This is a genomic window from Kamptonema formosum PCC 10802 (genome assembly GCF_000332335.1).
GTDB lineage: Bacteria > Cyanobacteriota > Cyanobacteriia > Cyanobacteriales > Oscillatoriaceae > Oscillatoria.
Genome location: NZ_KB235952.1, coordinates 132,644 through 187,912, shown reverse-complemented (window position 1 = coordinate 187,912; position 55,269 = coordinate 132,644). Strand labels below are relative to the sequence as shown.

Annotated in this window: 56 protein-coding genes and 2 pseudogenes (1 of these 58 running past the window's edge); 26 read left to right on the top strand and 32 right to left on the bottom strand. The window is 54.8% G+C overall.

Annotation, left to right across the window (positions count from 1 at the left end):
• The 3 genes from OSC10802_RS0136955 to OSC10802_RS0136945 form a co-directional block, all read left to right on the top strand.
• On the top strand, positions 1–605 hold the 3' portion of the coding sequence (locus OSC10802_RS0136955; protein WP_017721797.1) for a metal-dependent hydrolase family protein. 649 nt of this gene lie to the left of the window's left edge; 605 of the gene's 1,254 nt are visible here — the last part of the coding sequence; the start codon falls outside the window, past its left edge; its stop codon occupies positions 603–605.
• 5 nt (positions 606–610) lie between these two features.
• Positions 611–1,597, top strand: a complete 987-nt coding sequence (locus OSC10802_RS0136950) for a CobW family GTP-binding protein (protein WP_017721796.1) — start codon at positions 611–613, stop codon at positions 1,595–1,597.
• Between the two features lie 581 nt (positions 1,598–2,178).
• On the top strand, positions 2,179–3,144 hold the full coding sequence (locus tag OSC10802_RS0136945; RefSeq protein WP_017721794.1) for a DUF1517 domain-containing protein: 966 nt from the start codon (positions 2,179–2,181) through the stop codon (positions 3,142–3,144).
• 115 nt (positions 3,145–3,259) lie between these two features.
• On the opposite strand, the gene OSC10802_RS0136940 is transcribed toward OSC10802_RS0136945, so the two are convergent.
• From OSC10802_RS0136940 to OSC10802_RS0136905, 7 genes are all read right to left on the bottom strand, one after another.
• Positions 3,260–4,105, bottom strand: a complete 846-nt coding sequence (locus OSC10802_RS0136940) for an ABC transporter permease (RefSeq protein WP_017721793.1) — start codon at positions 4,103–4,105, stop codon at positions 3,260–3,262.
• Positions 4,106–4,142: 37 nt separating this feature from the next.
• Positions 4,143–5,264 carry an ABC transporter substrate-binding protein gene (locus OSC10802_RS0136935; RefSeq protein WP_026099130.1) on the bottom strand — a complete coding sequence of 374 codons (1,122 nt, stop codon included), beginning with the start codon at positions 5,262–5,264 and terminating at the stop codon, positions 4,143–4,145.
• Positions 5,265–5,621: 357 nt separating this feature from the next.
• On the bottom strand, positions 5,622–6,749 hold the full coding sequence (locus OSC10802_RS0136930) for a polyamine ABC transporter substrate-binding protein (RefSeq protein WP_017721791.1): 1,128 nt from the start codon (positions 6,747–6,749) through the stop codon (positions 5,622–5,624).
• 179 nt (positions 6,750–6,928) lie between these two features.
• Positions 6,929–7,837, bottom strand: a complete 909-nt coding sequence (locus tag OSC10802_RS0136925; RefSeq protein ID WP_026099129.1) for an ABC transporter permease — start codon at positions 7,835–7,837, stop codon at positions 6,929–6,931.
• A 138-nt stretch (positions 7,838–7,975) separates the two neighbouring features.
• Positions 7,976–9,094 (bottom strand): ABC transporter substrate-binding protein, encoded by a 1,119-nt coding sequence (locus tag OSC10802_RS0136920; protein WP_026099128.1) that lies wholly within the window; start codon positions 9,092–9,094, stop codon positions 7,976–7,978.
• 146 nt (positions 9,095–9,240) lie between these two features.
• Positions 9,241–9,648: a hypothetical protein gene (locus OSC10802_RS0136915; protein WP_017721788.1), complete on the bottom strand. Its 408-nt coding sequence runs from the start codon at positions 9,646–9,648 to the stop codon at positions 9,241–9,243.
• Between the two features lie 354 nt (positions 9,649–10,002).
• Positions 10,003–11,133 carry an ABC transporter ATP-binding protein gene (locus OSC10802_RS0136905; RefSeq protein WP_017721786.1) on the bottom strand — a complete coding sequence of 377 codons (1,131 nt, stop codon included), beginning with the start codon at positions 11,131–11,133 and terminating at the stop codon, positions 10,003–10,005.
• A 413-nt stretch (positions 11,134–11,546) separates the two neighbouring features.
• On the opposite strand from OSC10802_RS0136905, the gene OSC10802_RS0136895 reads away from it, so the two are divergent.
• Positions 11,547–12,731 (top strand): SpoIID/LytB domain-containing protein, encoded by a 1,185-nt coding sequence (locus tag OSC10802_RS0136895; protein WP_017721784.1) that lies wholly within the window; start codon positions 11,547–11,549, stop codon positions 12,729–12,731.
• Between the two features lie 173 nt (positions 12,732–12,904).
• Here OSC10802_RS0136895 and OSC10802_RS0136890 read toward each other — a convergent pair whose 3' ends face one another.
• From OSC10802_RS0136890 to OSC10802_RS52345, 6 genes are all read right to left on the bottom strand, one after another.
• Positions 12,905–14,212 (bottom strand): ATP synthase subunit B family protein, encoded by a 1,308-nt coding sequence (locus OSC10802_RS0136890; RefSeq protein ID WP_026099126.1) that lies wholly within the window; start codon positions 14,210–14,212, stop codon positions 12,905–12,907.
• Between the two features lie 189 nt (positions 14,213–14,401).
• A complete protein-coding gene (locus OSC10802_RS0136885) occupies positions 14,402–15,844 on the bottom strand; it encodes a hypothetical protein (RefSeq protein WP_017721782.1) in 1,443 nt (480 codons plus the stop codon).
• Entirely contained in the window at positions 15,841–16,197 is a 357-nt protein-coding gene (locus OSC10802_RS0136880) for a hypothetical protein (RefSeq protein ID WP_017721781.1), read from the bottom strand. The genes OSC10802_RS0136885 and OSC10802_RS0136880 overlap by 4 nt, the downstream gene beginning before the upstream one ends.
• A 22-nt stretch (positions 16,198–16,219) precedes the next feature.
• A complete protein-coding gene (locus OSC10802_RS43575) occupies positions 16,220–18,883 on the bottom strand; it encodes a CHAT domain-containing protein (protein ID WP_017721780.1) in 2,664 nt (887 codons plus the stop codon).
• Positions 18,884–19,205: 322 nt separating this feature from the next.
• Complete coding sequence (locus OSC10802_RS43570) at positions 19,206–19,490, bottom strand: hypothetical protein (protein WP_017721778.1); 285 nt, start codon at positions 19,488–19,490, stop codon at positions 19,206–19,208.
• A gap of 328 nt (positions 19,491–19,818) precedes the next feature.
• Positions 19,819–20,091, bottom strand: coding sequence for a hypothetical protein (locus tag OSC10802_RS52345; RefSeq protein ID WP_155969236.1), 273 nt, complete (start codon positions 20,089–20,091; stop codon positions 19,819–19,821).
• A gap of 118 nt (positions 20,092–20,209) precedes the next feature.
• On the opposite strand from OSC10802_RS52345, the gene OSC10802_RS57115 reads away from it, so the two are divergent.
• The 3 genes from OSC10802_RS57115 (at position 20,210) to OSC10802_RS53760 (ending at position 21,314) form a co-directional block, all read left to right on the top strand.
• Complete coding sequence (locus tag OSC10802_RS57115) at positions 20,210–20,428, top strand: DUF6888 family protein (protein ID WP_445727666.1); 219 nt, start codon at positions 20,210–20,212, stop codon at positions 20,426–20,428.
• The gene (locus OSC10802_RS55320) at positions 20,412–20,795 is read left to right on the top strand and encodes a DUF6887 family protein (protein ID WP_017721777.1); all 384 of its coding nucleotides are present in this window, start codon (positions 20,412–20,414) and stop codon (positions 20,793–20,795) included. The genes OSC10802_RS57115 and OSC10802_RS55320 overlap by 17 nt, the downstream gene beginning before the upstream one ends.
• A gap of 150 nt (positions 20,796–20,945) precedes the next feature.
• Entirely contained in the window at positions 20,946–21,314 is a 369-nt protein-coding gene (locus OSC10802_RS53760) for a DUF6887 family protein (RefSeq protein WP_198525380.1), read from the top strand.
• Here OSC10802_RS53760 and OSC10802_RS0136855 read toward each other — a convergent pair.
• Positions 21,289–21,849 carry a Uma2 family endonuclease gene (locus tag OSC10802_RS0136855; protein ID WP_017721776.1) on the bottom strand — a complete coding sequence of 187 codons (561 nt, stop codon included), beginning with the start codon at positions 21,847–21,849 and terminating at the stop codon, positions 21,289–21,291. The two genes, OSC10802_RS53760 and OSC10802_RS0136855, sit on opposite strands and share 26 nt — an antisense overlap.
• A gap of 329 nt (positions 21,850–22,178) precedes the next feature.
• Here OSC10802_RS0136855 and OSC10802_RS0136850 point away from each other — a divergent pair, with 329 nt between their 5' ends.
• On the top strand, positions 22,179–22,388 hold the full coding sequence (locus tag OSC10802_RS0136850) for a hypothetical protein (RefSeq protein ID WP_017721775.1): 210 nt from the start codon (positions 22,179–22,181) through the stop codon (positions 22,386–22,388).
• A 30-nt stretch (positions 22,389–22,418) separates the two neighbouring features.
• On the opposite strand, the gene OSC10802_RS0136845 is transcribed toward OSC10802_RS0136850, so the two are convergent.
• The 3 genes from OSC10802_RS0136845 to OSC10802_RS0136830 form a co-directional block, all read right to left on the bottom strand.
• Positions 22,419–22,913 carry a plastocyanin/azurin family copper-binding protein gene (locus tag OSC10802_RS0136845; protein ID WP_017721774.1) on the bottom strand — a complete coding sequence of 165 codons (495 nt, stop codon included), beginning with the start codon at positions 22,911–22,913 and terminating at the stop codon, positions 22,419–22,421.
• A gap of 179 nt (positions 22,914–23,092) precedes the next feature.
• A complete protein-coding gene (locus OSC10802_RS0136835; protein ID WP_017721772.1) occupies positions 23,093–23,527 on the bottom strand; it encodes a VOC family protein in 435 nt (144 codons plus the stop codon).
• A gap of 101 nt (positions 23,528–23,628) precedes the next feature.
• Positions 23,629–24,138 carry a TIGR02652 family protein gene (locus OSC10802_RS0136830; protein ID WP_017721771.1) on the bottom strand — a complete coding sequence of 170 codons (510 nt, stop codon included), beginning with the start codon at positions 24,136–24,138 and terminating at the stop codon, positions 23,629–23,631.
• Between the two features lie 114 nt (positions 24,139–24,252).
• Here OSC10802_RS0136830 and OSC10802_RS0136825 point away from each other — a divergent pair, with 114 nt between their 5' ends.
• Positions 24,253–24,810 carry a gamma carbonic anhydrase family protein gene (locus tag OSC10802_RS0136825; RefSeq protein WP_017721770.1) on the top strand — a complete coding sequence of 186 codons (558 nt, stop codon included), beginning with the start codon at positions 24,253–24,255 and terminating at the stop codon, positions 24,808–24,810.
• Between the two features lie 363 nt (positions 24,811–25,173).
• On the opposite strand, the gene OSC10802_RS56095 is transcribed toward OSC10802_RS0136825, so the two are convergent.
• Positions 25,174–25,299: a hypothetical protein gene (locus tag OSC10802_RS56095; protein ID WP_017721769.1), complete on the bottom strand. Its 126-nt coding sequence runs from the start codon at positions 25,297–25,299 to the stop codon at positions 25,174–25,176.
• 321 nt (positions 25,300–25,620) lie between these two features.
• On the opposite strand from OSC10802_RS56095, the gene OSC10802_RS0136815 reads away from it, so the two are divergent.
• A complete protein-coding gene (locus tag OSC10802_RS0136815) occupies positions 25,621–25,740 on the top strand; it encodes a photosystem II protein Y (RefSeq protein ID WP_017721768.1) in 120 nt (39 codons plus the stop codon).
• Between the two features lie 175 nt (positions 25,741–25,915).
• Here OSC10802_RS0136815 and OSC10802_RS0136810 read toward each other — a convergent pair whose 3' ends face one another.
• From OSC10802_RS0136810 to OSC10802_RS52340, 3 genes are all read right to left on the bottom strand, one after another.
• Positions 25,916–27,031: an AMIN domain-containing protein gene (locus tag OSC10802_RS0136810; protein ID WP_017721767.1), complete on the bottom strand. Its 1,116-nt coding sequence runs from the start codon at positions 27,029–27,031 to the stop codon at positions 25,916–25,918.
• Between the two features lie 84 nt (positions 27,032–27,115).
• On the bottom strand, positions 27,116–27,874 hold the full coding sequence (locus OSC10802_RS43560; protein WP_017721766.1) for a pentapeptide repeat-containing protein: 759 nt from the start codon (positions 27,872–27,874) through the stop codon (positions 27,116–27,118).
• A gap of 234 nt (positions 27,875–28,108) precedes the next feature.
• Positions 28,109–28,294 carry a hypothetical protein gene (locus OSC10802_RS52340; protein ID WP_155969234.1) on the bottom strand — a complete coding sequence of 62 codons (186 nt, stop codon included), beginning with the start codon at positions 28,292–28,294 and terminating at the stop codon, positions 28,109–28,111.
• A 761-nt stretch (positions 28,295–29,055) separates the two neighbouring features.
• On the opposite strand from OSC10802_RS52340, the gene infC reads away from it, so the two are divergent.
• The 4 genes from infC to OSC10802_RS0136780 all read left to right on the top strand — a co-directional run bounded on the left by infC (position 29,056) and on the right by OSC10802_RS0136780 (position 35,462).
• On the top strand, positions 29,056–29,607 hold the full coding sequence (gene infC / locus OSC10802_RS0136795; protein WP_044172881.1) for a translation initiation factor IF-3: 552 nt from the start codon (positions 29,056–29,058) through the stop codon (positions 29,605–29,607).
• 307 nt (positions 29,608–29,914) lie between these two features.
• On the top strand, positions 29,915–32,962 hold the full coding sequence (locus OSC10802_RS0136790) for a HEAT repeat domain-containing protein (protein WP_017721763.1): 3,048 nt from the start codon (positions 29,915–29,917) through the stop codon (positions 32,960–32,962).
• A 108-nt stretch (positions 32,963–33,070) separates the two neighbouring features.
• On the top strand, positions 33,071–33,553 hold the full coding sequence (locus OSC10802_RS0136785; RefSeq protein ID WP_017721762.1) for a Crp/Fnr family transcriptional regulator: 483 nt from the start codon (positions 33,071–33,073) through the stop codon (positions 33,551–33,553).
• Between the two features lie 1,435 nt (positions 33,554–34,988).
• Positions 34,989–35,462: a hypothetical protein gene (locus OSC10802_RS0136780; RefSeq protein ID WP_017721761.1), complete on the top strand. Its 474-nt coding sequence runs from the start codon at positions 34,989–34,991 to the stop codon at positions 35,460–35,462.
• Positions 35,463–36,034: 572 nt separating this feature from the next.
• Here OSC10802_RS0136780 and OSC10802_RS52325 read toward each other — a convergent pair.
• Positions 36,035–36,175 (bottom strand): annotated as a pseudogene (locus OSC10802_RS52325) (IS1 family transposase); the annotation flags it as partial.
• 475 nt (positions 36,176–36,650) lie between these two features.
• Entirely contained in the window at positions 36,651–36,884 is a 234-nt protein-coding gene (locus OSC10802_RS57110) for an IS1/IS1595 family N-terminal zinc-binding domain-containing protein (RefSeq protein WP_445727665.1), read from the bottom strand.
• Between the two features lie 342 nt (positions 36,885–37,226).
• On the opposite strand from OSC10802_RS57110, the gene OSC10802_RS52320 reads away from it, so the two are divergent.
• Positions 37,227–37,574 carry a hypothetical protein gene (locus OSC10802_RS52320; protein ID WP_155969228.1) on the top strand — a complete coding sequence of 116 codons (348 nt, stop codon included), beginning with the start codon at positions 37,227–37,229 and terminating at the stop codon, positions 37,572–37,574.
• Between the two features lie 354 nt (positions 37,575–37,928).
• On the opposite strand, the gene OSC10802_RS43550 is transcribed toward OSC10802_RS52320, so the two are convergent.
• Positions 37,929–38,708, bottom strand: coding sequence for a tetratricopeptide repeat protein (locus tag OSC10802_RS43550; protein ID WP_017721759.1), 780 nt, complete (start codon positions 38,706–38,708; stop codon positions 37,929–37,931).
• Positions 38,709–38,820: 112 nt separating this feature from the next.
• On the opposite strand from OSC10802_RS43550, the gene OSC10802_RS0136765 reads away from it, so the two are divergent.
• The 3 genes from OSC10802_RS0136765 (at position 38,821) to OSC10802_RS52315 (ending at position 39,950) form a co-directional block, all read left to right on the top strand.
• Positions 38,821–39,060: a hypothetical protein gene (locus tag OSC10802_RS0136765; protein ID WP_017721758.1), complete on the top strand. Its 240-nt coding sequence runs from the start codon at positions 38,821–38,823 to the stop codon at positions 39,058–39,060.
• Between the two features lie 168 nt (positions 39,061–39,228).
• The gene (locus OSC10802_RS0136760) at positions 39,229–39,438 is read left to right on the top strand and encodes a hypothetical protein (protein ID WP_155969224.1); all 210 of its coding nucleotides are present in this window, start codon (positions 39,229–39,231) and stop codon (positions 39,436–39,438) included.
• A 20-nt stretch (positions 39,439–39,458) separates the two neighbouring features.
• Complete coding sequence (locus tag OSC10802_RS52315) at positions 39,459–39,950, top strand: hypothetical protein (RefSeq protein WP_155969222.1); 492 nt, start codon at positions 39,459–39,461, stop codon at positions 39,948–39,950.
• Between the two features lie 444 nt (positions 39,951–40,394).
• Here the strand turns inward: OSC10802_RS52315 and OSC10802_RS52310 are convergent, their stop codons facing one another.
• Positions 40,395–40,565 (bottom strand): hypothetical protein, encoded by a 171-nt coding sequence (locus OSC10802_RS52310; RefSeq protein WP_155969220.1) that lies wholly within the window; start codon positions 40,563–40,565, stop codon positions 40,395–40,397.
• Positions 40,566–40,860: 295 nt separating this feature from the next.
• A complete protein-coding gene (locus OSC10802_RS0136755; RefSeq protein WP_017721755.1) occupies positions 40,861–41,517 on the bottom strand; it encodes a hypothetical protein in 657 nt (218 codons plus the stop codon).
• Between the two features lie 555 nt (positions 41,518–42,072).
• Between OSC10802_RS0136755 and OSC10802_RS52305 the strand changes: the two genes are divergently transcribed.
• Positions 42,073–42,216 carry a hypothetical protein gene (locus OSC10802_RS52305; protein ID WP_155969218.1) on the top strand — a complete coding sequence of 48 codons (144 nt, stop codon included), beginning with the start codon at positions 42,073–42,075 and terminating at the stop codon, positions 42,214–42,216.
• Between the two features lie 176 nt (positions 42,217–42,392).
• The gene (locus OSC10802_RS52300) at positions 42,393–42,941 is read left to right on the top strand and encodes a hypothetical protein (RefSeq protein ID WP_017721753.1); all 549 of its coding nucleotides are present in this window, start codon (positions 42,393–42,395) and stop codon (positions 42,939–42,941) included.
• A gap of 1,057 nt (positions 42,942–43,998) precedes the next feature.
• Here the strand turns inward: OSC10802_RS52300 and OSC10802_RS0136740 are convergent.
• Together OSC10802_RS0136740 and OSC10802_RS0136735 are read right to left on the bottom strand one after the other, a co-directional pair.
• The gene (locus tag OSC10802_RS0136740) at positions 43,999–45,858 is read right to left on the bottom strand and encodes an AAA family ATPase (RefSeq protein ID WP_017721752.1); all 1,860 of its coding nucleotides are present in this window, start codon (positions 45,856–45,858) and stop codon (positions 43,999–44,001) included.
• A gap of 25 nt (positions 45,859–45,883) precedes the next feature.
• Positions 45,884–48,292, bottom strand: a complete 2,409-nt coding sequence (locus OSC10802_RS0136735) for a LamG domain-containing protein (RefSeq protein WP_082218494.1) — start codon at positions 48,290–48,292, stop codon at positions 45,884–45,886.
• A gap of 603 nt (positions 48,293–48,895) precedes the next feature.
• Here OSC10802_RS0136735 and OSC10802_RS0136725 point away from each other — a divergent pair.
• The 4 genes from OSC10802_RS0136725 to OSC10802_RS0136710 all read left to right on the top strand — a co-directional run bounded on the left by OSC10802_RS0136725 (position 48,896) and on the right by OSC10802_RS0136710 (position 53,319).
• Positions 48,896–49,576, top strand: coding sequence for a 4Fe-4S single cluster domain-containing protein (locus OSC10802_RS0136725; RefSeq protein WP_017721750.1), 681 nt, complete (start codon positions 48,896–48,898; stop codon positions 49,574–49,576).
• An 11-nt stretch (positions 49,577–49,587) separates the two neighbouring features.
• Positions 49,588–50,871, top strand: a complete 1,284-nt coding sequence (locus OSC10802_RS45280) for a coiled-coil domain-containing protein (RefSeq protein ID WP_017721749.1) — start codon at positions 49,588–49,590, stop codon at positions 50,869–50,871.
• Between the two features lie 79 nt (positions 50,872–50,950).
• Positions 50,951–51,196, top strand: coding sequence for a hypothetical protein (locus OSC10802_RS0136715; protein WP_026099123.1), 246 nt, complete (start codon positions 50,951–50,953; stop codon positions 51,194–51,196).
• A 335-nt stretch (positions 51,197–51,531) separates the two neighbouring features.
• Positions 51,532–53,319: a bifunctional serine/threonine-protein kinase/formylglycine-generating enzyme family protein gene (locus OSC10802_RS0136710; protein WP_017721747.1), complete on the top strand. Its 1,788-nt coding sequence runs from the start codon at positions 51,532–51,534 to the stop codon at positions 53,317–53,319.
• A 114-nt stretch (positions 53,320–53,433) separates the two neighbouring features.
• On the opposite strand, the gene OSC10802_RS0136705 is transcribed toward OSC10802_RS0136710, so the two are convergent.
• Both OSC10802_RS0136705 and OSC10802_RS43540 read right to left on the bottom strand, forming a co-directional pair.
• Positions 53,434–53,691, bottom strand: coding sequence for a BrnA antitoxin family protein (locus tag OSC10802_RS0136705; RefSeq protein WP_017721746.1), 258 nt, complete (start codon positions 53,689–53,691; stop codon positions 53,434–53,436).
• Between the two features lie 3 nt (positions 53,692–53,694).
• The gene (locus OSC10802_RS43540; protein WP_017721745.1) at positions 53,695–53,913 is read right to left on the bottom strand and encodes a BrnT family toxin; all 219 of its coding nucleotides are present in this window, start codon (positions 53,911–53,913) and stop codon (positions 53,695–53,697) included.
• A 173-nt stretch (positions 53,914–54,086) separates the two neighbouring features.
• Here OSC10802_RS43540 and OSC10802_RS57260 point away from each other — a divergent pair.
• Positions 54,087–54,245, top strand: a pseudogene (locus tag OSC10802_RS57260) (hypothetical protein); the annotation flags it as partial.
• Between the two features lie 56 nt (positions 54,246–54,301).
• Positions 54,302–54,436 carry a hypothetical protein gene (locus OSC10802_RS56090; RefSeq protein ID WP_255349223.1) on the top strand — a complete coding sequence of 45 codons (135 nt, stop codon included), beginning with the start codon at positions 54,302–54,304 and terminating at the stop codon, positions 54,434–54,436.
• A 51-nt stretch (positions 54,437–54,487) separates the two neighbouring features.
• Here OSC10802_RS56090 and OSC10802_RS0136695 read toward each other — a convergent pair whose 3' ends face one another.
• Together OSC10802_RS0136695 and OSC10802_RS0136690 are read right to left on the bottom strand one after the other, a co-directional pair.
• Positions 54,488–54,760 (bottom strand): ParE family toxin-like protein, encoded by a 273-nt coding sequence (locus OSC10802_RS0136695; protein ID WP_017721744.1) that lies wholly within the window; start codon positions 54,758–54,760, stop codon positions 54,488–54,490.
• On the bottom strand, positions 54,745–54,942 hold the full coding sequence (locus OSC10802_RS0136690; RefSeq protein ID WP_017721743.1) for a hypothetical protein: 198 nt from the start codon (positions 54,940–54,942) through the stop codon (positions 54,745–54,747). The genes OSC10802_RS0136695 and OSC10802_RS0136690 overlap by 16 nt, the downstream gene beginning before the upstream one ends.
• Between the last annotated feature and the right edge of the window lie 327 nt (positions 54,943–55,269).

The following is a 55,269-nucleotide window of genomic DNA, read 5'->3' as shown; positions in this document are numbered from 1 at the left end:
TGAATGTCCTAGTCAGCACCGCCAAAGATTTCGGTATTTACGCTTGTCCTCACGCCTATGGAGGTGAGGGGATTAAACGTGCTGTTAAGGCAGGAGTGCGCTCTATTGAACACGGGAATCTTGCTACAGCAGACACTTTGCAATTAATGGAACAGCAAGGGGTTTACATTGTACCCACCCAATACACCGTACTAGAGAAGGCTCGCAATGTCAATAATGATGCCTATTGGCAACACCGCTCGCCTTGGCAACACGCTAAATACCAAAAATATGCCTCTCAGCTGATCGAATGTGCCCAAAATTTAGCCAAAAGCAACGTGAAGATCGCTTTTGGTACTGATGCCGGAACTTTTCCCCACCAAGATAACTGGAAAGAGTTTCCAGCGATGGTTCAAAATGGCATCACTCCCTCCCGCGCTCTAAAAGCAGCAACCAGTGCAGCTGCTGAATTATTAATGCAGCCAAATATCGGGGTTTTAGCTCCGGGCAAAATAGCTGATATTGTGGCTATGCCAGGGAATCCTTTTGAGGATATTAACGTTACTGGTCAAGTGGATTTTGTGATGAAAGAGGGAGTCATTTATAAGCACCCATCGGAGGAATAAGCGGAATGGTTTGGTCAGGAAATATTTGGAGAACACCTGTTACTTTACTGACGGGCTTTTTGGGGGCGGGTAAAACCACTCTCCTTAACCGTATTCTTCAGGGTCAACATAAGAGCCGCTTTGTGGTGCTGGTGAATGATTTTGGGAGCCTCAATATCGATCGGATGTTAATCAAAAGTGAGGGGAGTAATGTCATGACGCTTGAGGGGGGTTGTGTTTGCTGTCTCTTAAAAAATGATCTGGTTAATTCTATCTTAAAAATCTTATCCCTCCGTCCAGATCGGATCTTGATTGAGTCTAGTGGTGTGGCCAACCCCTATACCCTCTTACAAAACCTGAAACGCCCGGTTTTAAGTAAAGTAGTCAGCTTAGAAAGCATTATCTCTCTAGTGGATATAACTTCCCTTCATCAAATCTGTCAAGCTGGGAAAATCAACTATCAAGATTTGCTAATAGACCAAATTTCTGCAGCTGATATTGTAGTCATCAATAAAATGGATCTGGCTGATGAAACCGAAAAAGCAACGGCTCATCAACTCCTGCGAAAAATAGCACCTTGGGCGCGGTTACTAGAAGCTAGTTATGCGGATGTGTCTGTGGATTTATTACTAGGATTTAGTGACTCTTTCCCCACTCGTTCTACTTCTAGTAATTTGGAGCGAGACCATTCCGCTCAATTTCAAACTTGGAGCTATCAAAGCGATCTGCCGTTTAATTTGCATAAATTGCGGAAACAGTTATCCGAATTACCCGCAGGAGTATTCCGCGCCAAAGGGATATTATTCACAGTCGATCGTCCAGAAGAACGAGTAATTGTGCAACAAGTTGGACCAAGAATAACCCTAGAAATAGGCGAAACCTGGGGGGAGGAGCCCCGTTTTAGCCAACTGGTATTGATCGGTGTAGGGGGAAGCCTGGACACAGGGATGTTACAGCATTATTTCGATAGCTGTTTAATGTCAGGTTCAGATGACATCTCCCCTCTTTACTAACCTTCTTTACTAAGTTAAATTAGAAGTCCCTCCCAGCAACTTTTTTAAGTCAGAGACCGTTTCCTTGCTAACCGCACACTCCAAATAATCGCTGATCCCCTTTACAAAAATCTCGGAAAACTCCTGGCAAGCTTAACAGGAGTCCCGATATTCCTTCCGAGCGGCGGCATAAGCTTTGCAAAGTTCCTCGAATTTAGACATGTCAACTCCCTCCCTCTCAATAAATTACCTCTTTTGTGGCACCAGCGTCTTGCGGGGGCGGGTTCGCCCCAGAGAGTCCTGACGCCGCTCGGGGGATGAATAAACCCGCGCCCCACCCCCTCTGGCTTTCCGCGCCTGGTGACAAGCACACCGGCACCCCGCCGCCTCACTTCCCGAAAGTGCGGATATCTCCCCGCAGTATCCGCCCCCAGATGGCTGCCCAGAATTGAGGGAAAGCGATACATTAGATGTGTGGCCTGCCTGACACCTGGCCAAACCCTCAGCAGTGGGCTGCCGGCATGGCGGAACAGGCTTTCCAGTCAGCAGGGGAACACCCAAAGCCGGTCAAGCTTTGATCAGATAAGTGAGGCACGCAACCTATGCATAAAAAATTCCCTCTGTCAATTAAACCCCTGTTAAAATCTCTGCTGGCGATCGGACTGGCTGTCGCCCTGTCCTTCGGTAACGCCGGCACAGCTTATGCCGCACGCACCGGCGGGCGGATTGGCGGCGGTTCCTTCCATGCGCCGAGCCGCACCTACTCCTCTCCCCGCACCTATGCCCCGGGAGGCGGATATGGCGGCGGCTACTACCCGGGCGGGGGAATTGGCTTTCCCTTCCTGATTCCCTTCTTTTGGGGAGGCGGGGGTTTGTTCTCTATCCTGATTTTCCTCGCTATCGCCGGCTTCCTCACCCAAGCTTTCCGGGGTGCCGGTGAAGCCACAGATGAACTCGGATACAGCAACCCTACGGTTTCCGTCGCCAGACTGCAAGTGGGGCTGCTGGCTCGAGCGCGAGAGCTGCAAGCTGAACTCGACGAGCTAGCGGAAAGAGCGGACACCGGCACCGCTGCCGGTCGGGCTCATGTCCTGCAAGAAGCAGCGCTAGCCCTGCTGCGCCACCCGCAATACTGGGTCTATGCCGGTGGAGAATCCCACCAGATGCGCTTGCAATCTGCCGAAGCCAAATTCAACCAGCTCTCCCTCGCCGAACGCAGCAAGTTTAGCGAGGAAACGCTCTCCAACGTCAACAGCCAATTGCGGCAGGGTAACGGCAAAACCTACTTGCCGGTGGGAGACAGCGACGGCTTGGAGGCGGGCAAAATCGAGTTGAGTCAAGCGCCGGGCGAGTATATTGTTGTAACAATTATCGCCGGCACCCTTGGCGAACTCAAACTCCCCGCTCTTAACAGCACAGACGACTTGCGTCAAGCCCTGCGCCAGATGGGCGGCATCTCCGGCGAACAGCTGCTGGCAGTCGAGGTGCTCTGGACCCCCCAAGCTGCCGGTGACACCCTCACTTCTGACGACATGATCGCCGAGTACCCCAACCTGAAATTAGTGTAGCTATCCCTAATAGCACTAGCCAAATTTCAGAAACCCGGTTTCTTAAAGAAACCGGGTTTCTGGGCTCAAGCGCAGTTGCGCATTGGCGTTGCTTCACGGGGGCGGCTGTTTCTGTTTAACCCCTGCTCTTCTCCCCTTGATAGCGCAGGTACTCCGCCACAAAAGCCAAACTTCCTGACACCAGAATCAGAATCACACTTAAAGCGTTAATATCTGGTTTTACCCCCGTGCGGATGCGGCTGAAAATTTCCATTGGCAGGGTTGTCGCGCCGGTGCCGGCGGTAAAGCTGGCTATCAAAAAGTCATCCATGCTCAGCACAAACGCCAAAAGACAGCCGGAGATAATTCCGGGCATCAGCTGGGGCAGCAAAACTTGTGTGAAAGCCTGCACCGGCGTCGCCCCCAAATCGAGGGCGGCTTCCTCTAAATACGGGTTTAAATCCGCCAGTCGCGTCGAAACCACCAGCCCGATATAGGCGAGGCAGAAGACGATGTGCGCCGCTACAATTGTCCACAGGCTCAAGCGGATTTGCAGTGCGGCTAGAAAAACCAGCGTCGCCACGGCGATGGCAATATCTGGAATAATCAGCGGCAGGTAGGACATGCCCAGATACAAGCTTTTGCCGCGAAACTGAAACTTCGCCAAGCCTACCGCCATCAAGGTGCCGAGAACGGCTGAGATGGCAACCGCACTCAAAGCTACGGTCAAGCTGTTTTGCAGCGCGGTTAAAATCCGCTTGTCGCTGAAAAGTTTGAGATACCAATTTACGGTAAACCCCTCCCAACCGGCGCTGTAGGGAGACTGGTTGACGCTGTAAACTGTCAGCACGAAAATCGGCAGGTACATGAAAAAGTACATCACCCCGACAAATATCACCTGCCAGGACAGGCGGGGTTTATCTTTGGACTTCAGCATATTGATTGAAATGTCCTCCTGTCGATCGCTCACCGTGTTTGTCATGCCATTTGAGGGTCTAGTTGTTAGGGTAAAAAATGGCCTAGCTGCTGGTCAATTCCGTCCAGTAGCGGTCGTAAATTGCGCTAAATTCCCACACCGGCGCGATGCTTTCGCACTTGGCAATCAGGGAGTCTGGCGGAAATATTATGGGATTCTTGCGCAGGCGATCGGGCAGCCTATTGTAGGCGGCGCGATTGGCAGTTGCTAAGTTGCTGCGCTGGCATATCAAGGCGGCTACCTCCGGTTTCAGCATGTGGTTTAGCCAAGCCAAGGCAGCTGCGGGATTTGCAGGAAATTTGAGCATGGCTGCCGTGTCTGTCCACAGGGAGGTGCCGCTGCGGGGAACAGCATACTTCAATGTCGGGTTTACTTTAATCGCGTCGAAAGCATCGGAGGAATAGCACATTGCCAGCACTAAGTCTCCCGTGATAATTTGACTTGGCCAACCGTCGGAGGTAAAGGCGGCAATTGCCGGCTTGAGGGCTTTTAGCTGCTCATACGCCTCTTTCAGTTGCTGGGGATCTGTGGAATTGTAGGAATAGCCTAGCATCCGCAGCGCCGCGCCCATCACCTCCCGCATGTCATTGAGCAGCGTCATCCGCCGGTGCAGCTGCTTTTGGTATTTCCAGAGATAATCCCAGTCTTCTGGTGGCGGGCTGACTTTGGCGGGGTTGTAAATTAAGCCTGTTGTCCCCCAGCTCAAGGGTAAACTGTAGCGGTTTCCCGGATCGTAGGCGGGATTCTGGAATTTGGGGAAAAGATTTTCCCAGCCGGTCACTTGGGAGCGATCCAGTTCGCTGAGCATGTCTAATTTTACCATCTGGCTGACCATATAATCAGACGGGTAGATGATGCTATAGTCCCCACCTCCTTGAGCCTGCAGTTTGGCCAGCATTGACTCGTTGGAATCATAAGTATTCGCAACTACTTCTATGCCGGTTTCTTTGATAAAACTGTCAACCCAAACCGGATCGAGGTAGGCGAGCCAACCATAGATGTAAAGTGTTTTGTCTTGACTTTGGCCCGCTGCTGGCGGGCGCACTTTGGCCAGCCTCCAGCCGCAATTTGAGAGCGCCGCACTCAAGAATGCCAGCCCTGAAGTTTGTAAGAATCTCCGCCGTGGGAGCCGGTTTGGGGACTGTCTTGCCGGATTCGCACTCATGGGTTTTGCCTTTTGCCGTGCCGGTGTGGGAGGCAAATAATTTTTATGTTATACCAGTAGCCACTTAGATTAGGACATTAAACCTTTAGGGCCCTACGTCTCTATAGCAGTAGGCATATTGGTTAGGACACGCTATGGCCCAATAGGATCTGCTGCTATATCAGAGGTTAGGGGCGGGTTTATCGGTGTTGTAGCTGTCTGGCACAGGTTGTGGGTGAACCCGCCCCTACATCATGTTAAACTCCTTGTCCTAACCTAAGTGCCTACTGCTATAGTATTTTTCCCGCACAGGGAAACCTACTTGATGCCCGCTGTAGGAGCAATCCAAAATCCAAAATCTAAAATCCAAAATTGGTATTAGCCGCTGGTCAATTCCGTCCAGTAGCGGTCGTAAATTGCGCTAAATTCCCACACCGGCGCGATGCTCTCGCACTCGGCAATTATAGAGTCTGGCGCAAACATTATGGCATTGTTGCGCACGCTATCAGGCAGAATATTGTAGGCGGCGCGATTGGCGGTTGGGAAGCTGAGGCGCTGGCAGATGGCGGCGGCTACTTCCGGCTGCATCATGTAATCTATCCAGGCATAAGCAGCGGTGGGATTGGGAGCGCACTGCGGGATGGCGAGGGTGTCAGTCCACAGGGAGCTGCCACTGCGGGGCACGACATATTTGAATTTGGGGTTTTCTTTGATGACTTCGTTGGCATCGGAGGAATAGCACATCGCCAGCACTAAGTCTCCGGTCAAAATTTGGCTGCGCCACGAGTCGGAGGTGAAGGAGGCGACGGACGGTTTGAGGATCTTTAATTGCTGGTAAGCTTCTTTGATTTGCTGGGCATTTGTCGAGTTGTAGGAATAGCCCAGCATCCGCAGCGCCGCGCCCATCACCTCGCGCATGTCATTGAGCAGTGTCATCCGCCGGTGCAGCTGCTTTTGGTGTTTCCAGAGATAGTCCCAGTCTTCTGGTTCGGACTCCAGTTTGGCGGGGTTGTAAATAAAGCCGGTTGTCCCCCAGCTGAAGGGCACGCTATAGCGGTTCCCCGGATCGTAGACGGGATTCTGGAATTTTGGCAGCAGGTTTTCCAAGCCGGTCAGTTGAGAGCCATCCAGTGGCCTGAGCAGTTTTGATTCTGCCATCTGGATGACCATATAGTCGGACGGGTAGATGACGCTGTAGTCAGCCCCTCCGCCGGCTTGCATCTTCGCGAGCATCTCTTCGTTAGAATCGTAAATATTGGCGCTCACTTCGATGCCGGTTGCTTTCCTGAAGTTATTGAGCAAGTCGTCATCGCTGTAGCTCGTCCAAGTGAAAAGGTAAAGTTTGTTGCTTTTCCCTGCCGGCGGCTCACACTTTTTCTCGCCCACTTCACCCAGCTTCCAGCCGCAATTCGAGAGCGTCGCAGCTAAGAATGCCACCGCTGAGGTTTGCAAGAATCTCCGCCGCGTCCGCCGGCTGACGAATGTTCCGATCCGATTCGCTCTCATGGGTTTTGCCTTTCGGCGAGCCTGTCCCGGATGGCCACCCAGCCAATTAATATGCTTTTATTTTGCACAACAATCTCCTGTCTAAATTAAGTTAAATTCCCGTACATTCAGATGATAAAAGTCGCGTATCTCCTGCCCCAAACCTGCAGAATGAGAGGGTTTAATGCAACCTAGATGTTTTAGCGCTTGGGGGGTGCCTCGCCAAACCGAATTAACAGGGCGATGGCAATACTGACGAACAGAATCAAAACCATGCTCAGGGCTGAGCCAAAGCCCCAGTTTTGAGTGGCTCCCAGAAACTGATTGTAAATCAAACGGGCGGCGGTCATGCTGGATGCGCCACCGAGCAATTCCGGATCGACAAAATCTCCCATGACGTTGATGAACACCAGCAGGGAGCCGGCGGCAATTCCCGGCAGGGTTTGGGGGACGGTGACTTTCCAGAAGGTCTCTACCGGATTGGCTCCCAGGTCGGCGGAGGCTTCCAGCAAGCGCTTGTCCAGCTTTTCCAGGGAGGCGTACAGAATTAAAACCATGTAGGGGAGGTAGCTGTAGCTCATGCCAATCAGCACGGCACTGCTGCGGTTGAGCAAATCCAGCGCCGGCAGTCCCAGGGTGGTGAGGACGGTGTTGAGGACGCCGGTGGGGCGCAAAATGGTAATCCAAGCGTAGGAGCGCAGCAGGGAGGATGTCCACAAAGGCAGGACGAAGCCGAGCAACAGCAAATTCCGCCACTTCTTGGGGGAGTTGAGGGCAATCCAGTAGGCGACTGGAAAGCCCAAGAGCAAACACAGCGCCGTGGTGCCGGTGGAAAAGAACAGCGAACGCCCCATCACCTGCACTTTGATCGGCTCGAACACCCGCAGGTAGTTCTCGATTCCCGAAGGAATTACTAAATCTCCGGGTTTGATATTGGGCACCAAACTCAGCTCAAAAATGATTAGGGTTGGCACCACCAGCAACAGCAGCAACCACAGGCCGGCTGGGCCAAGCAATACCAGAGGGCCCAACAGTTTTGACCCCAGCCGGCGGACGTCGGGCTGAGACTGTGGGCTTGGGGGGAGGGATGTTTTGGTGGATACAGACACGGGTTTACCCTTGGATTTTGGATTTGGGATTTTGGATTTGGGATTTTGGATTTGGGATTTTGGATTTTGGATTTTGGATTTTGGATTGGGGATTGGGGATTGATTGTTTTGCCCCACGCTCCATTGACAAATGCCAGTTTATGTGCTAGTCAATTGCGTCCACAACCTCTCGTAAAGTTCTGTGGCGTCCCCCACCGGCGCAATGCTTTCGCAATTTTTCAGGGCTGACTCTGGCGGAAACAAGCTGGTATTGGTGCGGATTTCTTCGGGCAATACCTCGAAAGCGGCGCGACTGGGGGTGGCGAAGCTCAATCGCTCGCAGAGCCCGGCTGATACGGACGGCTGCAAGACAAAGTTTATCCAGGCATAAGCTCCCTGTGGGTTGGGGGCAAATTTGGGGATAACCAGCGTGTCTGTCCACACGGAAGACCCACTTTTGGGCAGCACGTACTGAAACTTGTCGTCTTCTTCGATAAGTTCGTTGGCGTCGGAAGAGTAACACATCGCCAGCAACAGGTCGCCGGTCAATATTTGCGGACGCCAGGCGTCGGTGGTGAAGGAGGCGATTGCCGGCTTGAGCGCTTTTAACTTCTCATACGCCTGCTGGATTTCTTTGGGATCGGTGGAGTTGTACGAGTGTCCCAACATCCGCAGCACCGCGCCCATGACTTCCCGGACATCTTCTACCAGGGTCATGCGCCGCGACAGGACCTTCTGGTACTCCCACAGGTAGTCCCAATCTTCGGGAGCCTGTTTCAACTTTTCGGTGTTGTAAATTAAGCCGGTGGTCCCCCAGCTCACCGGCACGCTGTGGCGGTTCCCCGGATCGTAGTCAGGGTTTTGGAATTGCTCGAACAGCTGGTTGATGACGGGGAGGCGGGAGCGATCGAGTTCGGCGAGCATGTCCAGCTCGATCATCTTTCGCACCATGTACTCCGAAGGGTAGATGATGCTGTAGGCGCTGCTGCCGCCGGCTTGAATCTTCGCCAGCATTTCTTCATTGGAGCCAAACAAGTCGGCAATTACCTCAATGCCGGTTTGCTCGGAGAAGCTCTTGAGCAGCTCGTCATCGGTATAGTTCGCCCAAGTGTAGATGTACATTTTATTGGGCGGGAGGGGGCCGGGGGATGACTGCACTCTTCCCAGCCTCCAGCCGCAGCTGGAGAGCGCCATCCCTGAAATCGCGGCGGCTGACGCCTGCAAGAACTGACGCCGCGTAGGTTTGAGCCGAGTGTGGTTTGAATCTGTTAACTGCACTGTTTTTTTGAGCGTGAGGGATTGGGGAGCGAGGGATTTTCTGTTGGCGGTGTGGGAGAGGATGCTTTTAAATGAACCGCCCCCGTGAGGGGACGCCAAGGCTGGAGTTTTTGAGAGGTTGATTGGGCAGCAGGTTTCAGGTCATGCTAGCAGTATCTCACGGATTGTTCTAGGGGCAGGGGTTCGCCGGTTTCGGCATCGGTATTTTGGCAGGCAAACATCATCTCTGGAGAGAGTTTTTGAAATTCTAAGCGATTGCCTTCGCGCTGGAGAATGTAGCCCCGCAATTCTTTAACCGGCAATTTTGTTAGGGGGTCGGTTTCTGATGTGAACGACCGCAGGACCAGAGAGCCTCCCGGCTCGCACCGGCTGCCCAGTTTTGTGGCGAACAGTTCCCTCACCCCCGGCTCGTAACCGTAGCGCACCTGATGGCCTTTGCGTTCCATATCTATGACAAACCCATCGCCGTCACTGCCGGCAAAGGTGGCGATTGCCTTTGAGTGACAGTGCGACTCCAGCTCTTCTAAAAATTCCTTTACTCCCTGAATTTTCATCTTAACTGCTTCTTGATAGGGATATTCTCTTTCCTGCTAGGGGCGGGCCGGCTCGCATGTGTTGCTCGCCACCGAAATGTCTGGCGCTCCTATCTTACCACAAAAACCATTGTTGCGCTCCCAGGTTTTGCCTTAACACCGGCGCTAACACACTGGCTTTCTCTGTTGAGAAAGACAGAGAAACCCGATTTCTGAGATTTCTTGACCGGCACTCCCGGAGGCGATTCCCCACCCGGCGGCACCGGCAGGGCTTCTCGCGGGCTAGAGCGGGCGCAATTCCCGCCGGAGAGGGGGGAGTCGGAGCAATCCCCAAATCCCCAAATCCCCAAATCCCGGCTGCTTTGAAAGCCGGTGTCAGGCGCTGAGGGCGATGCAGTCTGCCGGTGCCCACGAGGCGTAAATGGGAGTGTTCGTGTCTGGCAAACTCCCGGCGCTATTGGGCTGCATGACGGTTAGGGTGTCCCCAGAGAGCAGCTCTACTAGATAGTGAACGTGGGTGCCCAGGTACATGACGTGCTTCAGGCGTCCTTCAAAGGTGTTGGCCGGCACGGATGGCGGGTAGAGGCTGAGCTGGATTTTCTCGGGGCGCACGCTGACGACAATCTGTTCCCCGCTGCCGGTGCCGTTCCAGGGTTCCTGGAGCCCGACGACAATCTTGAGCTTCCTGTCGGTGAATATTTGCAGGGTTGAGCCGTCAGAGCTTTCCAGCCGGCCTTTGAAGAGGTTGGTGTCCCCGATAAAATCGGCGACGAAGGGGCTTCTGGGGCGCTCGTAAATCTCTCTGGGGGTGCCAATTTGCTCGATGCGCCCGTGGTTCATCACGGCAATCCGGTCTGACATGGACATGGCCTCTTCCTGGTCGTGGGTGACGGTGACGAAGGTCAGGCCCAGGTCTTGGTGCAGGTTGGACAGCTCTACCTGCATTTCTTTGCGCAGTTTGAGGTCTAGGGCACCGAGGGGCTCGTCGAGCAACAGCACTGCGGGCCGGTTGACCAGGGCTCGCGCTAGGGCGACGCGCTGCTGCTGCCCTCCTGACAGGGAGGCGGGAAACCGGTGGGAGAAGGCTTCCATTTTCACGAGTTTGAGGGCTTCTCTGACTCGATCTTCGATTTCTGCTTTGCCCTGGCGCTTGATCCGCAGTCCGAAGGCGATGTTTTCCCAGACGTTGAGGTGGCCAAACAGGGCGTAGCTTTGAAATACGGTGTTCACCGGCCTGCGGTAGGGGGGGATGTGGGTCATGGACTGCCCCCGAATCAGCAGCTCTCCGGCTGAGGGCGTCTCAAACCCGGCGATTAAGCGCAGTGTGGTGGTTTTCCCGCAGCCGGATGGGCCGAGAATGCTGAAGAATTCGCCCCGCCGGATGTCGAGGTCCACCCCTCGCACAGCGGTTTCGCCGTTAAAGACTTTGAACACTTTGCGCAGCTCAACGTCGAGAGCTGTGTCCGTCGCGGTGGCGTTTCGGTCGTGCGTAGCAGTCTGAAACATGGTAGTTATCCCTGCGGTGATCCCTGACTCCTGGTTTGTGCCAGTTCTGCTGAGCCATCTTATTTGGGTTTATTTTAACGGTCTGTTAGGGGTTGGGGGTTAGGCCCCCTCGGGATTTTGGATGTAAGGATTCTGGGTGCGAGGATTGGGGATTGACTGCTGTGCTCAATGCGAGCGTGCGGCATGCGAAGCGGCTCCGCAGGAGCGGCGCGCCCAATGCCCCATGTCCCATCCCCGGTGCCCGATGCCCAATTCCCCATGCCCGATGCCCGCTCCGCGCGTGCAAGTTCTAGCCAGTTGGCTTACTATTGTCGGGGGTTGGCAGCTGGCAGCCTATTCCAATTCTGCCCAATTTCAAGCTCTTGAGTGCCTGCCGGCTCCAACGTTTTTGATGTGAGGATTTTTCAGGAATGATGGCTAGACTTTCCTGCAATTTTGTGCTATTGCAGCTCCTGCGGTCGGCACTCTGGGGAAAACGTCACTGGTGGCTGTCGGCACTGCTGTGGCTGGCAATTGCGGCACCGGCTCTGGCGCTGGAATTGCGTGTGGCGATTGAGGAGGGCGCAGGTTCGGTTAAAGTCGGCAGTTCGACTGCGGCTGTGGTTCGCAATGGTGCCGGTCAGGTGCTCGGCCAACTGGCCGGTGGGAATAGCTTTTTTGCGGAGCGCAAGGGCCGTTTTGTGGCCCTCAATCGCTGGCAGGCAGGCCAAATTTGGATTGAGCCCCAGGGCGGCGGCTATGTTTTTATTGGCAATCGCTGGTATCGCGGGCGGATTTTTCTGGTTCCCACCGGCAGCGGTTTGACGGCTGTGAATTATGTGGGTTTGGAACAGTATCTCTACAGTGTTATCGGGGCGGAAATGGGGGGGAATTGGCCGGAAGACGCCCTCAAGGCCCAAGCTGTGGCGGCTCGCTCTTACGCGCTTTACGAGCGCCAAAGCAGCGCCAAGCGGGTGTATGATGTGGGGGACACGCAGGGGTGGCAGGTGTACAAAGGGCTGGAAACGGAATCCGCCGGCACCTACGCGGCAGTGGACGCTACAGCAGGTCAAGTGCTGACTTACGGTGGCTCGGTGATTCTCGCCGCCTACCACGCAGCGTCTGGGGGGCACACGGAAAATGTGGAGGATGTCTGGGGGGAATCTCTGCCCTATTTGCGGGGTGTGCCCGATTATGACCAGGGCACTCCCGGATTTCAGTGGGCAAAAAGTTTTTCTAGGGCTGATCTGAGCGATCGGATTGCCGGTGTTGGCAATGTTGTGTCGGTGACGCCGGTGCGCACTACGCCTGCAGGCGGGATCGTTAGTATCAGAGTGGTGGGAGATGCCGGCACGCGCTCCCTGAGTGGGGATTCTTTGATGGAAACTCTGGGACTGAGGAGCTCTCGGTTTCGGGTTAGCCCCCAGGGTGGCGGTGCGGATAAGGGCAATTCCAAATCCCCACCGGCATCTTTTGTGTTTCAAGGGTACGGTTTCGGCCACCGCGTGGGGATGAGTCAGTGGGGCGCTTACAATCTGGCAAAGCGGGGATACCCGTATAATGCAATTTTGGCGCACTATTACCGGGGCGCTACTCTGGCTCGAATTCAGGAACAGTAGTTGGGGTGGGGTGCGTTCTGCCAGACGCACTCTATTTCAATGGAGTCTGTACCTTTAAGAATGAACCGCCAAAACGCCAAGGACGCCAAGAGGAAGTTTCTTGGCGTCCTTGGCGTCCTTGGCGGCTGATTAAATAAAATTGGTATTCAAATGTGTGTGAGGGGCGCGGAACTCTATATCTCTGGATGAAGCCGGCGCTGCCACTCTGCATCTATTTTAGCAGATTGCTGCATTTCTTGCTCGATTAAATCGGTTTCGGTTGTGTAGGCTAAATCTTCGCTGCCAATGATTCTTTCGGCGGCAAACCGGCGGGCGAATTCCAGTTTTTTTTGCAACTGTTCGTCGGGCTGTGTTAAAATATCAGCACGCTCTTGTCGGGTTTGATTGCGGGCTTCTATTTTGCGGTTTCTCCACTGCTGCCAAAAGTAGCGAATTAAGGGCACGGCTAGGAATGCTGTGCCGTAGCCCAGCAGCAGCCAGTATATTGACTGTGTGAAGGCAACTAAGCCGCCTAACTGTGCGGCTACTGTGCTATCTTTGAGGAGGGAACCGAGCACTAATCCTCCGACAAAGTTGAGGATGCCTAAACCGGCAGCTAGCATGAGTTGCCCAGAAGTCGCTCGACTGAAGCGTCTGGGGATTTCTTGCAAATAGGGGGATACCGGCTGGGATTTGCGAGTTTGGGCTGCTGTTTGCAAGTCGGGGAAGTGATAGACGATTTGCCCTTCGGGGCTGACTTCTGGACGCCCGTTGAAGCGGGTTAGCACCGGCAGCATATATTCTTCGTATTCTTTGGCGTATCCTTCGCCTAATTCGTCGAGGTAGGGGGCTATTTGTTCGGCGACTACTGCGCCTTTGCTATTGCGAATAACTGTGGCGATCTCTTGCCACCGGCGCTCTTCTAGATCGGCGTTGGGGTTGCCGTCTCCGAACAAAAAGGAGTATACTGCTTCTAGGAAGTTCATCTCTCTGGGTTGGGATTGCCGGTGCCGGTGGGGGCTGTCGTAATCCCAGGAAAGGAACCAGTACCAATTGGGTCCAAACCAGAAGTTGGGCACGAATATTATGCCGCCGCCTGAACTGCGGCTGTCGTTCCTGTTATTACTGTCTCGGTTGGAGGAATTGACGGTGATGATTATGACGGCGATGGTTAGGAAAATTAGGAGGATGGAAAGCAGCAGGGCGATGCCGAAAGAGATGCGGATCAGGTAGAATAGAACTCGCCAGACTTTTTCCCACCATTCTTTAAGTTGCAGTTGCAGGTATTTATTGCGCAGGATTGCCCGGAAGTCTTTGGGGAAGAGGTAGACAATATCGCCGGTTTCTGCCACTTGCAAGTGTCCACCGGCATCGGAAGCGAGGGCGAGCAATCCCCGCTCTGCTAAATTTAGCTCTAAACCGGCTTTGCTGGCTACGTCGCCGGTGGTGACGCGGTAGCCCAGCTGTTCGACAGCTTGCATTATGCTGGGATGGGGTGTCATGTTTGTGTTGGGAGAATGATTGTCTGTACTATTTCTAGTATAAACTTCGGGGGGTGCCGGTGGGGTTCGGGAATCAGCAGGTGGGGGGATTGACAAATTGCGCGGTTTGTGGTAATAAAGAGCCGGAGCTGGGGAGTCAAGAGTAAGTAGGGTGCGTTCCCTAAGAGGGAACGCACCCTACCGGCGAGATTATTTCGCAGCTTTGTTGAGGAAACTCTTGGTGATGCGCCAAGTTAACCATCCCAATCCAGCGCCTACCAGCAAGCTGAGGAAAAAAGAAACGAGGAAGGGATGAAGGGGAAGAAAAGGTGGCGAGAGTGAGGGCAATTGCCAGGGTTCTTTTAGCAAGGGATAGCTGCTGGCTACAATTCCCGCAACACCCACACCGGCACCTATGCCGGCACCTACCGCTTGGATGGTATTTTGCAAGTCGCTCTCGCGCTTTGCTTGTTCAATCTCCACTAACCCCCGGATGGCGGAAATCGCCTTATCCACTAAGTCAGCCCTCTGCCCAAAATACCCCAAATCTACTTGAATTTGTTCCTGGAACTTCTGGCTGAGTTTTAGGTGGAATTCGGACAAAAACCTCAAGTCACTGTCGGGGAGTTTCTCTTGTATTGGCTTCAGGTTTGTGGCATAATTTTTACTGTTCACCTCTATCGTCAGCCGGTAGCGCTCTAATTCTCCCAGCAAGTCGGCATATTCCAAGTTCAGTGTGGGAAAGATTCTCAGTTTGTGCTGAAAATCGCTTAAATCCGCTGCGGATAAGCCGCCGGCTGTGATTGCGCCCGATTCTTTGGGCTGCGGGAGTTTGGGGGCTATCCCCTCTATCGTCTGTTTGAGTTGTTGATATCTCTCCTTAATATCTTGGTGGACTTCTCGACTCAGCCGGTACGCTTGTATGGCTTTTTGCCGGTAAAAGAATAGGTCCGTGAACTCTTGGGCAAAATAATTAAAGGTATCCTCGGCGTCGGATTCCCTGAAAAACAGCCAGACGAAAATATCGCCGCGCTCGTCGGGCTGGGTGGGGTTGCCATATTCAAAAATTGGACTTCCAAATAAATCCCCTTCTTGATACAGCGGTGGGGGGGTTTTTTTGCCGAAAAAACTCCGCAGGCACGCTGCCGCTATCTTTCGCCAGTGACTTCTGTTTTTTTGTCTGTCTTCCGGGGAAAGCCACACCGTCAGCAGCAGGGTTTGCCCTAGGTTACTCTTTATATTGTTTGCCAAAAAGCACCCATCTGGGTTAAAATTATGGAAGAAGGATGTCTCTACCTCCTCGGTTGGCTGGCTGTTTTCGTCGAATTTCGGCACGCACAGGTTCAGCCACAGGGCGAAGCTGTCGTATATTTGTAAAGGATAGGCACTTCCGACTATCCGGGTTTCTTCCGATGGCAGGGAGATTTTGCCTTCTAGGGGGAGGAGACTATTCTCTTCTGTCGCGCTTTCTAGCATATCGACGCGCTTCCCTTGGGGAACATCCCGAATTTTCAAGGGCGGGGAAAGATGGAATTTTGGCCAAATTTCCCGGCACTTTTCCCAGAGGAGTTCGCTAGCGTCAGCGTCGCTGCGCAGCTGGAAGGCAAACAGGTGGACATTGGGTGCGTAGACTTTGAAACTCTCGAAACTCATGGGTGTTGGGCGTCTGTAGTGGCGGTTGGCGGCGGGTTTGTTTTGCCGGCGAGGGTGTCGCGATTGGTTTGCCGCAGTTCAAATAAGTTCTCCAGGATTTCGGCTTCGGAATTCAGCGGTTTTGGGGTTAATTTTCCTATTTCGCGTTTTCTCTCGGCAAACCAAGTCAGGGTTTCTGTGAGTTTTTCGTGTTCGAGAAACCACTCCTCTTCAAGTTTCTTGATTGTTTCTTTTGGTTGGGTGTCTAATCCCGCGAGGATGGCGTCTAAGTCTTGCAAGTCTTGAATGTCAAAGTTTTGCGGTTGTTTTTTCAGGGCTTCGGGAAAAACTTGGATGAGAATGGTAAATTCCATAGCTTTGAGGTGGTATAATTCATTACTGCCCAATGGCGCAGAAAGCCGCCCAGTAGCAAGGAGAGGCGAAACGCTTTTTGTCGGGCTTAAACAGTTTGAGCTGTTTCAGCCACTCCTGTTTGTAGCTGTCAGCCACTTTTAACTGTTTAATCCACTCTCGCAAGTCTCCTACGGTAACATCCCGCAGCCAGATTTGCGCCCGGTTCATCGCTTTGGCAACAGATGGCTCGCTTTCCCGCATCTCATAAAATTTTACCATCAATAAGGCTGTTGACAAGTCACTCACCCGCCACAGACTGCAAACCACACTCACCGCACCGGCATACAAAAAGCCAGCGGGCAAGCCCATCAAGGGGCTGTCTAATGCCGTCAAGCCGGTTTCGCAGGCGGAAAGCGCCACCAACCGGCACGGGCGCAAGTTGAGCGCGAATATCTCTCCTAAAGTATAGCATTTGTACAGGTCTATCCGCACGCCCTTCCGCCAGGGGAGGTAACGGCATCTCTCGCTTGACTCGGAAGGCGCGGGGAAGTGTGCCGGCGGATATTCCGGGGTTTCCGGCGCATCTGAATTGCTATCTTCTGGCAATACCGCACCCGCCAGGATGATGCTGGAAAGCATCGGTGTGGCAAAATCAAAGGTTCCGTGACAGGCAAAGTGAATGTGGCGGGCTTGGCGGAAGAATGTGGCGGTTGGGTCTTGTTTGAGGGCGTATTTGCTGGCGCTCTCTTGGGGGAAAATATGAGCCGGCTGCATGTAGGCGCGAATCGCTTCGACTTCGATATTGGCGAAGGGTAAGTCGCCGGTGGGGTTTTGGATGGCGAACAGGTTGGGTTCAGTTTCGGGGGGGGTTTGTGCGCTATTGATTCGGGCGATTTGCCACAGCTGGCAGCTGGGCGCATAGCGCACGCCTCCGGGGAAGATGTCGAGGGGGCACTTCTCTCCCTCGATGGGGAGGGCGTGCAGGGGAAACAGGTGCAATTCGCGATAGGGGATCAGCACCAGTTTCTGGCAGTGGCGAATCGGTTCTAGGATTTCTCTGAGGTGGAGAATCCGGGCGAGTTCGTCAAGAAAGGGGTTGAGCGCTGTTTGCCACTGTGTGTTTTCATCTCGGTAAGCGGCTAGGTATTTATCCCGCAATTGGGTGAGGGCGTTTAAATCCTCGGGTTCGGATTGCCAGAGGGTGATGAAGGGTTCTGCTGTGGTGACGGTGAAGGCGTAGAAACGCTCGGCGCTGATGTACCACTCGACGATGCCGGTGTCGCTGTCTATAAGGGCGAGGATTTCCTCAAAGGTGATGGGCTTCACCCGCTGGGTGAGTTCAAAAGTTGGGTCAAATTTTCCAATCTCAGCCAGCAGGGTGTCGAGTGCTTGCCGGTTTTGCAGCCATTGCTGGCGCAGTTGCTCTGTTTGCTCTGTTGCGTTGGGGTTTGGCGGGTTGGAGTTGGTGGCGGAATTGCCGGTTGCTTCCAGGCGTCGCTGCAGGGAGGAATTTTCCCGGCGCAGGGTTTCGAGTCGCTCGCAGATTTCTGGGAGCGCGTCTTTGGGGAAAAGCCGCACATTGCTTAAATCTTCCACGAAGTTGCGGGATTTGCTGCGCTCAACGGTTTCTAGGGCTTTGCGGAGATTGCCGGTGTTGATGCAGGCTTGTATCATGTTCTGGTAAACATCGACAGCCTCTTCTCGCAGTTTTTGCTTGCCGGTGGGCGAACTCTCCCACGCGCACCGCTGCTCAACTGCTTCCAGGGCTTTTTCGTAAGCGGAGATGGCTTGTTCCCACTCTTGCGCCTGGAAGTGGGTGTCGCCGAGATTGCGCCCCAATTTGACGCATTCTACGGGAAAGCCGGTGGGGGTGAAAATTTCTAGGGCGTCTTGATACTTCTGAATCGCTTCGGGAATTTGTTGCAATTTGCGGTAAGCATTTCCCAGATTCCCCAGCGATGCGGCTTCCCCACGCCTGTCGCCAATTTCCCGCTCAATCTCTAACGACTGCTGCTGGTGATACTCTATCGCCAATGTGTACTGCCCCAGGGAGTCGTAAGCATTTCCCAAACCCCCCAGGGATGCGGCTTCCCCACGCCTGTCGCCAATTTCCCGCGCAATCTCTAACTGCTGCTGGTGATACTCTATCGCCTCTGTGTACCGCCCCAGGGAGTCGTAAGCATTTCCCAGATTCCCCAGCGATGCGGCTTCCCCACGCCTGTCGCCAATTTCCCGCGCAATCTCTAACGACTGCTGGTGATACTGTATCGCCTCTGTGTACTGCCCCAGGGAGTCGTAAGCATTTCCCAGATTCCCCAGGGATGCGGCTTCCCCACGCCGGTTGCCAATTTCCCGGTAGAGTGTCAGTGCTTGCTGCCAAGACTGCCATGCCTCTCGATACTTGCTAGCATAATACTGGTCAATCCCTTGCTGGAACAACTTGTCGGCTTCCGCTTTTTTGGTTTGCGCCACCGGCGACGCGCCGCGCATGATTGCAGCCAGTATGGTTGCCAGATTTTTTAACCACTTTGCCATTTCCCTCTCACCCCTGCGCTCCAGGATAACAGCCGAGAGTCGCATCAGCTTCACCAACTGGGCGTCTAGCAATTCTGGGCGGGTGTTCAATATCTCCGCCGCTCGCTCCTTGGGGCTGGCGAGCAGTTCGTATATTAGCTGATAATAGTCTTGGTTCCCCTGTCCTTCCATCCCTCACTCCGAAATTATCCCACTTACGGTTCACCGGCACCCAATTCGCCTCGCCCCAGCCCCACCACTATGGAGTGTTTTGCTATTCTAGCATTCGGGGCTAATGTCTGGCGTTTCGGTTTTCGGCGAATCTCCCACACAACCCAGGGAAGCCCCCTGTTCATTTTCACTCCCAGCTTTCCCCAGCCCGCCAGCGCCGGCATACTCCTTATTATATAAGTGTCGCTGCGCACAACGCTGCTCGAACCGGCACCCAACCCCTCCTCGCGTGGGGCTACGGGAAGAAACCGGGTGTCTTGTATTTCAGCCCAACCCGCCCCAACTAAACCTTTCGCCCGAATCCCTTAGGTGGGGCAGATTTTTTCCGTGAGACAGCCGGCAAGTTAGCGTACACCCCAAGTAGCTTTCCTGCGACATTCATCAGCCGGTTAGCGCCATCTAAATCGCCCCGCTGTCTCAAATCCTCAGCCACATCCAGCATCACCGGCACCAAATCGGCATCTATCAAATCCGGGTGCGCCTGCAAAATCGCAGATTCCTCCCCACCGGCACTCTTAAGCAGCGCCACAATCAGATTGATATACGCTTCCAGACGCTGTTCATCCATCCTCACACCCCCACAGAATTATCGCCAGTTTAGCTGCAACAGTCCAGGAATTGCCCCGCGCCACAAGCCAGCCCCACCTATAATATCATACACCCATCGCTGCGCTTCAGCCCAAAAAGGTTCGTAGTTGGGCTTTAGCCCAAAAAAGTTCGTAGTTGGGCTTTAGCCCAAAAAGGTTCGTAGTTGGGCTTTAGCCCAAAAAGGTTCGTAGTTGGGCTTTAGCCCAAAGTCGGTAATTAGACTTTAGTCCCGTAATTTCCCGGCGGTTGAAACCGCAGCTATACAGACAAAACCCGCCTGCGCGGGTTTTAAGATTCTAGCTCTTATCTTAAGTCCTTGTCATGCGGACTTGGTTGTAGTGCCGCGATTTCAATCGCCAGGGGCTTAAATTGACACTAATGCCCCACCGGCACATCGAATTGCCGGTGAATACAGCCCACAATACAGCCCGCATAAAACTCACCGGCACCCCTTGCCGGCAAAGCGGATTCAGGACTTGGTTGTAGTGCCGCGATTTCAATCGCCAGGGGCTTAAATTGACACTAATGCCCCACCGGCACATCGAATTGCCGGTGAATACAGCCCACAATACAGCCCGCATAAAACTCACCGGCACCCCTTGCCGGCAAAGCGGAATAAACGCATATCTCCCTTCCCGCTAATAGTGCCATCCCGATAGCCGATGGGATTTTGCCAGTGGCACTTGCTGATATTATAGTATTTGTGTCACAATTGAGGGACTAGCCATTAACCCAACAGACGACCAAGCCCAAACCAGCCTGCGAGTTTGCCAGATGCTGTCCAACGTCTCCAAAGACATTCAACTTTTCCGTTTCGATCCTAGAACAGGAATTGTTTTCATTTTTGCCGGCGAGGAACTTCAAATAATAGTTTACCCCAATGGACGCTGGAGGTTTTTAGATGCCACCGAACTTTGAAGAAATGACCAACGCTGAACTGAAAGCTTACGCTCTCGCCCACCGGGACGAAATTGAGCCTTTGCGCGTTCTTTTCCGCCGCCGCCGCCCCGACTCAGAAGTCACAGTCTTTTCCCCGCCAAAGACTAAAGAGGAGGAGCAGCAGCAACTTGAACTGTTCAAACAAATCCTTGACAAAAAAAGCCGTCAATCCTCTCAGCAGCTAGAGGGCAAGCCACCCCAGCCGGAAAAAGAGATGGAGGAAAGACTCCGCCAGCAAATTGAGCGAGAAGTGGAGAAAAAGCTGCGCCAGCAAATTGAAAAGGAAGTAGAGGAGAAGCTGCGCCAGAAAATTGAGGCAGAAAAAAGCCAAGGATCTCAGAGTTGAGAGTTCCCTCGTTCCCAGGCAACTTTACAGGAAGCCAGCAGCTATCGCGACTTTTTTAGCCCGCGCAGGCGGGCTTTGTCTGTATAGCCGCGATTTCAATCGCCGGTGAACTGCAAATCATTATACCCCCTTCCGGCAACGGGTATTTCTATGAAACCCAACTTTGAACAAATGAGCGTTCCTGAATTAAGAGCCTACGTCCTCGAACACCGGGACGATATTGAAGCCATTCGTGCGCTGTTTCATCATCCCAGCCTCAAATGGAAAACCATGCCGCCCCTGTTTACTCCTGAAGGCGCTAGAAGAAAATATCAGCCAAGCAGAGTCAGCCCTCCGCCAGCGAATCGAATAAGACAGGGAAAAACAAAAAGAAAAGTAACTTCACCCAGACAAAAAGCGGCACTCACTCTATCCGAGCCGGTTCTTGCTGCTGTCACACCAATTGGGAACACCGGCATCTTGCCGGTGCTGCCAAAAAGCCGGCTTCCCTCTCCTAACCCAGCACTTCATCCGCTATAATAGTTATATCAGGAAAAGCCAGCAAAGACAAACTGTCACCCCGCCGGCACTTGCGCACCTCCTGGTAGCCAGCCGGTGCCGGTTGCCGGTAAACTTCCACACATTCCTCATTAATATCCACCAGCCAAACTTCCAAAATCCCTTCTTCCGCATAAAGGGGAATTTTCACTAGCCGGTCAGATTCAACCGCTGTATCAGCCACCTCCACCAACAGGAAGATATTCTCTGGCTGGGGATATACAGCTTCGTAGAAATCCGGGCGCGGTTGCAGCAGCGCCACATCTGGCTGGGGTTGAGATCGCTCCCCTAATTCTACAGGATTTTGGGGAGCAACTATTGCGCGATTGCCAAGACAGCCGGTGAACAGTGTTACCAATCGATTCACATACGCCGCATGCCGTCTTCCAATAGGTGTCATCTCAATAATCTCCCCTCGTATCAATTCTACCCTGTCCTCTTCCGTAAAGATACCCGCTTCAATCATTTTCTGGTAAGTTTTTACCGTAAACTGCCGTCTGAGTAACTCCAGAGACATGACAACCTCCCCATTTTCATCTAATTCAATCTCCAGCCTATCCCTATCCTATCTCTGACACCGGCACCGCTAATGCTCCTCAGGTACTTCTTAACTTGCCCGTGTCAGTTAAAAATATTATAGCATAGTTATAACTTCTTGGGTAAACCCGCCCCTACAACTGTAGCAAGAAAGCCGGTTTCCAGTTCCCCCTCCCCGCAAGCGGGTAGGGGGTTAGGGGGTGGGGTTCAAAGGAGCCATACAAAAGTGAGACGCCCCCACTTGTTTCCCCCGCAACTTGCAATCCCATGCTATACTAGAGCCAAGGGAACAATCGCAGGATACCAACGATGAATATCGAATACACGGTTCAAATCTGGAAAGAAGGGAATCAATTTGTAGCCCACGCGATGCCACTAGATGTGATGAGTTCCGGAGATACGCCAGACTCAGCCAGAATCGCCTTAGATGAAGCCGTGCACCTGTTTTTAGTCACCGCAGCAGAACATGGCACCCTAGAAGAAATTCTCGAAGAAACAGGCTGTGAGTTGCACCAGTAGGGTGCGTTCCCCACGAAACGCACCCTGCGATTACACCGGCTCCCCAACCACAACCTTAATCATGCCAGTCATTCCCGCCTCAGTGTGTCCCGGAATCGGACAGCGCAGCGAATAAATTCCCGGCTTAATCGGCACAAAAACCCACTCCGCCACAGCCCCAGGCTTCAATTCAAGCTCGCGAATCGCACCCTTAATCTCCACCTTACCCGCTTCAACCTTTTGCGTCCAGCTAGCATCAGCAAAATCCTTAGAAGTAAAATAGTGCTTCACCGAACTTGGATTGTCTAGCACCAATTTGTACCGCTTTCCCGCCACAAATTCTAGCTGATTTGGCACAAACTTCAGCTCATTCCCAGCACTCCCCAAACTCACTTTAACCTCAGCCACCGGCTGCCGCAACAAATCAAGCGCCGCCGCAGCAGGTGGCGTCACCGCCACACCCAACCCCAAAACAGCCCCCAGCAGCGCCCAAAGCCCCCACCGGCACACCAGCCCCTTGACAAGCTCAGAAAAAAACCGCAACATAAGATATAATCAAAATCAACTGCAACACCCCATTTTCCCACCCCTCACTCCCCACCGGCACCCGCCCCCCACCCCAACAAATCCCCCCCACCCCCTCCCCACACCAAAATGGTGAGTTCCGCAAACAGCAGAACCCACCCTACTGGCAAATAGGGGTGGGGGGTATCGCCCCCTTGCAATTAGCTCAAAACTCTGATAAACTCTAAAGGCAACCCATCAGCATCAGCAATAAAAGCCACCTCATAAACGCGCTCGCCAATCATCTGCTGAGTGGGCTCCAAGAGTACCTTCAGGGGTGGCAACAAATCTTGCCCCTCACCGGCAGCTAGCGCAAAGCGCTCCCGCAAAGCGCTCAGCCAGCCCGGCAGCTCCGGCGTCATGCCGGTGAGATCAAAAGATAGATGATAGTACCCCGTATAGTGCTCGTCCTCAAAAGCATCCGGTGCTGGTTTTGGCTGGGGAACTTGGATTAGCTCAATGCGCCCGCCCAACCCTTCCATCCAGCAAGCCAGAGTTATCCCCGCAGTAAAGCGCTCACAGACAGCAAAGCCCAACTGTTCGTAAAACGCCATCGCCCGGTAAATATTGGCAGTGCGGATAGAAGCGTGGTGCATAGCATAAAATTTGTTTGCTGTCAACAGGCAGCGGGAAATTAACCGCGTGTGGGACAGGAGTCCCGCCGGTCCGGGATGTGCCGGTCGCGCCGGCGGAAGCGCTACTCAAACAAGCGGAAATAGGGGTAGCGAATAGGCACCCCCGGCTCTTTTTCCAGCTCAAAATTAATCACCTCCCAGCAGGGATCGTCCGAGGGGTCCGGACTGAACTCCACCGGCAAACCGTAGAGACGGGGTTTTTGAGGCTCCCCCTGACCCCGCCAAGGCGTGCTGCGCTCCAAATAGGAGCTAATCAAATCCATATAGCGGCTGGCGATAATCACGCGAGTCGCCCGGAAGCCTTGAGTGTAGAGCCGGTCGAGCGCCTCGTGGATTTCAAAGCGAATCCCGTCAGGATGGGTGTGCTGCCGGTACCACTCATTGTTCCACATGCGCCAGTGACGACCGGACTGGAGATGGATCAGCTCACCCGTCTTGGGATTGGCCTCAAACGCCCCGTGACGCTGGCACAAATAAGTATCCGTCAGCGTCAGTGCCGGAATCGTCTGCCGGCAGTGGGGACACTGAATCTCCGAGCCAAAAATAGGGTACTGCAAGCCTGGGTTAATCATTGAGGGCATACCAGCATAGTATATTATGCGGCACTTTTAGTGCTTTTATTATAGCTAGGGGCACTCTGTCCCCAGCCGAATTCTACGGGCATTCACCTGATTGCGGATACCCTAGTGAGCAATTTTAACGATATCTTCCCCCCACCGGCATCCTTCTGGCCCCCTCCCGACCTCTCCCAAGCAGCTTTCGTCGCCCCCAACGCCACCGTCACCGGCTCGGTGTTACTGGGTGCCGGTGCCAGCATCTGGTACAGCGCCGTCGTGCGCGGCGATGTCGAGCGCATCGAAATCGGCGAGCGCACCAATATCCAAGATGGAGCGGTCCTGCACGGCGACCCAGGCAGCCCCACCATTTTAGAAGATTGCGTCACCGTTGGGCACCGCGCCGTCGTTCACGGAGCTTATATTGAGCGCGGCAGCCTGATCGGCATTGGCGCAGTCGTTATGGACGGCGTGCGCGTCGGCACCGGCAGCATCATCGGTGCCGGTGCCATTGTCACCAAAGACGTGCCCCCCCTATCCCTCGTTATCGGCGTGCCAGCCAAGCGGGTGCGAGACGTATCCGAAGCTGAGGCAGCTGGACTCATAGAGCACGCGCTCCGCTACGAGCAACTCGCCTTAGTCCATGCCGGCAGAGGCACCAATCTCGGATTCTGTGGGCATAGGGCATAGGGTATGGGGCATGAGACATGGCGCATTGGAGATTGTTCAGTTCCCCACTCTCGCCGCAGCGCCCCAAGCCCCCTATCCCACTTCCGGAAGAAAGCATATATACAAAACCCGTCTAAAGCCGGATTTTGTAAAGACCGTTCTTTCGGATATGACTGAATTTGAGGCACCGGCACCCCCTCTGCCGGCAGCGAGGAGGCCATTTCCAGGGTCCAGTGGCCCAATTTCAGCCCCAAGTCAGGCGCAATCCGCCCCAAATCCCGAGATACCCAGTCCAAAATCTAAGTATATTCCTGACTTCCGGAAGAAAGCATATATACAAAACCCGTCTAAACCCGTGTTTTGTAAAGACCGTTCTTTCGGATATTACAGAATTTGAGGCACCGGCACCCCCTCTGCCGGCAGCGAAGAGGGGATTTCCAGGGTCCAGTGGCCAAATTTCAGTCCCAAGTCGGGCGCAATCCGCCCAAAAACCCGACATCCCCAGTCCAAAATCTAACAATATTCCTTACTTCCGGAAGAAAGCATATATACAAAACCCGTCTGAAAGCCGGTTTTGTAAAGACCGTTCTTTCGGAGATTAATAAATTTGCTCTGGGCTGTCAGGGGTTTGGCAGCACACCCCCCATGCCCAATGCCCAATGCCCCATGCCCAATGCCCAATGCCCAATACCCAATGCCCCATGCCCAATGCCCAATGCCCAATGCCCCATGCCCAATCCCAGGCAAAAGGACTGGAAAAATCCGCCCTTTCAGAGCAAAATATAAAAACTGAGAACCGCGTAACAGTTTTGTAACAAGGGGGAATTGACTATGGATTGGCGCGTACTGATCGTTGTTGGGCCACTGCTGCTGGCCGCCGGTTGGGCAGTGTTTAACATTGCTCCGGCAGCCATCAAACAAATCCAAGGGTTTTTGAGCAAAGAAACCTAAAGCGAGAGGGGTGCGCCTTTACGCGCACCCCAGTGCCGGTGGGGCAAACGAGAGACACTTTTGCCAAACGTTTCAGACCAAATTGAAACCCCCCTCTGACACCCCCTCCCTGCTGGAGGGAAGGGGGACCGGAGGAGGGGTTATTCATCAAAGCAGCACACTTGCGCCCGATTTCCTATGGGCGGAGAGCCTCTTTCAAGCGGACGCGGACAATTTGGCCCGGTTGAAGGGCGGAGAGTTGGGAGAGCCTTTCCGATTCAGCCTCAAGACGGACATTGCGACCGAACAGACTGATGCCCTGGGCAATAAATCGGCTGCCCCCGAGATTGGTTTCAAAGCGCCCAATCACCTGAGTTCCCGCCGGCAGGAGAATATTGCCAAAAGAGTCGCGAATCTCGTCCTCGATAAGCAACACTTCCTGCAGTTGCTCCCCAGGCTGGAGCTGCAACACCCACTCGCCGGGATAGCGCAAATTGAGCAGGGTGCGGGCGGGGAGGAACAGGGATGCGGAGGCGCTGCCGGCTGCCGGTGGGAGTGGGGAGGGGCGCTGCAAAGGAGGAACGGAGACAGCAGGGGCAGGCGGCAAACTGGGAAGGGCGGAGCGTTCCGGGGGGAGCGCCGGCAGGGGGCTGCGCTCGACCGGCAGCAGTGCCGGTGAGGAGCCGGATACCGGACGCAGGGGGGGAAGATTGGCCGCAGGCAGGCCATCAAACGCCGGCGGCACCCGGGGAGTCTCCGCCACAGGGACCAGGACCGGTGCCGGTGCCGGTGCCGGCAGCGAGCCGGTGTCAGAAATCGAGAAATTCAGCACCCAGCGCTCCTGGAACGCGCCGGTGGACACCGGCGCGGCCACCTTCAGCAGCCTCACCTGTGCCGGATTCAAAATCACCTCCGGAGAGAACTCCAGAACAATCCGCACTTGGCCAGTCCCGGAGTCCTCCACCTGAATTTGGCGAAGGGCACCCGAGTAGCTTTTTTGGGACCTGCGGACTGCCAGCTGGGTTTTGGGCAGCTCCACAACAATGCGCGGCGGCTGGTTGAGGACAGAATACGTCGGCTTCGCGCCCTGCTCCACCGTCAGTTCAAGCTGATTGGCCGCCGGGTCAAATTCCCAGGAAGACAGGACAGCCGCCAGTGCCGGTCCCCGCAGCGTTTCAGGCGCTATAGCGGCTATCGCTCCCAGGAGCGCCAGAGTGACCAGCCGGTGGCCGAGCCCTCTGCCGCCGGCCAGCACTGCCAGAGACACCGGAATTAACCGCGCTAATTTTCCCGCTAATTTTGCTGTTTGCATGGCTGGTAATTGCTTGCTGTTCGCTGTTTGCAGACATCCCGGAAAGCCAGCCGCCGGACCGCTTACCGCCAATGGCGGCAGCTTTCAATCCTTGTCCTTGTGGATTGTGCCATCAGGCATGGTGGCTCTCGTTAAAATTACACTGGTTAAATCTACCCCAGTCAGGTTGGCTTCTCGGAGATTGGCGCGAATCAGGTAAGCCCCCCTTAAATCGGCTTGGCGCAGGTTCGCCTGCACCAAAGTAGCAAAACTCATCCGCGTCTGTTTGAGGTCAGCTCCCGTCAAGTTAGCGTTATTGAGAGCGCTTTCCTTGAGGTCAGCACCGGTGAGAGTGGCACCGCTCAGGTTGGCGTTCCTGAGATCCGCGCGAACCAGCAGGGCTTTCGACAGGTCAGCCCCTTGCAAGTCAGCACCGGCGAGGTAGGCGTCTCGCAGGTCCGCGTCCTTGAGGTCGGCTTGCCTGAGGTTCGCGCCGCTCAGGTTGCACCCCCGGCATTGCTTGGTGTTTAGCAACCGCCGGACGTGTTGGGGATTTTCCGCTTCCGCTGCTGTCCCCAGCAACAGGGACGCTAGCAGTGTGAAGATAGCAAGTATTTTCAGTCTCACAGGATTCTCCAATGGATGTGCAAAATAAGCAGCGATCGTAAACGGTATCGCCACTGCGCCTGCCGCCGCCTCGATTGAGCCCCCTATCCCTCGGTTCCTGCCAGCACCCCGGAAAGCAGTTGGGCTAAAGCCCCCGGAAAGCAGTTGGGCTTTAGCCCAACCCACCGGCTCGCCCGCAGGTGCGCTTGCCTGGGGCCGGCGCAGCAAAATCAGGAGAGAATTTTTTAGGGTGGCCATTCCTTGGGGCAGACGGCCCAGAAAGGTGGCGGTTAGGTTTTGCCCAGGCGGGGTGGCTTATGGTGCGCCCAAAACCCGTGTTGCTTCTTCGAGGCAAGGCAAACAGTGCCGGCGTCTCTGGTTGTCAGATCCCTAGCTGGCAGCCTTCAGTTCCAAAAGCGCCAGTTGCGACAGCACTAATCCGCGCGCTAAGATAGGGGAGTGGGGGTCAAGAAGCCAAGGGGTCAGTGGCGGCTAGAGGGCAGGTTGCGCCAGAACCCGTTTCGCGCTCAATCCTTGCCCATTGTGCCAGCGCCGGGAATTCCTCCCCCTCGCCTCAGATTGAAACAGCTTGACTTTCTTGCCGGTCAGTTCTAAGAGTGTCGGGACAAATGCAGCCGGTGCCTGAGCGCTCTGAAAATACCGCGCCGCTTTTCGCAAGACTCCTGTCCTGTGGGAAAATGGATTGGTATGCGTTATGGAAATGAGCGCGTCCCTGTCAGTAGAATGGCAAGTAAGAGTGACTGAAGAGTCGCAAGGGCGCACCGCAGAGCGCAGGATAATGACACATTTTTTAACAAATGCCTAAATCATCGCACTCACCCGCTGAATGTTCCACCGGCTCGCTCTCAAGCGCCTGCGCTCCTCGACGGCAGATCCAGTGCCGGTAGGGGCTGAAAGCCTCCTATGGATAGAATAGACAAACACTTGCAACATTTCCCCGATCGAAGGAACACCACTTGCCAACCAGACGCCCTCGCTTCCATTGCCGCCAAACAGCGCCAGCGCTCTCGCTCACTGGTCTGGCTAATGCTTGGGCGGGGGGGCTCTGGCAGGGGGCCCAGCAGTTGCTCCCCCGCACAGGGGCTGTCCGGGACCGGCCACAGCAGGGGGGCGGCGCGTGAGAGCTTTGCAGAAGACATCAGTGCGGAACCGCTCGCAAGAGCGGGGTTTCAGCATATCTGGAAATGCCACACCCGGGAAAATGGAGCGGTGGCGTCGGGACTGGGTGCCCCCCAGAGCCGGCCAGCGCCAGTTTCAAAACGGCTCACAACAGAGGAGAGCTTTGAGTCAGATGCAAACTCTTGCCGCCAGCCGGCCAGAGTTTGGCAGCGGTCAAAGTGCGCCTCCCACAAGTCCCCGCCGATGAGTCCGGGGGGAGTCTAACGCTTAGCACACTACCTCTAAACTGTCAACTAAAAATCGGATCGCTTTCTACGCCTGTGATTGAAAAAAAACGTCCTAATCGCGATTTACCCCAAATTAACGAAAGGCTTCGCTTTCCCAAAATTCGCGTCATTGACACCAATGGAGACCAGCTGGGGATTATGACACCTCAGGAAGCGCTGCGGATGGCAGAGCAAAAAGAGCTGGATCTCGTCCTGGTCAGTGACAAGGCAGACCCGCCGGTTTGCCGAATTATGGACTACGGGAAGTTCAAGTTTGAGCAGGAGAAAAAAGCTCGGGAGGCCAAGAAGAAGCAGCACACGGCTGAAGTTAAAGAGGTGAAAATGCGCTATAAGATTGAGGAGCACGACTATAAGGTGCGGATCAATCAAGCGGAGCGCTTTCTCAAGGATGGGGATAAGGTGAAGGCTACTATTATGTTCCGGGGGCGGGAAATTCAACACACTGACCTGGCAGAGGAGTTGCTGAAGCGAATGGCAGCGGACTTGCAAGAAGTGGCGGAAGTTCAGCAAGCCCCTAAGAAAGAGGGGCGCAGCATGATGATGCTGCTCTCCCCCAAGAAATAGTGGCAGCGGTCGCTTCTGACGCTTGGGCCAAATCCCAAAGCGGCAAGAAGGGAGCAGTCTGAGGCTGCAAGTATTCAGTGTGAGGTGTGTCAGACACACCTCACACTTGATGGCTTATGCCCTTAAAATAGCAGGGTGAGGGCCTGAAGTGGGAACATTAAATTTTTAAAATAAGATCCCTAAAACAGATAGTTTTAGGTTATAATAGTAAGATTTTAATTATGGATGTCAGTTGAAACAGTCAGGCAGTGGGGTTAGCGCTCCTGGGGACAATAGGACATCTACACGCAACGGAAATCAGCGCAGCATGGAACTGAGAGATCAGCGGAACGCAGGGAAATGGGTGCAGCTACTGCTGCAGTGGGTGAACCTCCGTCCAGAGGAAGCGGAGCGAACTTTTCTGATGTTTGCTTTCTATACGGCAACCTCTGTGGGAGTGCTGTGGCTGGAGGCGAGTACGGTGGGCCTGTTTTTGGAAGAGTACGGAGCCGACCAGCTGCCGTGGATTTATATCTCCGGTGCTATTATCGGCTCGGCGCTGGGGGGGCTGTACACCTGGCTGCAGCAAATCCTGCCCCTGCGGCGGGTGATTGTGCTGATCGCTGTGATTATGGCGGCTCCGCTGCTGCTGTTTCTCGGGGGCTTGGGGCTGGAGCTGGCTTGGGTAGCCGGGATCACGGTGTTCCTGATGCGGCTGTGGCTGGACGGAATCTACACCCTTAACGACCTCAACACGTCGATTGCCGCCAACCAGCTGTTCAATATCCGGGAAATTAAGCGGGCGTTCCCGATTGTCAGCAGCGGCATTTTGGTGGCGGACGTGCTCAGCGGCTTTTCCCTGCCGGTGCTGCTGGAGTGGGTGGGGCTCAAGGGCGCTATCTTCATGGCTTTCGTGATGATGCTGGTGGGGGCGGGGATTCTGTGGTATCTGAGCGAGGCTTACAAGCAATCGTTTCCCGACTCGCCGCTCAGGGAGGAAGAGGACGAGCAGGCTGAGTTCGCCAATAAGCGGCTCCGGGGGCCAATCTGGAACTACGTCGCGCCCCTGATTGCCTTTTTTGTCCTCGCCGAGGTGCTGAACCTGCTGGTGGATTTCCAGTTCCTCAGCGAGTTGGAGCAGCAGAATCCAGAAGATGCCGGCACGGCGATTGCGGCGTTCATCGGGCTGTTCAATGGTGTCTTGGGCATCTTTGAGCTGGCCATGCAGTGGTTCGCCTCCAGCCGGCTTGTGGAGCGGATCGGGGTGTTTGTCTCGGCGACAATCCTGCCGGGGGGGCTGGCGATCATCGGTGCCGGTTCGGTACTCGGCTCGGCGGCGGGGCTGTTTCCTTTCTTTGGCGGTTTGGTGCTGCTGAAGTTTTTCGAGGAATTGCTGCACTACACTATCTTTGAGGGGGCGAGCCCCGTCCTGTTCCAGCCCATTCCGGAAGCCAATCGCGACGATGTTCAGGCGTGGGTGAATGGCATTGCCGAGCCCCTGTCTGACGGGCTGACCGGCTTGCTAATTTTCGCCATCATTTGGGGCTGCCGGCTGGCGCTCCCGGGTGCCGGTGACAAGATGCTCGATCGGGTAGAGGGCGGGGCGATCGTCAGCCTGACGGTACTCCTGTCCTTGCTTTGGGCGGCTGTGGTCTGGATGCTGCGCTCCCGCTACGTCGGGCTGCTGGTTTCCAGCGCCGAAAGGGGGCGGCTGGGGGTTTCCGATGTGGACATGCGAGCCCTGAAGCGGGCGGTGGTGGAAACCCTGCAGCAGCCGGGCACAGAAGCCGACAAGCGCTCTTGCATTGAGCTGCTAGCCCAAATCGACCCCAAAAATGTGGGCGAGGTCTTAGCGCCCCTGCTGCCAGTCCTGCCGCCTGCACTGCAGCGCCAGAGTTTGGAAGCCATGCTCGCCAGCCCCACCGCCGCTTACCTGGAGCAGGTGCGGGGGCTGATCGGCAAGCCCCTGCCGCCGGAAGTCCTGGCCCTGGCCCTGCGCTATGTCTGGCTGACTGAGACAAATCCCGATATTGAAGCCTTGAGGCCCTATTTAGCGCCGGCAGTGGACCCGGTGGTGCGGGGGACCGCCGCCGCCCTGATCATGCGCCGGGGGAGCCGGGAGCAAAAAGCCGAAGCTACGAACGCCCTGCGGCGGATGCTCACCCACAAGCAGGAGCGGGAGCGGGTGATGGGCTGTCGGGCGCTGGGGGAGGCGGACTACTTGCAGGGGCTGCGGCTGTATATCCCCAACCTGCTGCAGGACGAGTCGCTGCGCGTGCGCTGCGCCCTGCTGGAGGTGATCGCATCCACCCACTTGGAGGAATACTACCCCTCCCTGCTGCGGGGGCTGTACTACAAGTCCACCCGCGACGCGGCGATGCGGGCTCTGGTGCGCTTGGAAAATGAGGCGATCGGCAAGTTGGTTCAGCTGGCGGAAGACACTCACAAGCCAGATTTGGTGCGGGCTCACGCTTGGAGCGCTATGGGCCAGATTGCCACTCCGGAAGCACTCGACGCTTTGGCCAATCACTTGATGGCCTCTTGGGGGGCGACGCGCCGCAACATCCTGCGCATCCTGCTGAAAGTTCCGGGAGAGGCGGGGATTGAGGGGGTGCTCGACAGGTTTGGGCGCAGCGGGATGGAGCTGTTAATTGACCAGGAGCTAATGTTCCTCGCCCAGCTGTATGGGGCGCTCCTCGATTTGAGCCCGGAGCGCGTGGCGGGGCGGGAAGCTGAGCTGCTGCAGCGGGCGCTGCGGGACTTGCAGTCGGATGCGGAAGAGCGGCTGTTCCTGCTGATGAAGTTCCTTTACCCCCACTCGAGCATTCAGGCGGCGGCTTTTAATCTCAAGTCCGGGAACCGGGCGAATATGGCGCGAGGGCTGGAAATTTTGGACAACACTGTGGACTTGCCGAGCAAACGAGCCCTGCTGAGCGTGCTCGACCGGCGCTCGGATTTGGAAAAGGTGCAAAGTCTTTCCGATCTGGTGGCGTACCAGCCTATGGCTCCCGGGGACCGGGTGCGCCGGCTCCTGGAGCTGCGCCACTTCCTGTCGGACTGGCCTTTGGCTTGCTGCTTCCATCTAGCTCGCGCCAGCCGGTGGGCTGTAACGCCGGAACAGATTTTGGCCTGTCTGCGCCACCCCCGAGGGTTTGTGCGGGAAGCGGCGATTGCCTATTTGCGAGTGGCATCACCCCGCGCTCTGATAGAATTGCTACCAATGCTGCGCAGCGATCCCGACCGCCTCGTCGCCCAGCAAGTCAAGCAGATGATGGCTGAGTTGGGTGTTGGCGACTCACCGGCAGCCGCCGGCTCCCCTGGGGGCGCTAGCCCGGCTTCCAGCTATCAGGGAATAGCCGGTTTTGAGCCCACATAAAGCAGTTTGAACTTTGAAGCCGTGAGGTTTGAAGGCATTCAGGATTCAACCCTCACCCCTCCAAATTTGACCGTGCGGCAACCGGCATCGTCAGGATGAAGTACCTAAATGCTTACCAGTGTAGACCGGCTATTATTTGTCAGAGGAGTTCCTATTTTTAAAGAGCTGCGGGATGATTTTCTCGTCCGCCTTGCTTCTGTTATGGACGAGCTTTCATTTCCGGCAAATCACACGATTTTTACCCAAGGTCAGGAGGGGCGCTCGCTCTACATCGTCGTTTCTGGGCGGGTTCGGGTTCACATTGGCGAGCAAGATTTGGCTCAACTGGAGCAGGGAGCCTGTTTTGGCGAGATGTCCCTGTTTGATGCTGAGCCGCGCTCCGCTTCCGTCACGACGGTAGATCCCTGCGAGTGCCTGATGCTGACGCAGCAGCAACTCTACGACGCGATTGAGGAGACTCCGGGAATTGCGGTTAATATTATTCGCCTCCTGTCGCGCCGGATTCGGGAATTCAACCGCAAGCTCAATGCTAAAGAGTCTGAAACTCCCCCCCCGGAGTTGCAAGGCGCAGGGCGCAGTTCCGGGGGATAGCACCGCCCCCTGCGGCGGGAAATTCACCGGCTTTCTTGACATTCAGCTCTAAATGTGCTATGGGAGGGTGAGCGGAAAGCCGGTTTCCCCACCTCAACCCAATCCCTTCATCTGTTGAGTCGGTTGGCGAGTTTCCTCGTTAATGGTGAACCGCCAAGACGCCAAGGACGCTAAGATTGAAGCTGACCTCGGATAGGGGGAAAGGGGGGAAAAAAATTTGACTTTCACTCACTATTGTGGTAGGGGAGGGGTGACAAATGCCGGGGCGAGCCGGCTTGTAGGGGGTAAGGGCGACCGGCATCAGGAAGGCTATCGATGCTAAACCGCATTTCCTCTAAAGAGGCCAAGATTGAAGTTGACCTCGGATAGGGGGGAGAAAATTTGACTTTTACTTACTATTGTGGTAAGGGAGAGGTGACAAATGCAGGGGCGAGCCGGCTTGCAGAGAGGGGGTGGGTTTTCCCGATATATGGAACGCACCTAGGAAGGGTTGGACTAAACCCGCCCCCGCTACCACCAGTCGGGTTTCTGGACCAATGCCCTCTTCTAGGAAGTTTATTTTAGCACCTTTGCTGACGGCAATAGCGATGGTCAAGGGCACAGCACCGGCTTGCTGTATCAGTTAGACATTTTACTCCCCTGGGTGATTTAAGTCAAGCTTAGTGTGATTGCGGGGGCGTTTGTGATGAATTCGCTTGCCCGCGTTTCTAATATGCCCCGATAAATCTTTCATGGGAAGGAGATGCCGGCTTAGGATTAGGCTATGCTTCACCCCCCTAAACTATCCTAAACTATCCTAAACTATCTTAAACTATCCTAAACTAGCCTAAACTATTCTAAACTATGCTAAACTATCCTAAACTATATTTGGGCTATAACCGCTTATTTGGCTTGAATTTGGCACAACACTCTCTTGATATAGCAGTAAACAGTAATTTTAGGACATGGGGATTGGGGATTGGAGATTGGGGATTGAGGATTGAGGATTGAGGATTGAGGATTGAGGATTGAGGATTGGGGATTGGGGATTGGGAATTGGGGATTAATGTCCGTTTCCTAAGTTGCTACTGCTATAATACAAGTGAGAGCGCTGGCGATAAAGGGGCAAACAAGAGAATTGGTAGCTGGTGGATTTTATGAATAGCGATTGGGATGATTTACCCGCAGTGCGATAGGAAATTAAGGTTAGGTTGCTGTTGCAGGTTGGGTGAATCGAGAGATGCCGGCAGGCAGTTTGCTGAGGGTGGCACAGGCGAGACAGCTGCGCTACCATTTGTTTGGAATAACTTGGAAGTCAACAGCAAGATGGGGGCGAGACATCAATGCCGATTTCCGCAAGTGCGGATGAGGATAAGTCTTGGTGCGGAAAACAGAGATGAGTTAATCGGCGGTAGTGGTGCGCCGGAAAAATCAAAGTATTAAAAGTTTTTGATAATTGGCAGATGACTGGTTCCAAAGGGTGGGTGACTGGGATAGTAGAGGGGATATGCCGGTGGGGAATAAGCAGGTTAGGGAGAGTTGGGATATGCAGGTTAGGGAGAGTTGGGATATGCCGGTGGGGAATATGCAGGTTAGGGAGAGTTGGGATATGCCGGTTAAGGAGAGTTGGGATATGCCGGTGGGGAATATGCCGGTTAGGGAGAGTTGGGATATGCCGGTTAAGGAGAGTTGGGATATGCCGGTGGGGAATATGCCGGTTAGGGAGAGTTGGAATATGCCGGTTAGGGAGAGTTGGGATATGCCGGTGGGGAATATGGCGGTTAGGGAGAGTTGGAATATGCCGGTTAGGGAGAGTTGGGATATGCCGGTTAGGGAGAGTTGGGATATGCCGGTTAGGGAGAGTTGGGATATGCCGGTTAGGGAGAGTTGGGATATGCCGGTTAGGGAGAGTTGGGATCGCAAGTGTTGAATCTTCACGATTCGACACAAAAAAGCGCCCAAAACGTGCTATAATTTCGGATAGTGTCAAAACAATCTTGTTAGTATCCTGTGCTATACTCATTCCCCAAACTTGTCCAAAATTGTATGGCCTCTTTGCCTATAAATGATTGTCCTGTCCTTAATATCCGCTTGTTCTTATCCATATGGTTGAGCGATACAATAGATAAGAGTTTAACCAGTATAAGAGATATATTCAAGCGACACAATATCAGTAGCTACACTATTTATATTTCAACTTTATTCAAAGCTAATACCCACCGTATTCAAGAACTATTATTGAAAGTATATTGACGAAAATCTGTCACCAAAAGTGATTTTTAGAATAATATTTTTACTATCAGCTCAATAGAAATTTATCCAATCAATAAATTACTGTAAATGCAAAATAAGCTTAACTAAAATTTCTTGTATTATTAAAAATAATAGCAGGAGTTTCGGCATGAAACTTAATATAATTTGGCGAATAATCCAGCTACAAATGCGGCAAAGAGATGCTAACTCTTTTGGATGTACTGCAAGGTAAGGATACAGGGATGTGGATCACTTCTGTAAAGAAAGGTTATAAGGATGGATAAAATACCAAATTGCCCCAATATGATTCGAGAGTTTTTTAGAAAATGCCAGAGTCTTTCTAACTAATATTGACACTCTTTACATCAGGGTATTGTTAAACCGCTGTATAGGAATATGCACTTAGGTTAGTACATAAAAATTGGGGGAGTGGGCGATGGGTATTGGGCATTGGGCAAAAGCTGTGAGTTTGCTATGATACGCCACGCCCCATAAGCCATGCTCTTAATGTCCTAACCAATATGACTACTGCTATATATAGGAAGTCTTGCCGGTTTCTTTCCCTACTGATTGGTGCCGGCTTTGAGGAAAAACTCTGGAATATAGCTCCAAAAATCTCTGTAACTAATAGCGCATTGGCGATAAATTGGTGGGAGATAATCCCAAAGATCGCAATTCATCGGCTTCTTTTATGCTCCCAATATATACTCCTCCTATCTCTTTAGTAAACACAATCCAGCCAGACCCACTGTTTGTTGACATTATGGCCTACAAATAACCACATTTTATCGCATTTAATTCTTAAATAGCCCTTTTTTTGATTTGACTTGAACCTGTCTGGGGACTGAGGCAAATTTTTGATTGATTATTGCATCCACCGGAGAGACACTCCCGTGACTCGGGCAATTCCAGCTAAAGAGATTTTCTCTAGTAAAAGCTTATCTACTAAGACTTTGGTTTCTTCTGTAATAGGTTGATGTCTGGGGTTTTGAACAAACTGTCTGCCACACCCTCTACATTTAAAGTTTTGCTTCCCACTATGAGTCTGGCCATTTTTAACGATGACAGAACCGCAGCATGGAAAATTTATAAAATTCAAGTTTTAGGACATGATATAATTACTATTATAGCACGCCTTTCCTTCCTATGCAACACTGCCAAGGAACATTCGCCGGCTCACCACAGCTCCGCCAGTTCACTGGGCTAATTTACCGGCTCACCCAAGAGCCTAAAAGCTGATTCGGATCATCTTCTTGACTCCCCAACCCAAGTCTGTTTATAATAAAGATGAACGGGCATGAGAGAGGGCAAAAGCTAAAAGAAGCAGAGGATCTGCGAAAAGTAACCCAAGAATTACCCCCCTGAGGTGGCTGTGTTTGGTCTTTGAAAAAGAAGCCGGTTGAGAGCGGCGTTCTGCTAAACATGGCTCTAGGGTTGGCGATTGGCACCGGCACTTCAGCTGCGAAGTGCCGGCAAGCACTCAAGCGTTAGTGCTTTTGCCAGCTGGTTGCTGGTAGATTGCCTGAATAGCGATGGTGATATTTCCGCCGCAGTGCGACAGGAGATTGAGGATAGGTTGCGGATTGCCTGCTTCCCTAAATTTCGGCAGCCGGTATGTATGCTACCCCCACCGGCTCCCCTTGCAGGACAGGCATCGCGCAATACAGATACCCGATATTATATTTGGATAAGGATAAAAACAGATTACTTCATCCTTATTCGCAGTTTAGCCGTGTCGTGCGGTCTGGGGTTAGCTACCGCACACCAGCTACTCCCCCCAGCAGTCTGAGGAATACCCAGAGCCGGTGCGGATAGAATCACTTCCAAAAAAGCCGGTTGCCCTTGACAGAGAACAGAAAGACCGGTTAAACTGAGGGTGAGGGAGGTATGTTATTGGCTAAAATTATGCCCAAAAAGTAAACCGCAATTGTGATCGGGACAGAGGATGAGCAATGCCCTTAAGGGGTGAGGGGTTAGGAGTTAGGGTTTCGGGGTTCGGGGTGAGGAGGGAAGTGATAATTGAAGAGCGTCCCAATACGATGATGCCCAATCCGGGCATCCTTGCATAACCCATGCCCTATACCCCATGCCCTATACCCAATCCCCAATGCCCAATCCCCAATGCCCAATCCCCAATGCTGGTTCAATCGATTTGCTCTCGCATCAAAGCCCGAAACTGCCAATCTCTGCGAATCCTGTTCAAGTCAGAGTCAGTTTTGGCCATTTCTAAGTATCTCTCAGGATTGAGAGTGATGGCTTTTTTCAGGCTGTCAATGGCTAACTGAACTTTGCTTTGAAGAGCGTAACAGCAAGCCTTATTGTACCAGATGTGACCGAGAGCGGGGTTGACAGTCAGGGCTTCGTCGTAGCAGTCTGTAGCGCTATCATAGCGACAGAGTTTCGTCAGGGCATTGCCCCGGTTCGTCCAGGTCTGACAGTCGTCTGGCTTGAGCGCTAGGGCTCTGTCGTAGCTGGCGAGCGCCTCTTGATAGCGACCTAACTCAGAGAGGGCAATTCCCCGGTTGTTCCAGGCTTCGCAGTCATTGGGTTGAAGCACCAGGGCTCTAGTGGTGCTGGCGATGGCAGCTTGGTGGCGACCGAGTTTGCGCAGGGAAATGCCGCGCAAATTCCAGGCGTGAGACATGTTAGGTTTAATCGCCAGAGCTTGGTCATAGCACCGGATGGCGTCCTGATATCGCCCCAAGTGCTCTAAAGCTGCGCCCCGGTTGCTCCAAGCTTCCGGAAAGTCTGGTTTGAGGGCGAGAGCTCTGTCGTAGCTGGCGATGGCATCGGAGTGCCGGCCCAACTTTTCGAGGGCTAAACCCCGCTGGTTCCAGACTGGGCAGTCGTCGGGGTGAAGGGCTAGGTGCCTTTCGCAACCGGCAAGTTCTTCTTCGAGAGTGTGAGAGTTTTCCACTGCCATACTTGTTGTGTTACTGCGCTCGTGTGACTGCGGAGTGCCTGCAACCGGTGGCGCTGCTGTTTCACCTTTGTGCCGGCAAGGCTTGCTCCTGCTGTGATGTCCTATAGTTTATATGCTGTATTATTCTCTCGCTGGCAAGAGGTTTGATTTGCCGGCAATCAAATTTATCCGGGCAGCCGGCACCGGCGCGCTCGTGTGGGAGTCGAGGGCGGGCAGGGGCGGGTTCATCGAAGATGTCTGCCAGTCAGGAAAGATGCCTGCTTGCCTGCCGCAACCGCAATTTTACAGGAGCAATCCTCCTGCTGGCGCTGCCGGTGCCGGTTGTAGCGCACCCACCGGATCTCCGGATTAGATTTTCTTTAGAATTCTCAAGGGAGAGCCGGCGTAGAATCCGCAGGCCATCAACTTTATTGGCCTTAAAAGAGGAATCATCTCCACAGCCCTTGGAAGTGGGGATTTAGGAATATTGTTCTAGCCGGTAGATGCCATTATAAAGCTTAATTTATCACAGGAGCGCCAAGTGCGCCGAAGTTGCAACTCACCAGTGCGGGACAGCAGCAGCGCTGTTGCTATTGCAGCGGGCACGGGCACTCGCAGCCGAGGGGAATCGCCCGCCGGTGCCGGCACTCCGGATCTCTGGCTGAAAGCAACGCCCCCGTCGCGCCAATACCAGTCTTCCCGCACCGGTGGTGCCGGCGATTCCCCACACCTGCCGCGAGCGCTCCTTTAATCGCTCCCTACCGGCACTGAATGCCTTCGGCTCAAAGCAATGCCCCCTCGCCCCAATACTCGTCTTCCCGCACCGGGGGTGCCGGCGATTCCCCACACCTGCCGCGAGCGCTTCTTAGATCGCTCCCTACCGGCACTGAATGCCTTCGGCTCAAAGCAATGCCCCCTCGCCCCAATACCCGCCCTCCCACCGGTAAACGCCCCTGCACCTGTGCCGGCACTGAATGCCTTCGGCTCAAAGCAATGCCCCCTCGCCCCAATACTCGTCTTCCCGCACCGGGGGTGCCGGCGATCCCCCACACCTGCCGCGAGCGCTTCTTAGATCGCTCCCTACCGGCACTGAATGCCTTCGGCTCAAAGCAATGCCCCCTCGCCCCAATACCTGTCCTCCCACCCCACCCCGGCAGTGCCGGTGATTGCCCACAAGCCCCAGAAGGCTCTTTTGAGAGGGGCTTCAATGCCGGCTCGCCCTACTTCGGGCCCCCTCTCCCCCTGCCGGCATTAAGCTGTTAGGCTTTTAACCTGCTTTTCCGTTTAAAAGAGGCAGTGCCTCCAGATTGCGTTACTATAGGCTAAGGGGAGCGTCCTGCCTCGCCCCGGAAGGAGAGAATAGAAATAGATAGTGCAAATTAAATGCGTAAAACCTGAGCGGCAATCCCTAAAGAATGAGAGTAAACTCTGGGAAGTCATGCCGGGTAGACCGTGGCTGTGAAAAACAGCTCCGCCAAAAACAGTCTGCTGGGGAGAGCGTGACAGCTCTCGCACGCCGGCACTGGGCCCAATAAATACAGGCGGGCCAGCCCGAGGCCGGCGGGAACATTCCTCCGCCCTCCCGCCTGCTTTACTATCACGCGAGCGAGCCAACAACAAATTATCCGGCAAAAAAGTTTTTAAATAAACCCGACTCCAGACCGATTTTGTATATAAGTATTCTTCCGGAAAATAGATAAATTTGCCTCAGGGGCGGAACATCTCTCCCCCCATCCCCGCAATCCCCACCTTCCCTCCCAGAGCCGCCGCCAGAGCCACCCCAACTGGGCACCGGCGCACCCCCTTCCAGGGTGACAAGAGCGCCCCAAGGTTGCGCCCGGACTTGTTCCAGGCATGGGAGACGCTGGATTTAAGCAATGGCAGTGACTGTCCTCCGCAGGCAAGTGCCGGGGCGACCTCAGTTAAACACACAGAGCTGTTCTTATTGTGCCCCCTCCCCTGCGCGGAGAGCGCTCATCCCCCAGATACGGTTTGTCAAGCCGTACCCGCAGCGCCTGGGGCCGGTTCTCCCGGGCTGAGGGGAAGTCTTATTTCATTGCCAGCGTTGATGTGCCGGCCATCTCGAAGGTAGCCCTAAGTTTCCCAGCGGCACGCCACGGCTGTGCCAGAACCCCACTGCGCAGGCGCTCGTTACTCCAGGCGGTCAGCCGTTTCAGAGTTGGGCCAGACCTCGGCGGCACCGATCCTGTACCTGCCAGCGCTTCCGGGACCGCGATTTCGATTGGCGCAGCCATTCGAGCTGTTCGAGGGCCACCTGCTCCACCCACTCCAGCAGTTCTGGGTAGTGATCGAAGTAACCCTTGTGTACGTCCTTCAATTTATTGGCCAAATTCCAGTAACGCTTGCTCATACAGGACTTAAAGAGAAACACCCACCATTTGGCGCGCTCTAGGGCTTTCTCAAAGGTGATGGCTTTAGCTTTTAGCTGTTGCAACCGGACTTTTTGCTTCTGCAACACCGCCCGCAATGCCTGTTTGTTCGCGTCAGTGTAGGCATGGGTCTCTATGTCCATTTCCGTCAGCTTAATCAATTTTTCAAGCTCTGCCCATTCCCCACACTTGGCCAGCAAGTGAATCACCGACTCCAGCCAGCACCGCAGGATGCGATAGCTGCAAAAGAGTCCCCCTTCCCCCTCAACAACAATTAAAAAGATGTAGTCCCATTTCCAGGCATCTTCCGGTTTTTCGTGCTTGGGCTTTTGTTTTGGGAAGGACAGCGTATGGGCAGACTTTCCCGTACCGTTAGCGATATCGTCCATCACGATTGTGAGATAGCGCGGATTTATGTAGTCGGTTAAAAGCTCTTTCATGGTCGACACACTCTGCAACTTCTAAGTTAGACACTGGACTGGAGTGAGCGGACTAGCCAGTAAATTTAGTATTTTAGGTGGCCCCTTGGGCTCTCCCGACCCTCTTCGTCTGCTCTGCTTACTATTTTAGCGCGATTTTTTGAAAGTGTCTAGCCAAAAAGTGTGGTTTACAGAGATTTAACAAAATTTAACAATTGGGACTGCTGGGTTCGGGAAGCAGTAAAAGCCTGAAGGAAGCCGGCTGGCCATTCCGCTGTCAAAGGAGAATGTCCCCTTGCGAAGTCTTGAAAGGGGCAGATAAAAAAAAAGATGGAAAGATAGACCAATAACAGCAGAGTGGGAGCCTCAAATCGCAGGCAGGCCCACCGGCTTTGAAAGCAGTAGTTTATGATGGCCGGCCCTTCAGGCCCTTGCAGTCGGCGACCCAGGCAGTGCACAATACCCCCTCGCCAGCCGGCTCGCCCGAGGCCGGCCTCGGGCGCTCTGCTGCCATCGCGCTCAGAACAGCTAGACTCTCGTTGAAGGGGGTGGCTCCTCCTAGCTTTAAGCCGGCCAATGGCCAGCAAATTTAATCCCCGCCAGGGCTTCTGCCAGCTGGCTCGCGAGCGCCGGCACCGGCAGCCCCTCCCCCACCGCACGCCGGTGCCGGTGGCAAATCGCTTTCTCTGTCAGAAAACCGGCGCTCTCAGGCTACAGTGAAGAAATGGCCTGACTGGCTTAAAATTTTTGCCGCCTGCAGGCAGCGTCGGCCCCTTTGCCTGAACCGCCTTTAACTCCGCCCGCCTCCGGGGTTTGCCTCACCGGCTGCCCCCACATCCAAGGGGCCGGTGTGCCGGTGTGCGCAGCGGTGATCGAGGGCGGCGGCGGGGGGGCGCGTGCCCGGCTTGATTGGGGTGGCCGGTCGGGCTGGCTTCCGCCAACAAGAAAGCCCCCCGCCTCCCTTGTGGAACCGGCTGCCCCCACATCCAAGGGGCCGGTATGCCGGTGTGCGCAGCGGTGATGTTGGCGGCGGCGGGGGGCGCGTGCCCGGCTTGATTGGAGTGGCCGGTGTGGCGCGCTTCCGCCTACAAGAAAGCCTGTGTGCTGCGCAGCGACCCACCGGCGTTGGGCGAGGGCGTAGCCGAGCCGGCCCTGCCGTGCCCAGAAATGACGGAATCTTCTGCTATCCTGATATCTATTGCGATTGGAGCGCAGCAGCACTGCCAGACTGCGATACGCTCAAGCTGTGGCGAGTTAAAAAAACTGGCAGCCCTAATCGTGGCACAGCAGGACGTCAGACCACTCCTTCCAAAGGAGGCAGAGCGGCGTCTAGCTTTTATCAGCGGCGGTTAATCGCCCCAAAGGCTTCCCAGAGGGTGATTCCAGAGCCGGCAGATTACGCTGAGAGGCTGCGAGGGCGGGCATTTGGGATCTTTAGGCTTTGAAGAGACTGCCAAACTTACAATTATATCACACCGGCTCAACCGACCGCAATTAAAACAGAGGGGGAGAGATTTCCAATTGTATAGCCAGCCCCGGCGTTCCGTTTCAATCCCGTTTCCGGGATTTCTTGGCCTAAAAATCTTCTCCTCCTACCCCCTGCTGAAATCATTGTGGCATTCATTTGGGCTTGTTTGCACAACCGGGATGCTCCCGGCGTTCCCACTCCTGAGGTGCCGGCACAGAACCCCCTTCCGGGGTTCAGGGCAGAGAAATTAATGGCAGGCAATTAACCGGATACTGTATTGCTGATGCGCGCCGGTGGCTCCCGCAGTGTGCGGCGCAGGTTGCAGCTGAGGTGGAGCGATTGCGCGAAGCCATGCGACAGTGGGCTCCTCAAGTAACCCTCTAATTGCTTCGGCACCCCTCACTGCAACCGGCGACATTTCCAGCAAATGTCCTCTCACCACTCAAATAAAAACGCGCTTAAGCCGCGCCCTGCGCCATACGAGCCGGTTGATATATAGCAGCAGTCCTATTGGTTAGGACATCAGTGCCCTAGGGATAAAAGGCGTAGGGCAGGCGTTCCCTCCGTGCCCTCTCGATCTAATGCCCTAAGCTAACTGGCTGCTGCTATAGCAGCAGTCATATAGGTTAGGACGTCAGTGACCTAGGGAAAAAGGCGTAGGTACGGCGTAGCGCTTACGAGCCGCTGCGCTAACGCCGGACGTCTCGATCTAATGTCCTAACCTAAGTGCATACTGCTATAACCCTCTTTTGTCAAACAAGGATGAAAGCCGGATCTGTCGTTGCCTGAAATAGCGCAAATTCGTCAAATTGCCCCAAAGTGACAGAAGAGGGATAAATATCTTTTATAGCAGTAGCCACTTAGATTAGGACATTAAACCTTCAGGCCCAGCGTCCGCCTCCCCTACGTCTATATCCCAGCAGTAATATGGGTTAGAACAATAGGAGCCGGAGTGCGGGGGTGCAAAAGAGGCCGAAAGGTACGAACCTAAGTGCATACTGCTATACCTCCCAAAGATTGAGAGCGAGCCCGCCCTACGAGCCACTTCCGTGACTGCCGGCAGTGTTGCGGCGCTGCAGCAGAAATTGATAGGCCACTTCAAAATCCGCTGCCACAATACGGAGAGCCATTAAATTCGTGAATCCTTGCACCCGATAGCGCCGAATCGCTTGCAGGGTAGCCTGATTGCAGAGCAGTGCGAGTTCGGCACCATTCCAACCTTCCGTGCGCACAGCCCAAGTGACAGGGTTAACATCGTCTGCCACGGGGCGCTCGCGATTGTGAACCCGCAAAATTTCCAGCCGGCTCGTAACATCAGGCAAGTCCACCTTCAGCTGCAAATCCAGACGACCGGCTCGCAACAGAGCGGGGTCAATCATATCAGGCCGGTTGGTAGCACCAATAATCAGAACGCCGTTACAGGACTCTATGCCATCTATCTCCGTAAGAAGCTGGCCAACAACACGAGCGCTGACACCGGAGTCCCCGTCAGACCCCCCCCTAACCGGCACAAGAGTGTCAATTTCATCGATAAAGATCACGCAGGGCGAAGCTTGCCTGGCTCTCGCAAACAGTTCGCGCACAGCTTGCTCCGACGCCCCCACCCAGCGGCTGTGCAGTTCCAGTCCATTGACAGAAATAAAATTTGCCCTTGCCTGAGCCGCTACAGCTTTGGCCAGCAGTGTTTTGCCGGTTCCCGGCGGACCCCACAGCAGAATCCCCCGTGGGGCTACCGCTCGCATGTGCCGGTAGAGTTCCGGATAGAGCAGCGCGCCCTCTACAGATTCCTGCAAGATATATTTAATCGATTCCAGCCCGCCAATTTGATCCCAGGTAACGGTGGGAGTTTCCACCGCCACTGGGCGCAGGACGGAGGGCTTGACATCCTTCAAGGCTTGCAAAAAATCCTGGTAACTGATGCTGAGGATCTCCGCTCCCGCTGAGTTCAAAGACGGAGCCAAACGGTGCAAAGCGTTATACGCCGCCTTCTGACACAGAGCGCGCAAATCAGCGCCGACAAATCCCACCGCCAGATCCGCGAGCCCCCCCAGATTCACCGAGGGCTCCAGGGGCATAAAGCGAGTGTGAATCCTGAGAATTTCCAACCGGCCATTCCGGTCTGGAACCCGGAAATGCACCTCCCGGTCAAACCGGCCCGGACGGCGCAGGGCGGGGTCTACCCGGTCGGGACAGTTGGTTGCCGCTAGCACAATCACCCCATTCAGCTGAGCGAAGCCATCCATCAAACTCAGCAGCTGAGCGACGACGCGCTTCTCCACCTCCCCCTCGACGGTGGAGCGATTGGGTGCGAGGCTGTCAATCTCATCAATAAAAATCAGGCAAGGCGCTGAGGCCGTGGCTTTCTGGAACACCTGCCGCAAACGCAGCTCCGCCTCCCCATAGTATTTCCCTATAATCTCAGGCCCCGCCAGAGCGATGTAATTCACGCCCAGCTCTTCTGACAGGGCGCGAGCGGTCAGGGTTTTCCCCGTCCCCGGCGGTCCGACCAGCAAAACCCCACGTGCCGGCTCCAAACCCAGTCTGGCCAGCAAATCCGGACGCTTCAGGGGTAGCGCTACCAGATCCTGCAGTTCTGCCAGAACTTCTCTCAAACCCCCCACTTCTTGCAGTGACGCTCGCGCCCCCTGCTCTAGGATAAACGGCTTACTCTCAGGGGGCGATACAGGTCTGTACCCAGCAGATCTCGGACTTCGCATAGCATTAACCGGCAGTTCTTCTGATTGAGAAAAAAAGCTGTACTCAGGCAAGCCTAGCTCCTGAGAATTTACCGGAGCGCTGCCGCCCCAGACTTGCCGGCTGGCATTTCTCTCAAACACTCCTGCCCGTGCCAGCTTTTGTTGCAATTCTTGCAATTCGCGCCATGAGGGTCTCATAGCTCACCAGAGCACTGTCAGTCTCCTACCTCGGCCCCCCTTGCAGGATTTGTGCCTGCAGCTGCGCCACCTGTTGCGGTGAGAGCGCGTGCTGCTGTTGCAGCAGCGCCAGCTGTTGCAGTTGCGCCACCTGTTGCGCAGACAGGTTGCCCAGTCCAGGAATTCCCCCGCCCATTCCAGCAATTCCCCCACCCATTCCAGCAATTCCCCCGCCCATTCCAGCAATTCCCCCGCCCATTCCAACAATTCCCCCGCCCATTCCCGGAATTCCCCCGCCCATTCCCGGAATTCCCCCGCCTGGAACCTGACCGGCAGCTGCCATCTGGTTGAGCAGCTGAGTCATCTGGGCCAGGAGCACATTCATCTGGGCGACGAGCTGAGCCAGCTGGACAATGGCTTGGGCGGATAGGGCACCGGCAGCCGGCATCTGTCCGCCGGCACCCCCTGCAGCGCCCCCCTGACCCAGCAGCCCTCCCACTCCGGGCAGCGAACCGAGCACGCCCCCGACACCAGGCAGGCCACCGGCAATCCCGCCCACTTGACCGAGCACGCCTCCCACCAGGGGCAGGCCCCCCGCAATCCCGCCCACTTGATCCAGCACCCCTCCGACCAGGGGCAGACCTCCTAGCAGACCGCCGCCGCCCCCGCCTTGACCGCCGCCGCCCAGCAGACCTCCCACCACCGGCACACCGCCCAACAGACCGCCCGCTCCTCCTTGACCGCCCGCAGCGCCCGTCAAGCCTCCCAGCAGTCCTGTAGCTTGCCCGAGCAGATCGCCTGCGCCTCCTGCAGCCCCTGCCACCTGACCCACAGCGCCCGTGACCCCTCCGAGCGCCCCTGTCGCCTGACCCAACAGACCTGTTGCTGGAGACAGCAATCCCCCCAGCATGCCGCCGGCATCTTGACCGCGCTGCCCGCTTGCGCTCAGGCCCCCTTCTTGACTGCTTCCTGATTGAGACTGATTGCCTGAGGGAGAAATTTGGGACGTCAGATTAGAAAGCATAGGTTTTACAGTTTTTAGTTGCAGGTAGTCTATTACGTGTGCGCTATCCGCACTGTTTGATGTTGTAATTGAGATGGTGTGATAGCCTTTGGCAGCCCATCCCAGTGGGATTTGACTTTGCTTGAGCTTGCCCCTTTCTGCGCCCGGTGTGGTGGCAATCCTTTCCCCGTCCAGAAATATGCTGTCCTCCCCCGATCCGTAGCGGTCGTAACAGAGAACCAACTGCCCTTCAGTATAATCCTCTGGCAGGATAAAGTGTATGTTAAGCTGGCTGGTTGAATTGGGAATCGTGTTTGCTGTGACGGGAACCAGACACGAGGGTATGGTGGGGCGATTAATCGGGTCAGGGTCTGTTCCTACCGTGTAGTTGTACACCGGCGTCCAGGCTCCTGTCGCCGCCGGCACCCCCTGCACTCCCTGACCCCGGCTGCCAATTTGCCAGAGCGCGGTTTGCGGTTCAGACACAGGACTCCCTGTGGCCGTTTCGGTCCACGCCAGGGGCTGTTCCGCCACCGGCGAGCGCGTCAGAGAACTCTCAAAACTCGGCTCCCACCCTCCGGAACTCAATGCCGCCTCTGGGACTGCGCTCGACAAGCCGGCGAACCTATCTGGGGGCGGGCTCTCCCATGCTGGCGAGCGCTGTGCCCTCGTGCTGCCGGTGTTTGGCTCCCCATCCTGCCCCTCGGAACCCATCTCGCCTATCCGTTCTGCCTGAACGTCTATCGACTGCCCCGCTGCCAGTGCCTGAATCTCCGCCGCTGCGAGCACCCTATCCCAAATGTGAACCTCCGCCACTTTGCCGGTAAAAAAGCAAGGGCTCGCCCCCCACTGCTCTGTGGCACCGGCTCCGACACGGGTGGGATTGCGGTCATTCGGCTCGCAGTGCACGCCACTTATCCGCCCGACTTCCTGTCCGCTCACATAGAATGTCACTGTCCGGGACTGCCGGTCGTAGGTCCCTGCCAGATGTGTCCAGACATCTGGCACCGCCTGCGGTCCACTGAGCGTCCGCCAGAATGCTTTTGGCTCCCCACTCCCTATCCAGAACTGCCACTGGCGTGAGGGCGTCAGGCAAAACAGGTAGCCCTTGCGCCCTTCTAGAGGGGAGCCCGCCACTGACGACAGTACCGACTGGTAGCCGGTGCCCCCCTGAACCATTGCCCACATCTCTACCGTGAAACTGGCCGGGTTTAGCTCCGGTGCGTAGGGCATCTCCAACTTGTCACTGACGCCATCAAACCTGGAAGCATTTGGGAATGCGTCTGCTGGCAGCGTCGAGCGCACCATTCTTTGCGCCGGCGCTGCCTGCTGCGCTGCCCGATTGACCGCTCGCCTGTGGCGGGACTCTAGGGGAAAGCCCAGGGTGATGCCGGCTAATGTCAGCCTGAGCGTGTCAACTTTTACTACCGGCTGTTTCATGAACATTGGCATTGGCTACTTCCCCCCGCTCTCCTGCCATGACTTTAACAGAGATGCCATTCCAGCTCCCCTCCCATATTTTCTTATCCTGCGCACTTGCCGTCAACCGCACTGTCATTTTCCCCTGCCGGTGGGCACATGCGGGACTTCCCCCACATTTCCACCGGCTCTTTTGTTAAACCCAAACCCAGGCTTTTTTGCCTCTGAACTCATGAGACTGTTGGCGGGCTTGCTCTGGGGTTTTAATGATGAACCGCCATAGACGCCAAGGACGCCAAGAAGAAAGAGTCAGCGGCATATAAACATTCTTTGCGGGCAATTGACCGGACATAATATGGGAGGCGCGCCCGCTCGAATGTGGGGTGTTCCCCTACCCTTTCGCGCGGCTCAGTCTCATCTCCTGTTCGCAGCTCGCTTCAATGGCATCAGTGAAACACAGCACCGCCCCCCACACCGGCATTCCCTAGCCTTCGGTCGCCCAGCCGTTCCCTCAACTGATTTTCCACCTTTGAAGGTAACGAAAGTCATTTTTGGCTGTACCCCCTATCTGTTACACTGTTGTGAGGGCAATCCCTCACAAATTACCATAAGGATTGGCCGAGCGCTAAATTCTTAATGAATATTTACAATACTCTCAAACAGGATATCTTGCGCATTTTTCGCCGGCAGTCCCCCGTAAGCGTACTGGGCCCGCACAAACGGGCGGCAATCTGGGTGCAGGGCTGTGAGGAAGTCTGTCCGGGCTGTGTGGTTCCGGAATCCTGGGACAGAGCCGGTGGGGAAACCATCACTGTTGCGGAACTGGCAAACTGGATTATATCACAAAAAGATATTGAAGGCATCACCCTTTCGGGAGGGGAACCGATGCTGCAAGCTGCCGGTTTGGGGAGTCTGATTGATATGGTTCGCCGGCATAAAGACTTAGGTGTGGTCTGCTACACCGGCAGCCGGTGGGAGCGGCTCGGGCGCACCGGCACGCCGGCGCAAAAATCTTTGCTCGAACGAGTCGATTTGCTCATTGACGGTCCCTATATCGAGTCAGAACACGGCGACTTACTTTGGCGCGGCTCCAGCAACCAGAGACTGTTACCGCTCACTGAAAGGTATCGCCATATTTTAACACAGCACCTAGCAGCGGGAGATCGCTCTGCCGGCATAGAATTCGGCGTAGACCTGACCGGCGCATTCTATTTCACCGGCGTCCCCGCGCTCAAGGGCTTCCGGGCCGAATTTGAAGCCCGTATGGAGCGTCAGGGGATTACGATAAAAAAGGCCAGAGCTACCAATGATAAATAGTGGAAGGTCCTATGAGTGGCAGCCCTAAGTTTTCAGAGGCTGAAATTGCCGCGTGGAAACAAAAGATTCTGCAAGCTGAGCGGCAGCGGCGGGCCGAGGCCGAGGCCAGAGGCCGGCAGGAAGCGGAGGCGCAGGAGCTCGTGCGCCAGCTGGAGGTGTTTCGCAACCAGACCGGCATGCGGGTGCAGGCGCTGCTGTCCGGCTTGCACGCGGCTTGGGCCAATCTCTACCGCCAGGATGCCCTAACTTTGCAATATCGCGCCAACAGCCAAGTAGCGCCGGTCGCTCAGGCGCAGTCGGAGGCGCAACTGCTGGAAATCTCACAAGAACTGGATAAAATCGAATTGGCCTTGCAAGAAGCGCTGCAGGGCAAGCGGCGCGATGAAGCGGAAAAGAAACGGCTTGGAGACATTGAGCACCAGCTGCTGGAACTGGAGGAACTGGAACAGCGTGCCGCTGAAACTCCCGACGCCGAAGCCCTAAAATTGGATGCGGCGGGCCGGCAGCAGGTGCGGACCGTCCTGCAGCGGGTGCGCTCAGCCCTCGCTCAGGGGGACCCGGCGGCGGTGCGCCGCCCTCTGGCAGAAGCAACGGCGCTCGTACACCAGCACCTGCGCCAGATTGCTCAGGGGCGAGGTGCGGGCCGGCACCTGCAGGCGCAAGCAAACCGGCAGCTGGCAGAACTCCAGGTGATTCTGGCCGGTTTGAAGGCTGATCCCGCCGTGATGCGCTGGCAAAGGGCAGCGGTAGCGGAACTGGAAGCTCTGGCCAATGCCGCCGGTCAGGCCATTCGGGAGGGCCGGCCCCAACAAGCTCTCACCAGTTTAAGCCAGATCCGCCAGCGCTCTCAAACCATTGTCCAGACAGCCAATACCGCCCAGCTGCAGGCAGACCGGCGGGATTATATTGCTGACAGCATTGCCCAGACACTGCAGGAAATGGGTTTCAGGATTGCGTTCCACCAGCCAGAGCATCCTGGCCACCCAGCCAGCGCTGCCATCCTGGGAGCCACCACCGGCACAGGCATTGGCATCAGTGTCAGCGTCCCAATTGCGGGACAGGTGTTTTATGATGTAGACGGCTTTGTCAAGCACAGCGTGGCGACGGTTGACGGCAACACCGCTGCTGTCTGTGACGAAGCGGAACAGGTGCTCACCCAAATGCACGCCACCCTAGAGGACAAATTTGGAGTCCAGATGGGTGAAGTGCTCTGGTATGGGAAAGACCCCAATCGCGCCCTCCGCCAAGCTGACCAGTTGCCCAGCTCTCAGCTTAAGCGCAGTCGCAGTGCGTGACTCAATCGGGGGAAGGGATGTTTGAAGGACGCTTGTTTTTGTATTCTGTAGACAATAACGCGGGAAAGGAGCTAAAATCGTGTCTCTTAAAGATCAGTGGTACGCCGCACGAGTGCGACGCCAAGAGGAACTGCGCCACCGCCAGCAGCAAGTGGCTGCCTTCCTGCAGGAGACGCGAGCCCACCAGCAGCAAGTCTCGATGGAAGAGCGACAGAAACGGGAAGCTTTTGTGGCATCCGTGCGCGATTATGTTTGGGGGCCATCCCTCACTCCTGAAACTAGCAGCAGCCCTGCAATTGGGTCAGCCCAAGGCACTCAGCCCTGACTCAACTGGCAGCCGGTGAAGATAAATACATTGAAAATTAGCAGCATGGAATAAACCCCTACGGCTAGAAAATTAGGCATTTTCAGGTTAATTTCGCCATTTGAATTATATAGCAATAGACAGTCGGGTCAGGACAGGGCATCTCACTGGGCAGTAGGGACAGGGACAGGCGAGACGCCGGTCCTATGTCCTAACCTAAATGGCTACTGCTATATGATGTAAGGCAGATTAATTGCAATGATAGTGCAATTATAATCCCATGCCCAATGCCCAATGCCCAATGCCCCATGCCCCATGCCCCATGCCCCATGCCCGCTACCAAAGGAAGCAAATCAATGAACCCAAATCAGTTCTGGCGAATGTTTGAAGATGAGTGGTTTACCCCCAAGTATCGCCTAAAAAAACTCTTGGGTGCGGGGTCGTTTGGTGCTGTGTTTCTGGCGGACGAGGTGGTGGCAGATAGGGTGATGCGGGAAGTTGCTATCAAGATTTTTTCTAATGAAAGCGGGAAGCAAGAGCGTCAAATTGCGGAGTTGCAAACTGCTATCTCTCTGAAACATCCGGGGTTGCTGGAGGGGTTCAGTCCAGAACAGGGCTGGCTGAAAGGGGTTGAGTGTTTGGGTTTGGTGATGGAACTGGCGGGAGAGTCGCTGGTTAAGCGGTTGCAGCGGGGGGGGATTCCGCTAGTGGAAGTGAAAGCGATGGTGAAGAATTTGGCGGGTGCTCTGCAGTATTTGCACGAACGGGGCATTGTTCACCGCGATGTGAAACCGGCTAATATTATGCGGGTGGGGGAACAGTGGAAACTGACGGATTTTGGGATATCCAAGCTGCTGGAAAACCGCACCAGCAGTGAGACTTCGCCTAGCAATCAGGTGGGGACGATTGCTTACGCACCGCCAGAATCTTATGTGGGGAAGATTTCGCGGGCGTGGGATTTGTGGTCCCTGGGGGTGGTGATAGCGGAAATGCTGGTGGGTAAACATCCTTTTGCGGGCAATAATGTGGCAGAAATGATGCAGCGTGTGAGTTGTGAAGCGCCTGATATACCCTGTGAGTTGCCGGCTCCTTTTAGGTCGATTGTGGGGGGGTGTTTGGTGAAGGATTACAAGCAGCGCTGGAGTGCAGCTCAGGTTATGGCTGCTTTAGATCCGACGGCGGATTTGGGGCGGGTGACGGTGCTTTTGCCGCTTTCTCCGAGTTTTAGTAAGGTTGTGCCTCCGGGTGCGGTAGAGGGGGGATATGTTTCTCTTCCGACTGCCGGTGTTAAGGTTGTGCCGGAGGGGTATTATGGTGGAAGGGATAGGGAGAGTGCCGGTACTCGCTCGCCGGGGGGTGGGAGGAATGCGAGTGCTGTGCCGGTGCGGCGAGCGAACTATCAGGAGAAGCTTGCCGGTGGGGTGGTGTTTGATATGGTTGGGATTCCTGCCGGCAGTTTTTACATGGGGAGTTCGACGGAAGATATTGAGCGGGTTTTGCGGTTGGAAGACTGGTTTAAGCGCTGGGATGTGGAAACGTGGTTGCGCCGGGAAATGCCGCAGCACCGGGTGAGTTTGGGGGCGTTTTGTATGAGTAAGACGCCGGTGAGTCAGGAGCAGTGGCAGGCGGTGATGGGGAGCAATCCCTCACATTTTAGCGGTGCGAAGAAGCCGGTGGAGAATGTGTGCTGGTGGGAGGCGGTTGAGTTTTGCGATCGACTTTCGCAACTGACTGGCAAGTGTTATCGTTTGCCTTCGGAGGCGGAGTGGGAGTATGGCTGTCGCGCCGGCACGCAAATGCTGTACAGTTTTGCGGATACGAAACAGATGCTGCGAGAGAGTGCGTGGTACACTTGGAATTCGCGGCATCAAACTCAGCCGGTGGGGCAAAAAAAGGCGAATGCCTGGGGGTTGCAGGATATGCACGGGCTAGTCTGGGAGTGGTGTGAGGATAGCTGGCATCACAGTTACAGTGGCGCGCCGGCGGATGGGAGTGCTTGGGGGGTTGATGGGCACCCGATGAAGCATGTGGTGCGGGGCGGGGCGTGGTATAGTTTGGCGGATGACTGTCGCTGCGCTAACCGGTTTTGCTATGATGCCGGTTTTCGATATCCCAGTATTGGGTTTCGTGTGGTAATGTCGTGAGGGGGGTGGAAAGTAGAGCGGCTTGCAGCGCTTTGTTGTGTGGGTTTCGCTATTTATGGCCTAGTATAGCACTGTTGAGGACAGGTGGGATAGAGATGGATGGGTACTGGCACTTCATTTGCCAATTCGTGCGAGCTCCTCGCGTAAAACTCGCCGCAGGGTTTCTTCTAACGGCTCGCGACGCTGTTGGATGTACTGGCGCAGTGCGTCATTAATTAACGTCTGGTAGTTTCCCCCACCGGCTAGGTGAACCTGTTCGCGAAACCACGCCAGCACCTCATCGTCTAATGGGATCGTAATGCGAGTTTTTCCTGGGGGTGCCGGTTCGATCGCCCCTCGCTTTCCTTGACTGAAATCATATTCAGCTTCCATCGGTTATCCTTCCTCGTATTGGATTCGCTCGCTGCGTCTGGCTTTTTGGGCAGAAATCAATCGGATATCATTGCTGCGCCAAGTATACAGGACTACCAAGATTCGACCAAAGGCATCCATCCCAATTGTGATAAATCGCTCTTCATCGAAACGCTCATCTGGGACGGTTATGGCCAAATCGTCTGAAAAGACTGACACGGCATCAGCTTTCATCAATGCCATGCTTGCGAAGATTCGCTGCGGCTTTGTCACTGTCCCACTGATATGCCATCTAATTTAGAGTGCGCACATCTTTACACTACCACAATGTGAACATCCAAAGGGAGCGAGTGGAGAACTCACCGAAGCGCTACCGCCAAAGGGCGGAGGTGGAGTGGGAATAAGCTTGTCGCGCCGGCACGCAAACGCTGTACAGTTCTGGTAAAATTAAACAGCCGGTTCAAAACTGTGCCTGGGAAACCTCGAACGCCCGGAATCAGCTCACTGGCAGGGCAAAAAAAGCCGAATGCCTGGGGTTGCAGGATATGCACGGGCGAGTCTGGGAGTGGTGTTAGGATAGCTGGCATCACAGTTACAGTGGCGCGCCGGCGGATGGGAGAGCTCGGGGGAAGTGGGGGCACCCGACGAAGCATTGCCGGATGGGGCGTGGTACACTGTGGCGGATGAGTGCCGGTGCGCTAACCGATTGTGCTATGATGCCGGTTTTCGATATCCCAGTATTGGGTTTCGTGTGGCGATCTCGTGAGGGGGGGGTGGGAAGTAGAGTGGCTTGCAGCGCTTTGTTCTGTGGTTTTCGCTATTTCTGGCCCAGTATAGCATCATAATCGCTGTGAGAACCTATCCAAAACCACAAAACTCCTTCTGGCTTGTCCAAACCTAACGCTCTATAGTTTTTTCCTACTCTCACCGAGCGCAAACTGCCAATCTGCTTGAAGTGCAGTGATGGATGTTTCGGATCTGCCTTGAGCAATTCATAGTTCTTGTCTGCCAGTTCTTGAATCTCTCTCGGCAGCTGGCGGTAACATTCCCAAAACTCAGGCGTTGTGAAATGCTTCAAATTTGCCGGCATTGTCCTTCCTTAAATGCTTGTTCTGCTTGTTGAATCAAATGGTCTAATTTGCCGGCTTTTAAATCTGCCTCAATTTGTTTGTCCCACAGAGACTCTTGGTAGTCGTCAAACCATTGGACAAATTCCGCGAGTTCTTTCGGTGAGAGTTGGATCACTGCTGCCTTGATTTCTGGAATGCTCATAGCAAATCACCTTTTTTTCTTATTTTAGCTTGTGTTTGTCACGGAATCGCATGGCGCTTGCAAACTTGTGTTGGTGAGACAGCCACCAAAAGGTCAGGTTCAGGGGCGGCTGATAGCCTCGCTCGCTGCTCGCTCACCGGCGGCTGAGAAGCGCTGACAGGCAGCCGGGGGTTACAGGAGGGAGCGCCTTGATTATAGCATCTCCCCTCGCTGTGGCGTCAACCCCAGTTTGTAGGGCTGAAGCCCAACTACAAACCTTTGGGCTAAAGCCCAACTACAAACCTTTGGGCTAAAGCCCAACTACAAACCTTTGGGCTAAAGCCCAAC

Excerpts from the sequence above, each read along its gene's own strand:
- OSC10802_RS0136950 (WP_017721796.1), top strand. The coding sequence starts at position 611 with ATGGTTTGGTCAGGAAATATTTGGAGAACACCTGTTACTTTACTGACG.
- OSC10802_RS0136945 (WP_017721794.1), top strand. The coding sequence starts at position 2,179 with ATGCATAAAAAATTCCCTCTGTCAATTAAACCCCTGTTAAAATCTCTG.
- OSC10802_RS0136940 (WP_017721793.1), bottom strand. The coding sequence starts at position 4,105 with ATGACAAACACGGTGAGCGATCGACAGGAGGACATTTCAATCAATATG.
- OSC10802_RS0136935 (WP_026099130.1), bottom strand. The coding sequence starts at position 5,264 with ATGAGTGCGAATCCGGCAAGACAGTCCCCAAACCGGCTCCCACGGCGG.
- OSC10802_RS0136930 (WP_017721791.1), bottom strand. The coding sequence starts at position 6,749 with ATGAGAGCGAATCGGATCGGAACATTCGTCAGCCGGCGGACGCGGCGG.
- OSC10802_RS0136915 (WP_017721788.1), bottom strand. The coding sequence starts at position 9,648 with ATGAAAATTCAGGGAGTAAAGGAATTTTTAGAAGAGCTGGAGTCGCAC.
- OSC10802_RS0136905 (WP_017721786.1), bottom strand. The coding sequence starts at position 11,133 with ATGTTTCAGACTGCTACGCACGACCGAAACGCCACCGCGACGGACACA.
- OSC10802_RS0136895 (WP_017721784.1), top strand. The coding sequence starts at position 11,547 with ATGGCTAGACTTTCCTGCAATTTTGTGCTATTGCAGCTCCTGCGGTCG.
- OSC10802_RS0136890 (WP_026099126.1), bottom strand. The coding sequence starts at position 14,212 with ATGACACCCCATCCCAGCATAATGCAAGCTGTCGAACAGCTGGGCTAC.
- OSC10802_RS0136885 (WP_017721782.1), bottom strand. The coding sequence starts at position 15,844 with ATGAGTTTCGAGAGTTTCAAAGTCTACGCACCCAATGTCCACCTGTTT.
- OSC10802_RS0136880 (WP_017721781.1), bottom strand. The coding sequence starts at position 16,197 with ATGGAATTTACCATTCTCATCCAAGTTTTTCCCGAAGCCCTGAAAAAA.
- OSC10802_RS43575 (WP_017721780.1), bottom strand. The coding sequence starts at position 18,883 with ATGGAAGGACAGGGGAACCAAGACTATTATCAGCTAATATACGAACTG.
- OSC10802_RS43570 (WP_017721778.1), bottom strand. The coding sequence starts at position 19,490 with ATGGATGAACAGCGTCTGGAAGCGTATATCAATCTGATTGTGGCGCTG.
- OSC10802_RS52345 (WP_155969236.1), bottom strand. The coding sequence starts at position 20,091 with ATGCGGGCTGTATTGTGGGCTGTATTCACCGGCAATTCGATGTGCCGG.
- OSC10802_RS55320 (WP_017721777.1), top strand. The coding sequence starts at position 20,412 with ATGCCACCGAACTTTGAAGAAATGACCAACGCTGAACTGAAAGCTTAC.
- OSC10802_RS53760 (WP_198525380.1), top strand. The coding sequence starts at position 20,946 with ATGAAACCCAACTTTGAACAAATGAGCGTTCCTGAATTAAGAGCCTAC.
- OSC10802_RS0136855 (WP_017721776.1), bottom strand. The coding sequence starts at position 21,849 with ATGTCTCTGGAGTTACTCAGACGGCAGTTTACGGTAAAAACTTACCAG.
- OSC10802_RS0136850 (WP_017721775.1), top strand. The coding sequence starts at position 22,179 with ATGAATATCGAATACACGGTTCAAATCTGGAAAGAAGGGAATCAATTT.
- OSC10802_RS0136845 (WP_017721774.1), bottom strand. The coding sequence starts at position 22,913 with ATGTTGCGGTTTTTTTCTGAGCTTGTCAAGGGGCTGGTGTGCCGGTGG.
- OSC10802_RS0136835 (WP_017721772.1), bottom strand. The coding sequence starts at position 23,527 with ATGCACCACGCTTCTATCCGCACTGCCAATATTTACCGGGCGATGGCG.
- OSC10802_RS0136830 (WP_017721771.1), bottom strand. The coding sequence starts at position 24,138 with ATGATTAACCCAGGCTTGCAGTACCCTATTTTTGGCTCGGAGATTCAG.
- OSC10802_RS0136815 (WP_017721768.1), top strand. The coding sequence starts at position 25,621 with ATGGATTGGCGCGTACTGATCGTTGTTGGGCCACTGCTGCTGGCCGCC.
- OSC10802_RS0136810 (WP_017721767.1), bottom strand. The coding sequence starts at position 27,031 with ATGCAAACAGCAAAATTAGCGGGAAAATTAGCGCGGTTAATTCCGGTG.
- OSC10802_RS43560 (WP_017721766.1), bottom strand. The coding sequence starts at position 27,874 with ATGGCCACCCTAAAAAATTCTCTCCTGATTTTGCTGCGCCGGCCCCAG.
- OSC10802_RS0136790 (WP_017721763.1), top strand. The coding sequence starts at position 29,915 with ATGGAACTGAGAGATCAGCGGAACGCAGGGAAATGGGTGCAGCTACTG.
- OSC10802_RS0136785 (WP_017721762.1), top strand. The coding sequence starts at position 33,071 with ATGCTTACCAGTGTAGACCGGCTATTATTTGTCAGAGGAGTTCCTATT.
- OSC10802_RS43550 (WP_017721759.1), bottom strand. The coding sequence starts at position 38,708 with ATGGCAGTGGAAAACTCTCACACTCTCGAAGAAGAACTTGCCGGTTGC.
- OSC10802_RS0136765 (WP_017721758.1), top strand. The coding sequence starts at position 38,821 with ATGCTGTATTATTCTCTCGCTGGCAAGAGGTTTGATTTGCCGGCAATC.
- OSC10802_RS52315 (WP_155969222.1), top strand. The coding sequence starts at position 39,459 with ATGCCTTCGGCTCAAAGCAATGCCCCCTCGCCCCAATACTCGTCTTCC.
- OSC10802_RS0136755 (WP_017721755.1), bottom strand. The coding sequence starts at position 41,517 with ATGAAAGAGCTTTTAACCGACTACATAAATCCGCGCTATCTCACAATC.
- OSC10802_RS52305 (WP_155969218.1), top strand. The coding sequence starts at position 42,073 with ATGGCCAGCAAATTTAATCCCCGCCAGGGCTTCTGCCAGCTGGCTCGC.
- OSC10802_RS0136740 (WP_017721752.1), bottom strand. The coding sequence starts at position 45,858 with ATGAGACCCTCATGGCGCGAATTGCAAGAATTGCAACAAAAGCTGGCA.
- OSC10802_RS0136735 (WP_082218494.1), bottom strand. The coding sequence starts at position 48,292 with ATGCCAATGTTCATGAAACAGCCGGTAGTAAAAGTTGACACGCTCAGG.
- OSC10802_RS0136725 (WP_017721750.1), top strand. The coding sequence starts at position 48,896 with ATGAATATTTACAATACTCTCAAACAGGATATCTTGCGCATTTTTCGC.
- OSC10802_RS45280 (WP_017721749.1), top strand. The coding sequence starts at position 49,588 with ATGAGTGGCAGCCCTAAGTTTTCAGAGGCTGAAATTGCCGCGTGGAAA.
- OSC10802_RS0136710 (WP_017721747.1), top strand. The coding sequence starts at position 51,532 with ATGAACCCAAATCAGTTCTGGCGAATGTTTGAAGATGAGTGGTTTACC.
- OSC10802_RS0136705 (WP_017721746.1), bottom strand. The coding sequence starts at position 53,691 with ATGGAAGCTGAATATGATTTCAGTCAAGGAAAGCGAGGGGCGATCGAA.
- OSC10802_RS43540 (WP_017721745.1), bottom strand. The coding sequence starts at position 53,913 with ATGGCATTGATGAAAGCTGATGCCGTGTCAGTCTTTTCAGACGATTTG.
- OSC10802_RS0136695 (WP_017721744.1), bottom strand. The coding sequence starts at position 54,760 with ATGCCGGCAAATTTGAAGCATTTCACAACGCCTGAGTTTTGGGAATGT.
- OSC10802_RS0136690 (WP_017721743.1), bottom strand. The coding sequence starts at position 54,942 with ATGAGCATTCCAGAAATCAAGGCAGCAGTGATCCAACTCTCACCGAAA.